The sequence below is a fragment of the Paenibacillus sp. P32E genome (assembly GCF_001909085.1).
Classification (GTDB): domain Bacteria; phylum Bacillota; class Bacilli; order Paenibacillales; family Paenibacillaceae; genus Paenibacillus_AQ; species Paenibacillus_AQ helianthi.
The window spans coordinates 115,343-173,013 of the sequence record NZ_LVYY01000035.1 but is presented as its reverse complement, the minus strand read 5'-3'; the positions used below and the strand labels follow the sequence as shown (position 1 = coordinate 173,013).

51 protein-coding genes (1 of these 51 cut by a window edge) are annotated in these 57,671 nt (G+C 48.0%); all 51 read left to right on the top strand.

What is annotated here, in order from left to right:
• Positions 1-377 precede the first annotated feature (377 nt).
• The gene (gene upp, locus A3848_RS23640; protein WP_074087330.1) at positions 378-1,007 is read left to right on the top strand and encodes a uracil phosphoribosyltransferase; all 630 of its coding nucleotides are present in this window, start codon (positions 378-380) and stop codon (positions 1,005-1,007) included.
• Positions 1,008-1,075: 68 nt separating this feature from the next.
• On the top strand, positions 1,076-2,263 hold the full coding sequence (gene wecB / locus A3848_RS23635; protein ID WP_074087329.1) for a non-hydrolyzing UDP-N-acetylglucosamine 2-epimerase: 1,188 nt from the start codon (positions 1,076-1,078) through the stop codon (positions 2,261-2,263).
• A 161-nt stretch (positions 2,264-2,424) separates the two neighbouring features.
• Complete coding sequence (locus A3848_RS23630; protein ID WP_074087328.1) at positions 2,425-2,679, top strand: AtpZ/AtpI family protein; 255 nt, start codon at positions 2,425-2,427, stop codon at positions 2,677-2,679.
• 10 nt (positions 2,680-2,689) lie between these two features.
• Entirely contained in the window at positions 2,690-3,064 is a 375-nt protein-coding gene (locus tag A3848_RS23625) for an ATP synthase subunit I (RefSeq protein ID WP_256701707.1), read from the top strand.
• A 15-nt stretch (positions 3,065-3,079) separates the two neighbouring features.
• Complete coding sequence (gene atpB, locus A3848_RS23620; protein ID WP_074087326.1) at positions 3,080-3,898, top strand: F0F1 ATP synthase subunit A; 819 nt, start codon at positions 3,080-3,082, stop codon at positions 3,896-3,898.
• A gap of 88 nt (positions 3,899-3,986) precedes the next feature.
• Complete coding sequence (gene atpE, locus A3848_RS23615) at positions 3,987-4,217, top strand: F0F1 ATP synthase subunit C (RefSeq protein WP_074087325.1); 231 nt, start codon at positions 3,987-3,989, stop codon at positions 4,215-4,217.
• Between the two features lie 126 nt (positions 4,218-4,343).
• Entirely contained in the window at positions 4,344-4,832 is a 489-nt protein-coding gene (gene atpF, locus A3848_RS23610; RefSeq protein ID WP_074087324.1) for a F0F1 ATP synthase subunit B, read from the top strand.
• Positions 4,829-5,380, top strand: a complete 552-nt coding sequence (locus tag A3848_RS23605; protein WP_074087323.1) for a F0F1 ATP synthase subunit delta — start codon at positions 4,829-4,831, stop codon at positions 5,378-5,380. The genes atpF and A3848_RS23605 overlap by 4 nt, the downstream gene beginning before the upstream one ends.
• An 11-nt stretch (positions 5,381-5,391) precedes the next feature.
• Positions 5,392-6,903, top strand: a complete 1,512-nt coding sequence (atpA, locus tag A3848_RS23600; RefSeq protein WP_074087322.1) for a F0F1 ATP synthase subunit alpha — start codon at positions 5,392-5,394, stop codon at positions 6,901-6,903.
• Positions 6,904-7,057: 154 nt separating this feature from the next.
• The gene (gene atpG, locus A3848_RS23595) at positions 7,058-7,930 is read left to right on the top strand and encodes an ATP synthase F1 subunit gamma (protein ID WP_074087321.1); all 873 of its coding nucleotides are present in this window, start codon (positions 7,058-7,060) and stop codon (positions 7,928-7,930) included.
• A gap of 133 nt (positions 7,931-8,063) precedes the next feature.
• Positions 8,064-9,461, top strand: a complete 1,398-nt coding sequence (gene atpD, locus A3848_RS23590; protein WP_074087320.1) for a F0F1 ATP synthase subunit beta — start codon at positions 8,064-8,066, stop codon at positions 9,459-9,461.
• 59 nt (positions 9,462-9,520) lie between these two features.
• Positions 9,521-9,937, top strand: coding sequence for a F0F1 ATP synthase subunit epsilon (locus A3848_RS23585; RefSeq protein ID WP_074087319.1), 417 nt, complete (start codon positions 9,521-9,523; stop codon positions 9,935-9,937).
• A 259-nt stretch (positions 9,938-10,196) separates the two neighbouring features.
• A complete protein-coding gene (locus tag A3848_RS23580; protein WP_074087318.1) occupies positions 10,197-10,454 on the top strand; it encodes a DUF1146 family protein in 258 nt (85 codons plus the stop codon).
• 191 nt (positions 10,455-10,645) lie between these two features.
• The gene (gene murA, locus A3848_RS23575; RefSeq protein WP_074087317.1) at positions 10,646-12,028 is read left to right on the top strand and encodes a UDP-N-acetylglucosamine 1-carboxyvinyltransferase; all 1,383 of its coding nucleotides are present in this window, start codon (positions 10,646-10,648) and stop codon (positions 12,026-12,028) included.
• Between the two features lie 146 nt (positions 12,029-12,174).
• On the top strand, positions 12,175-13,335 hold the full coding sequence (gene spoIID, locus A3848_RS23570) for a stage II sporulation protein D (protein ID WP_074087316.1): 1,161 nt from the start codon (positions 12,175-12,177) through the stop codon (positions 13,333-13,335).
• A gap of 61 nt (positions 13,336-13,396) precedes the next feature.
• Positions 13,397-14,140, top strand: coding sequence for a M23 family metallopeptidase (locus A3848_RS23565; protein ID WP_074087315.1), 744 nt, complete (start codon positions 13,397-13,399; stop codon positions 14,138-14,140).
• Positions 14,141-14,449: 309 nt separating this feature from the next.
• Positions 14,450-14,737, top strand: a complete 288-nt coding sequence (gene spoIIID, locus A3848_RS23560; RefSeq protein WP_019915029.1) for a sporulation transcriptional regulator SpoIIID — start codon at positions 14,450-14,452, stop codon at positions 14,735-14,737.
• 231 nt (positions 14,738-14,968) lie between these two features.
• Positions 14,969-15,967 (top strand): rod shape-determining protein, encoded by a 999-nt coding sequence (mreB, locus tag A3848_RS23555; RefSeq protein WP_074087314.1) that lies wholly within the window; start codon positions 14,969-14,971, stop codon positions 15,965-15,967.
• A gap of 50 nt (positions 15,968-16,017) precedes the next feature.
• A complete protein-coding gene (locus A3848_RS23550; protein ID WP_074087313.1) occupies positions 16,018-16,893 on the top strand; it encodes a flagellar hook-basal body protein in 876 nt (291 codons plus the stop codon).
• 17 nt (positions 16,894-16,910) lie between these two features.
• A complete protein-coding gene (locus tag A3848_RS23545; RefSeq protein ID WP_074087312.1) occupies positions 16,911-17,726 on the top strand; it encodes a flagellar hook-basal body protein in 816 nt (271 codons plus the stop codon).
• Between the two features lie 8 nt (positions 17,727-17,734).
• A complete protein-coding gene (locus A3848_RS23540; RefSeq protein ID WP_074087311.1) occupies positions 17,735-17,977 on the top strand; it encodes a DNA-directed RNA polymerase subunit beta in 243 nt (80 codons plus the stop codon).
• A gap of 282 nt (positions 17,978-18,259) precedes the next feature.
• Complete coding sequence (fabZ, locus tag A3848_RS23535; protein ID WP_074087310.1) at positions 18,260-18,682, top strand: 3-hydroxyacyl-ACP dehydratase FabZ; 423 nt, start codon at positions 18,260-18,262, stop codon at positions 18,680-18,682.
• A gap of 48 nt (positions 18,683-18,730) precedes the next feature.
• Positions 18,731-20,449, top strand: a complete 1,719-nt coding sequence (locus A3848_RS23530) for a phospho-sugar mutase (protein ID WP_074087309.1) — start codon at positions 18,731-18,733, stop codon at positions 20,447-20,449.
• Positions 20,450-20,564: 115 nt separating this feature from the next.
• The gene (locus A3848_RS23525) at positions 20,565-22,601 is read left to right on the top strand and encodes a DUF5693 family protein (protein ID WP_074087308.1); all 2,037 of its coding nucleotides are present in this window, start codon (positions 20,565-20,567) and stop codon (positions 22,599-22,601) included.
• The gene (csaB, locus tag A3848_RS23520; protein WP_074087307.1) at positions 22,577-23,713 is read left to right on the top strand and encodes a polysaccharide pyruvyl transferase CsaB; all 1,137 of its coding nucleotides are present in this window, start codon (positions 22,577-22,579) and stop codon (positions 23,711-23,713) included. The genes A3848_RS23525 and csaB overlap by 25 nt, the downstream gene beginning before the upstream one ends.
• A 7-nt stretch (positions 23,714-23,720) precedes the next feature.
• The gene (locus A3848_RS23515) at positions 23,721-24,476 is read left to right on the top strand and encodes a WecB/TagA/CpsF family glycosyltransferase (protein WP_074087306.1); all 756 of its coding nucleotides are present in this window, start codon (positions 23,721-23,723) and stop codon (positions 24,474-24,476) included.
• Between the two features lie 116 nt (positions 24,477-24,592).
• On the top strand, positions 24,593-25,720 hold the full coding sequence (locus A3848_RS23510) for a glycosyltransferase family 4 protein (RefSeq protein ID WP_074087305.1): 1,128 nt from the start codon (positions 24,593-24,595) through the stop codon (positions 25,718-25,720).
• Positions 25,721-25,885: 165 nt separating this feature from the next.
• The gene (locus A3848_RS23505; RefSeq protein ID WP_074087304.1) at positions 25,886-29,839 is read left to right on the top strand and encodes an S-layer homology domain-containing protein; all 3,954 of its coding nucleotides are present in this window, start codon (positions 25,886-25,888) and stop codon (positions 29,837-29,839) included.
• Between the two features lie 153 nt (positions 29,840-29,992).
• Complete coding sequence (locus tag A3848_RS23500; RefSeq protein WP_074087303.1) at positions 29,993-30,334, top strand: hypothetical protein; 342 nt, start codon at positions 29,993-29,995, stop codon at positions 30,332-30,334.
• 496 nt (positions 30,335-30,830) lie between these two features.
• Positions 30,831-33,719, top strand: coding sequence for an S-layer homology domain-containing protein (locus A3848_RS23495; RefSeq protein ID WP_074087302.1), 2,889 nt, complete (start codon positions 30,831-30,833; stop codon positions 33,717-33,719).
• Between the two features lie 101 nt (positions 33,720-33,820).
• Positions 33,821-34,384, top strand: coding sequence for a hypothetical protein (locus A3848_RS23490; RefSeq protein WP_074087443.1), 564 nt, complete (start codon positions 33,821-33,823; stop codon positions 34,382-34,384).
• 286 nt (positions 34,385-34,670) lie between these two features.
• Positions 34,671-34,940 carry an alpha/beta-type small acid-soluble spore protein gene (locus tag A3848_RS23485; protein ID WP_074087301.1) on the top strand — a complete coding sequence of 90 codons (270 nt, stop codon included), beginning with the start codon at positions 34,671-34,673 and terminating at the stop codon, positions 34,938-34,940.
• Between the two features lie 257 nt (positions 34,941-35,197).
• Positions 35,198-36,400, top strand: a complete 1,203-nt coding sequence (gene metK, locus A3848_RS23480; RefSeq protein ID WP_074087300.1) for a methionine adenosyltransferase — start codon at positions 35,198-35,200, stop codon at positions 36,398-36,400.
• A gap of 261 nt (positions 36,401-36,661) precedes the next feature.
• Complete coding sequence (locus tag A3848_RS23475) at positions 36,662-40,699, top strand: Ig-like domain-containing protein (protein ID WP_074087299.1); 4,038 nt, start codon at positions 36,662-36,664, stop codon at positions 40,697-40,699.
• Positions 40,700-40,931: 232 nt separating this feature from the next.
• Positions 40,932-43,646: a stalk domain-containing protein gene (locus A3848_RS23470; protein ID WP_074087442.1), complete on the top strand. Its 2,715-nt coding sequence runs from the start codon at positions 40,932-40,934 to the stop codon at positions 43,644-43,646.
• A 58-nt stretch (positions 43,647-43,704) separates the two neighbouring features.
• Positions 43,705-44,862 carry a sensor histidine kinase gene (locus A3848_RS23465; protein ID WP_074087441.1) on the top strand — a complete coding sequence of 386 codons (1,158 nt, stop codon included), beginning with the start codon at positions 43,705-43,707 and terminating at the stop codon, positions 44,860-44,862.
• Positions 44,863-44,866: 4 nt separating this feature from the next.
• Positions 44,867-45,589: a response regulator gene (locus A3848_RS23460; protein ID WP_074087298.1), complete on the top strand. Its 723-nt coding sequence runs from the start codon at positions 44,867-44,869 to the stop codon at positions 45,587-45,589.
• Positions 45,590-45,751: 162 nt separating this feature from the next.
• Entirely contained in the window at positions 45,752-46,195 is a 444-nt protein-coding gene (locus tag A3848_RS23455) for a glycosyltransferase family 2 protein (protein WP_074087297.1), read from the top strand.
• A gap of 105 nt (positions 46,196-46,300) precedes the next feature.
• Complete coding sequence (locus A3848_RS23450; RefSeq protein ID WP_074087296.1) at positions 46,301-48,313, top strand: ATP-dependent helicase ComFA; 2,013 nt, start codon at positions 46,301-46,303, stop codon at positions 48,311-48,313.
• A 5-nt stretch (positions 48,314-48,318) separates the two neighbouring features.
• Entirely contained in the window at positions 48,319-49,185 is an 867-nt protein-coding gene (locus A3848_RS31915; protein ID WP_074087440.1) for a ComFC family protein, read from the top strand.
• 169 nt (positions 49,186-49,354) lie between these two features.
• The gene (locus tag A3848_RS23440) at positions 49,355-49,762 is read left to right on the top strand and encodes a TIGR03826 family flagellar region protein (protein ID WP_074087439.1); all 408 of its coding nucleotides are present in this window, start codon (positions 49,355-49,357) and stop codon (positions 49,760-49,762) included.
• A gap of 106 nt (positions 49,763-49,868) precedes the next feature.
• Positions 49,869-50,156, top strand: coding sequence for a flagellar biosynthesis anti-sigma factor FlgM (gene flgM / locus A3848_RS23435; protein ID WP_074087295.1), 288 nt, complete (start codon positions 49,869-49,871; stop codon positions 50,154-50,156).
• A gap of 12 nt (positions 50,157-50,168) precedes the next feature.
• Entirely contained in the window at positions 50,169-50,669 is a 501-nt protein-coding gene (locus A3848_RS23430; protein WP_074087294.1) for a flagellar protein FlgN, read from the top strand.
• Between the two features lie 57 nt (positions 50,670-50,726).
• Positions 50,727-52,322 carry a flagellar hook-associated protein FlgK gene (gene flgK, locus A3848_RS23425; RefSeq protein ID WP_074087293.1) on the top strand — a complete coding sequence of 532 codons (1,596 nt, stop codon included), beginning with the start codon at positions 50,727-50,729 and terminating at the stop codon, positions 52,320-52,322.
• A 14-nt stretch (positions 52,323-52,336) separates the two neighbouring features.
• Positions 52,337-53,254 (top strand): flagellar hook-associated protein FlgL, encoded by a 918-nt coding sequence (flgL, locus tag A3848_RS23420; RefSeq protein WP_074087292.1) that lies wholly within the window; start codon positions 52,337-52,339, stop codon positions 53,252-53,254.
• Between the two features lie 18 nt (positions 53,255-53,272).
• The gene (locus tag A3848_RS23415) at positions 53,273-53,836 is read left to right on the top strand and encodes a DUF6470 family protein (RefSeq protein WP_074087291.1); all 564 of its coding nucleotides are present in this window, start codon (positions 53,273-53,275) and stop codon (positions 53,834-53,836) included.
• 119 nt (positions 53,837-53,955) lie between these two features.
• Entirely contained in the window at positions 53,956-54,402 is a 447-nt protein-coding gene (gene fliW, locus A3848_RS23410) for a flagellar assembly protein FliW (protein WP_074087290.1), read from the top strand.
• A gap of 1 nt (position 54,403) precedes the next feature.
• Positions 54,404-54,643: a carbon storage regulator CsrA gene (csrA, locus tag A3848_RS23405; protein WP_074087438.1), complete on the top strand. Its 240-nt coding sequence runs from the start codon at positions 54,404-54,406 to the stop codon at positions 54,641-54,643.
• A gap of 246 nt (positions 54,644-54,889) precedes the next feature.
• Positions 54,890-56,308 (top strand): flagellin N-terminal helical domain-containing protein, encoded by a 1,419-nt coding sequence (locus A3848_RS23400; protein WP_074087289.1) that lies wholly within the window; start codon positions 54,890-54,892, stop codon positions 56,306-56,308.
• 268 nt (positions 56,309-56,576) lie between these two features.
• Positions 56,577-56,957 carry a flagellar protein FlaG gene (locus tag A3848_RS23395; protein ID WP_074087288.1) on the top strand — a complete coding sequence of 127 codons (381 nt, stop codon included), beginning with the start codon at positions 56,577-56,579 and terminating at the stop codon, positions 56,955-56,957.
• Positions 56,958-56,975: 18 nt separating this feature from the next.
• On the top strand, positions 56,976-57,671 hold the beginning of the coding sequence (gene fliD / locus A3848_RS23390; RefSeq protein ID WP_074087287.1) for a flagellar filament capping protein FliD. It continues 825 nt past the right edge of the window; 696 of the gene's 1,521 nt are visible here — the first part of the coding sequence; its start codon is at positions 56,976-56,978; the stop codon falls past the right edge of the window.

The window sequence follows — 57,671 nt, the reverse complement described above, 5'->3', positions numbered from 1 at the left end:
ACTTGAAGAAAATAAATGAGAAGGCTATAAAAAGGCATTATATTTTCCTGATTGTTAATAAATGTTCACAAAAAAAAGCATGATTCATTGAAAATGATCTGAAAAAATCCCTTTATCATTCATGGAAATTTCAAAAATAGTAGTGAAAATAATGTGAATTTCATGAAAATGAAAATAATCATAACACTTTTGGATATTTTATTAATACAAAATAAATTGTTTCATTAATATTTCTGATGCTTTGCTAAAAAACACTATTTCCATTGGAGGTGAAATACGTCTCTGAGGATGATATAATAGACAAGATTTAGCCAGGGGAGAAGCAAAAGCGCTTTCTACGGCTATAAATAAGACTTACAATTACCGGAGGGACAAGAATGGGAAAATTGGTGATTTGCGATCATCCTTTGATTCAGCACAAGTTAACATTTATTCGCGATGTGCGGACGAACACGAAAGAGTTCAGAGAGCATGTTGATGAAGTCGCTACACTTATGGCATATGAGATTACGCGTGATATTCCACTCGAGACCATTACTGTGCAGACGCCTGTAGCAGAAACGGAGAGCAAAGTGATTTCCGGAAGAATGCTGGGCCTGATCCCGATTCTGCGGGCTGGACTGGGAATGCTTGAAGGCGTACTGAAGCTGCTGCCTGCTGCCAAGGTAGGCCATGTTGGATTGTTCCGTGATCCCGAAACCCTTCAACCGGTTGAATATTACATTAAGCTTCCTACGGATGTTCAGGAGCGTGAATTGATTGTTATCGACCCGATGCTCGCAACAGGCGGCTCCGCCATTGCCGCTATCACCTCGCTGAAGAACCGCGGATGCACACAGATCAAGATGATGAACCTGATTGCGGCTCCGGAAGGTGTTGCTGCTGTACAAGCTGCCCACCCCGATGTTGATATCTATGTGGCTGCGCTGGATGACCATCTGAATGATCACGGCTATATTGTTCCGGGACTCGGGGATGCCGGTGACCGTCTGTATGGAACCAAATAAACATAATTAAGTAACAGTAATATAGAACAAAGAAAATACTTAAGTATTTTGAAGAGAGGGTGGGGGTTATGTCCAAAATTAAAGTGATGACGATTTTCGGAGTTCGCCCCGAGGCGATCAAAATGGCGCCTTTGGTTCTGGAGCTTGCCAGACATCCCGAACACATTGAATCCGTGGTTTGCGTAACAGCGCAGCACCGCGAACTGCTGGACCAGGTGCTTGAGGTCTTCCGAATCACTCCTGATTATGATCTGGATGTGATGAAGGACCGCCAGACATTGAACGAAATTACCATTCGGGTGCTGGAGGGGCTGGAACCAGTGCTTCGGGAAGCTAAGCCGGACCTTGTGCTGGTGCATGGCGATACTCTTACCACCTTCCTTGCCAGCTACGCCTCGTTCCTGCAGCAAATTCAGGTAGGCCATGTGGAAGCAGGACTTCGGACCTGGAACAAGCTGTCCCCTTATCCTGAAGAAATGAACCGTCAGTTGACAGGAGTTCTTGCAGATCTGCACTTTGCTCCGACTGACTGGTCAGCAGGTAATCTGAGACACGAGAACAAAAAAGAATCAAGTATTTATATCACAGGCAACACCGTAACCGATGTGTTTCAATATACCGTACAGCCGGACTACCGGCATCCTGTGCTGGATTTTGCTTCAGGAAAACGACTTATTTTAATGACGGCGCACCGCAGAGAATCCCAAGGCGAACCGCACCGTCATATTTTCCGTGCTGTCAAAAGAATCGCTGATGAATTTGAAGATGTAGCCATAGTTTATCCTGTGCATCCGAGTCCGGCAGTCAAGGAACCGGCGCATGAGATACTCGGCGGACACCCTAGAATCAAGCTGATTGATCCGCTGGATGTCGTTGACCTGCATAATTTTTATCCGCATACCCACCTGATATTAACCGATTCCGGCGGCCTGCAGGAGGAAGCTCCCTCCTTTGGAGTTCCTGTGCTTGTGCTGCGTGATACCACTGAGCGCCCGGAAGGGATCGAAGCCGGAACACTGGAGCTTGTGGGGACGGACGAGGAGAAGGTGTATCAACGGACACATGCCCTTTTGACTGATCAGGACCTCTATCAGTCGATGAGCCGGGCCGCCAACCCGTATGGAGACGGTAAAGCCTCCGAGAGAATTGTCAATGCGATTTTGCATCATTTCGGTGTGGTCCAGGAACGTCCGGAAGAGTTTCACAGAATGTTCACAAAACAGTCAGATGGCATGGGAAATGAACTTCTCAAATAACCAAAACCAACATACAGTGAAACTGTACGGTTTATATGGTTTTGGAATGTTTTGCTGTGATTATTTTCATATTTTCATCCGAAAAGTCCACATTTTTCGCTGGATTGACAAAGTATTGTAACATTCAGTAAAATGAATTGGAATTCCGAGGACGGGATAGAATGAAAGAGCCTGGGCAGTCAAATAATGACAACCAAAAGCTGAGAAAATCATTTCAAGCGGCGGGTCTTGTCAGTGCTATCGGCATCGATCTTGCCGGATGTACAATTGGTGGATATTTGCTGGGAAGATGGCTTGGCAATATGTGGGGAAACCTTGGGCTGTGGGTGGGTATAGGTGTTCTTTTCGGTCTGCTGTCCGGAGCTTTCAGTATTGTAAGTCTTATCAAGAAAGTGACGAGGGATACCGATGACTGATCCGTCAAAAATGAATAAATTAATGCTCTTCAGCATAGCGGGAATTGTAATTGCATGTCTCGTTATCGCGGAGATCATGCCCCACCGCCGCACAGTGTTCCATGGTGTTGTACTTGGCGCTTCTGTCAGCTGCTTCAACATTTTTTACATGGCCCGCAAGATCATGAATATCGCCAAATCGGCATCTGGAGAACGCAAAGGCCGGGCTACACTGGGCTTTGGCTTTCGGATCGCTACTTCTATTTTGGCAATTGTGCTCGCGATTGAGTATCCTCATTACTTTAATGAGATCGCTGTATGCGCCAGTCTGGTAACCGGTTATTTTATCCTTCCTATTATAGGATTCATAATGGTATTAAATGAAGACAAACATCATGCTAAATAGAAAGGGGGGAGAAAAATGCACATATCGCCAATGATTGAGGTGGGAGGACTTGATTTCGACCTTTCAATCATATTGATGCTGATTGTTACCTGCACTATAGTTTTTGTCCTGGCTCGTCTGGCCACACGTAATTTGTCTGTGGAGAATCCGGGCAAGCTGCAAAATTTTATGGAGTGGCTCGTTGAATTTGTACAGGGCATGATGTCCAGCACCATGGATTTGAAGAAAGGCAAGCCGTTTCTCGGCCTGGGGCTTACATTAATCCTGTTCATCTTTGTAGGGAACATGCTTGGCCTACCGTTTGGTATTGTGACTGAATACCACGATGTGAACAAAGCGACGTTCTTTGGACATCAGCTTGTTAATGTAGTGGAAGAGATTCACAAGGTAGAGGCCGCAAATCCTGGCAAAGAAGTTGAAGTTGGAGTCACATGGTGGAAATCCCCTACAGCGGATGCTTCCGTATCGATGGGCTTGGCTGGACTGATTTTTGTGCTTGTGCACTTCCTGGGATTGACCCGGAATACAAAGGGTTATCTTAAGCACTATTTACAGCCGTTTGCCGTTTTCTTGCCGATTAACCTCATTGAGCAGTTCTCCAAACTGCTGACGCACGGCATGCGTCTATTCGGTAACATCTTTGCGGGTGAAGTGCTGATTGCACAACTGGTCAAGCTGGGATCCACAGGTATTATAGGAGGAATTGCCTCTATACCGCTTCTAATGGTATGGCAGGGCTTTAGTATCTTTGTAGGATCGATTCAGGCGTTTGTTTTCGTCATGCTGACCTTCTTGTACATCTCGCAGGTTATCGATACTCATGAGGAGCACTAGCTAGCTACACAGTCACGGCGCACGCAAGTACGTCTGATTTTTAATTATATTTAAATAGTAAAACACAATTTTAAGGAGGATTTCACTAATGGGAGTTATGGCATACATCGCGGCAGCAATCGCGGTAGGTTTGGGCGCGCTTGGCGCAGGTATTGGTAACGGTCTGATTGTAAGCAAGACAGTAGAAGGTATCGCTCGTCAGCCGGAAGCTAGAGCAACACTGCAAACAACAATGTACATTGGTGTCGCTCTGGTAGAGGCCCTGCCGATTATCGGTGTCGTATTGGCATTCATTTTCTACGCAGGTGCAGGTTCTTAATACATGCTTTGATCAACTCGGCGGGGAAGGCCTTGGCCCTCCACGCTTTCTTTTTTGAACTGAAACGGAAATAAAAACGGAAATAAGAAGCATACAGAATGTTTACCCGGAAAGGAGTGACCTTAATTGCATTTTTCAATCACATCTCTTGTACTGGCGCTGATTGCGTTCCTAGCCCTGTATTTCCTGCTGAACAAATATGCTTTCGGGCCTTTGTTCTCTGTGATGGAGAAACGCCGTGAGCTAGTACTGCAGCAGATGAATGAAGCAGCCCAGACCCGCGAACAGGCAGTCTCTTATGTTGAAGAACAGAAACAGGCGCTTCAAACTGCACGTAAAGAAGCTCTTGATATCATTGAGCAGTCGAGACAGACCAGCAGCAAGCAGACCGAGCAGCTGATCGAGTCGGCTAAGGTTGAGGCTTCCCGGATCAAGGATGAAGCCGTACGTGACATCCAGAACGAGAAGAACAAAGCGGTCGAAGAACTGCGCGGCGAGCTCGGAGCGGCATCCGTCAAGATTGCTTCCAAGCTGCTTCAAAAGGAAGTCAGCACCGATCCTGCGCAAGAAGGGCTTGTTGACCAATACCTCAAAGAGGTCGGAGGCCGGTCATGAGTCGGGATACGATAGTCGCCAAAAGATATGCGAAGGCATTGTTCGAGGTTGCTTTTGAAGAGCGGCAGACCCTGGAAATCGAAGAGGATCTGAAAAGCCTGGTTACTGCGCTGAATTCGGATACAGAGCTGCAGAGATTTATCAGCTCTCCGCGAATCTCCGGTGAAGACAAGCTTGCCGTGCTGAAAAGAGCGTTGGAAGGCAAGCTGTCGGGGGCGGTTATCAACACTCTGGAAATTCTGATGAAGCGGGGCAGAATGGATATCCTTCCGGATCTGCTGGACAGCTATATCAAGATTGAAGGAGATAGTCTTGGTCTGGCAGATGCCACCGTCTATTCAACCTATTCGCTCAGTAGTAGCGAGCTAACCCAGGTTGCCGAGGAATTCGGCCGTTTGTCGGGCCGGAATATCCGTATCACAAATGTGGTTGATAAAAGCTTGCTTGGCGGACTCAAGGTCGTCATCGGCGATACGCTGTATGACGGCAGCCTGTCCGGCAAACTTGCGCGTCTTGAGAAATCTTTTAATGATAAGCATAGAAGATAGGGGTGAGGATATTGAGCATTAGACCTGAAGAGATCAGCAGTTTGATCAAAAGTCAAATTGAGCAATATAAAGCCGAAATCGAAGTGGCCGAAATCGGCACCGTCATTCAAGTCGGCGACGGTATCGCCCGTGTCTACGGTCTGGAAAACGCGATGGCAGGGGAACTGCTGGAGTTCTCCAACGGAGTAGTGGGCATGGCTCTCAACCTGGAAGAAAGCAACGTCGGTGTTGTTATCCTGGGTGAGTACACGGAAATTCGTGAAGGCGATCAAGTAAAGCGTACAGGACAAATTATGCAGGTTCCCGTAGGCGAAGCCCTGCTGGGCCGTGTAGTGAATGCACTGGGTCTGCCGGTTGACGGCAAGGGTCCAATTGCAACAACGGAATTCCGTCCGGTGGAAAACAATGCACCAGGCGTTATCGACCGTAAATCGGTGCATGAGCCTATGCAGACCGGTCTTAAGGCCGTCGATGCGATGGTGCCGATCGGCCGCGGACAACGCGAGCTCATCATCGGTGACCGTCAAACAGGTAAAACTGCAATCGCTATTGATGCGATTATCAACCAAAAAGGCAATGGCATGAAATGTATCTATGTTGCCATCGGCCAGAAGCAATCTACAGTAGCACAGGTTGTTGAAACCCTTCGCCGCCACGGCGCGCTGGATTATACAATTGTTGTAACCGCGTCGGCCTCCGAGCCTTCACCGCTGCTGTATATCGCTCCATACGCAGGCTGCGCAATGGGCGAATATTTCATGTACAAAGGTGAACACGTTCTTGTTATCTATGATGACCTTTCGAAGCAAGCTTCTGCTTATCGCGAATTGTCCTTGCTGCTCCGCCGTCCACCGGGCCGCGAAGCGTTCCCTGGTGACGTATTCTATCTGCATTCCCGTTTGCTGGAACGTGCGGCTAAGCTTAGCGATGAGCTTGGCGGAGGTTCATTAACCGCTCTGCCATTCATTGAAACACAGGCCTCTGACGTATCGGCGTATATTCCTACGAACGTAATTTCGATTACGGACGGTCAAATCTTCCTGGAATCCGATCTGTTCAACTCCGGTCAGCGTCCGGCGATCAACGTGGGTATCTCTGTATCCCGTGTAGGTGGTTCGGCACAGATCAAGGCGATGAAGAAGGTTGCCGGCTCACTTCGTCTGGATTTGGCCCAATACCGCGAACTTCAGGCGTTCTCCCAGTTCGGTTCCGATCTAGATAAATCTACGCAGGCCCGTTTGAACCGTGGTGCGCGCATGATGGAGATCCTGAAACAGGGCGTTAACCAGCCGCTCTCCGTTGAGCATCAGGTTATCAGCTTGTATACCGCTGTCAAAGGCCATTTGGATGATATTCCAGTCAAAGACGTTAGACGTTTTGAGAAGGAATTCCTGGCTTATGTAGACAGCAATGCGGCTGAAATTGCTAAATCCATTACCGACACCAAGGATTTGACTGCTGATAACGAAGCTGCCCTTAAGGAAGCTATCGACAAGTTCAAAAGAGGCTTCGCGACCAGCTAAGCATTACAGTCATTCTATGGATGTTTCAAACCGGGCTTTGGCCTAGCCAAAGCACTGAAATATGCTTACAAATGGAGCTTTGATTATCGTCAAAGCTCAGATTATGCTTACGAAGTTAGCTTTGACTTCGTCAAAGCTCTAAGGTGGTGAAATCATGGCAAGAAGCATGCGTGATATTAAACGTCAAATCAAGAGCGTTCAGAACACCAGACAGATCACTAAAGCCATGGAGATGGTTGCCGCCTCCAAGCTGCGCAAAGCGCAGGAAAAGGCAGAAGCTGCCCGTCCTTATTCAGAAAAGCTGAAAGAGGTCGTAGCCAGTATTGCTTCCGGCTCACAGGGTGCTACGCATCCCATGCTGGTCAGCCGTCCTGTGAAGAAAACCGCGTATCTGATTGTGACCTCCGACAGAGGTCTGGCAGGCGGATACAACGCGAATATTCTGCGTAAAGTGACCATGCTGCTCGCGGAGCGCCACAAGTCTAAAGATGAGTATGCTCTGTTCGTTATCGGCCGCAAAGGCCGTGACTTTCTACGCCGCCGTGAATATCCGATCGTGGAAGAAGTTACTGAGCTCTCCGATACACCGAAGTTTGCCGACATCAAGTCGATTGCCTACTCGGCGGTGCAGCAGTTTGAAACAGGCGTTTATGACGAGCTGTACATCTGCTATAACCGCTTTGTGAATGCAATCAGTCAAGTCCCTACCGTTGACAGGCTGCTGCCTATGGAAGCGGTAGAGCATGAGAAGAAGGCAGAAGGCCTACATGCAATGTACGAGTATGAGCCTTCCGCTGAAGGCGTGCTTGAAGTACTGCTTCCGAAGTATGCAGAAACGCTGATTTACAGCGCTATTCTGGATGGCAAGGCCAGTGAGCTGGGTGCGAAAATGACAGCAATGGGCAGTGCAACGAAGAACGCGTCAAAAATGATCGGAGAACTTACACTTACGTATAACCGTGCCCGTCAGGCCGCAATTACGCAGGAAATTACCGAGATCGTGGCAGGAGCGAACGCGCAGTCTTAAAATATATGCGAAGCCAAACTCTTCGGCTTATATTTTCACAAGAAACAGGTGCCGTATAAGTGAGATTTATCCCACTTATGCGGTGCGGTGATTTCTTTTTAATGCAACAGCTTTCGAGGAGGGAAATAATATAATGAACAAAGGACGCGTTGTAAGCATTATGGGTCCGGTTGTCGATATTGAATTTGAACGCGGCCAGCTGCCCGAGATTTTCAACGCTATCAAGATTGTAACCAGCCTGGCAAACGGCCGCACGATTGATTTGACCCTGGAAGTTTCCAATCACCTGGGTGACAATCTGGTGCGTTGTATTGCCATGTCTTCCACAGACGGTCTGGTTCGGGGCTTGGAAGCAGATGATCAGGGAGGGCCGATTTCGGTTCCGGTTGGCACAGCTACACTTGGACGGGTATTTAACGTACTGGGAAATCCAATTGATAACGGCGCCGAAGTGGTTGCGGAGAGAAATCCGATTCACCGCCTGGCTCCGACATTTGATGAACTGTCAACACAAGCTGAAATTCTGGAAACCGGGATCAAGGTTATCGACCTGCTGGCCCCTTACGCTAAAGGCGGTAAAATCGGCCTCTTCGGCGGTGCCGGTGTAGGTAAAACCGTAACGATTCAGGAACTGATCAACAACATTGCCCAGGAACACGGCGGGATTTCCGTATTCGCAGGCGTTGGCGAACGTACCCGTGAAGGTAATGACCTCTATCATGAAATGACCGATTCCGGCGTTATCAAGAAGACAGCAATGGTATTCGGACAAATGAATGAGCCGCCGGGCGCACGTCTTCGTGTAGCTCTGACCGGACTGACCATGGCGGAATATTTCCGTGATGTAGAAGGCCGCGATACGCTGCTCTTTATCGATAACATATTCCGCTTCACCCAGGCGGGTTCCGAAGTATCCGCATTGCTTGGCCGTATGCCTTCTGCCGTAGGTTACCAGCCTACTCTGGCAACAGAAATGGGCCAGCTGCAAGAGCGTATCACTTCCACCAAAAAAGGTTCGGTTACCTCCATTCAGGCGATCTACGTGCCGGCGGATGACTACACTGACCCTGCTCCGGCCACGGCGTTTGCCCACTTGGATGCAACTACCAACCTGGAGCGTAAGATCTCCGAAAAAGGTATCTTCCCGGCTGTAGACCCTCTGGCATCCAGTTCGCGTATGCTGGCTCCGGAAATTGTTGGTGAGGAGCATTATGACGTGGCACAGGGTGTTAAGCAGCTGCTACAGCGTTATACCGAGCTTCAGGATATCATTGCCATCCTGGGTATGGATGAGCTCAGTGAAGAAGATAAAATCATTGTGTCCCGTGCCCGTAAGGTTGAACGGTTCTTGTCGCAGCCATTCCATGTAGCTGAACAATTCACCGGTTTCAAAGGCAAATACGTGCCTATCAAAGAAACCGTACGCAGCTTCAAAGAAATTCTGGAAGGCAAACATGATGATCTTCCGGAAGCAGCGTTCCTGTTCGTAGGAACAATCGAAGAAGCAGTTGAAAAAGCGAAAACGATGTAACCCTGAACTATGGCTTTCGATGCGAGCTTGATTTCGTAAAGCTCTGAGGAGGAATGAAAGTGAATACCTTTCTGTTGGAAATTGTCACGCCGGAGCATCTTGTCTACTCCAAGCAGGTTATCAGCTTGACTGTAAAGGGTGCCGATGGTGATCTGGGTATTTTACCGGGACACATTCCGCTTGTAACTCCACTTCAGGTTGCTCCAATGTTCATCAAGGCGGATGGTGCTACAGTTACTATCGCTGTTCATGGCGGGTTCGTGGAAGTGCATAAAGACAAGGTGACCGTTCTGGCCGAAAGTGCTGAGCTGCCTACGGAAATCGATGTTGAACGCGCTGAAGCGGCGAAGGAGCGCGCACAGCGCCGCCTTCAGGCCCGCAGCAAACAGGATGAAATTGACCACCGCCGTGCGGAGCTGGCGCTTCAGCGCGCCGTTACACGGATCAAAGTGTCCACCAGAAAAGGACAACAATAGCAATTACGGTCAAGCCTGTGGCTTGGCCGTTTTTTTTGCAGATATAGAAAGTTTCAGTTGTCCTTTTCCCCGCTTAAACAGTTCGTTCTGGCGGATAGCCGCCAAAGTCGTTCTTGTTGGGAAAGTGAATATCTCGTAAACATTACAGCTTACATTGTCTGAAATGTTTAAAAATTCGTAAAAGTACTGGATTCTTTTCCCCTACGCAAGTATGATATAAGAGTCGATTTCCGAGTAACCTAATACACAGGGGGCTAACATGGATACAGGGCTATATGATGAGTTGTCAAGCTCAATCGGCAGCAGTGGTTTGGTTTCTATGGTCATATCTTTATTTTGTGTTGCAATATCTTGGTGGGCACTTCAGAACCTTAAGCTCGATTTGGTCATAAGATATCCCAAGAGCCCTCAGGCAAGACTGCTGCATTTATTGCTGGCTATCGTATTGGGACACTTTGTGGCTGGGTTCCTGCTGGATTATCTGGGCTGGAGCGGGCAGATTCGCAACATGTTTTAACAAGAGGTGCTTTGGTTATATCTCTGTTAGGCCAAAGCCGTGAAAAAAGTGTCGAATAATACGGTTTTATTATGTCAACACTGATGTTTAAGGAGCGTGCCCGCACCTCGGGCGCAGGTCAGGGAATGGTAACATAAGAATTTCATACAAAGCATTAATTTAAGAAATAATGGACGCGGAGGGAAACCGAAATGAGCAAATTTATCGTCCGCGGTGGCAACAGATTGACCGGGAGCGTGAAAGTTAGCGGCGCAAAAAATTCCGTACTACCGATCATAGCCGCCTCTCTATTGGCAGAAGAAGGAGTCAGCGTCATTGTGGACGCACCTCCGCTAGACGATGTAATGACAATCAGCAAAGTATTGGAATCTCTGGGTGCGGGTGTTACATACCAGAACGATATCATTGAGGTTGATGCCAGAAATCTTACTTCCTGTGAAGCACCATACGAATGGGTGCGGAAAATGCGGGCTTCTTTTTTGGTAATGGGCCCTCTTTTGTCCCGACTGGGTCATACACGTATTTCCTTGCCAGGCGGCTGCGCCATCGGTACAAGACCGATCGACCAGCACTTAAAAGGCTTTGAGGCGCTTGGTGCCGAAATTAGTCTGGGCCAGGGTTACATTGAAGCGAAAATAAACGGACGGTTGCGCGGGGCCAAGGTATATCTGGATGTAGCCAGCGTCGGCGCGACCGAAAACATAATGATGGCGGCAGCACTCGCCGAAGGCGTAACTGTAATTGAGAATGCGGCAAAAGAGCCGGAAATTGTGGACTTGGCTAACTATCTGAACGGGATGGGCGGTATCGTGCGCGGTGCGGGCACCGGAGTCATTCGCATTGAAGGCGTAGAACGCATGCACGGCGTCAGACACCATGTTATTCCTGACCGTATTGAAGCAGGTACCTATATGGCGGCGGCTGCGATTACAGGGGGCGATGTCTACGTGGAAGGCGCAATTGCAGACCACCTCGGTCCTGTGATTGCCAAGATGGAAGAGATGGGCGTGACAATTATCCCGGATGAGAACGGTGTTCGTGTTATCAGCGACAAGCCGCTCAAGGCTGTGGATTTGAAGACATTGCCGTATCCGGGTTTCCCAACCGACATGCAATCACAAATGATGGCGTTATTGCTTCGTTCGGAAGGCACGAGTGTTGTGACCGAAACGGTATTTGAGAACCGGTTCATGCATGTGGATGAATTCCACAATATGAATGCTGAGATTAAGATAGAAGGACGTTCCGCGATCGTAACCGGCAATGCGGAATTGGTCGGAGCCAAAGTAACCGCTACAGACCTGCGTGCAGGCGCTGCACTGATTTTGGCAGGACTGGTTGCAGAAGGTACGACAGAAGTTAGCGGAACCCATCATATCGATCGTGGATATGTACATCTGGCTGAGAAACTGTCGGGACTTGGTGCGGACATATGGCGGATTTCCATGGAAGAGTCAGAAGCGGCTGCTACGGCTGTGAAGGAAGAGGTTGCTAAACCGGGAGCTTCTAGAAGCGAATCCTTCAAAAGCGAAGAGGTTAAGCCCCGCTTTCAGGTTCAGCCAACCTGGGTATAATCACAATTCATAGCTCTTCAAGACCACCTCTATTTGCAGGTGGTCTTTTTTCGTTGATCTCTCTTTCTCTTAGAATATCGTTCTAGCAGTTGCACGTAATTCATATCTATAAGAATCAACGGTGACTGACGGAAGGAGACATAGAGATGAAAGATTACCGCTATCTGCTGCGGCGTAAAATCAAACCCCCGCGCCGTATCCTGCGCGCACGGCGCACGATGCCCCGGCTAAGGCGGCTGGCCCCCGCCGCCTGGCTCGCAGCGCCCCTGCTGGCGGGGCTGCTGCTGCCGATGGCCGTTGTCCTGCTGCGCGGGGGACAACCAGTGCCCCCGGCTGTGCCGCAGCAGGTCACAGCCTCCCCGGCGAGGCCGGGTCCGGCAGCGGAGGAAGCCCCGCAGCCGAAGGTCGCTGTCTATTTGTCGCGCAGCAGACAAATAGAGACATTGCCGCTGGAGGACTACGTCAGCGGCGTGGTTGCGGCCGAGATGCCGGCGGACTTTGAGCTGGAGGCGCTCAAAGCGCAAGCCGTCGCGGCGCGCACCTTTATTGTCCGCCGCCTGCGGGCCGGCGACAGCAGTGGCGTGCCCGTTCCGGGCGCGAATGTGACGGATACGGTAAGCCATCAGGCTTACGTATCCCGGGCCGCACTGGAACGGGAGTGGACGCTCGGCGGCAAGAGCGCCGGGCTGGCCAAGATCCGCCGCGCGGTCCGGGAGACGCGCGGAGTGGTGATGACCTATCAAGGACAGCCGATCACCGCGTCCTTCTTCGCCTCCAGCGGAGGCTTTACCGAAAATTCCGAAGACTACTGGAATGCGGCTGTACCTTACCTTCGTAGTGTGGCCAGCCCATGGGATCAGGAAATCACGCCGAATCTGGCGGTGACATATACGTTCACGACTTCCGAACTGATACAGAAGCTAGGGATTGCAGATAGGGCCATTCCGGCTTCCGGCCATCTCGCTGCTTCTTCCCTGGCAAGACCTGTCTCCTCAACCTCCTCGAGCCTGCCTGCGGAAGTGCTGTCCCTGACAGCCGGGCACCGGGTCAAGAAAATTTCTATCGCCGGCACGGTGTTCACCGGACGGGAGGTTCGCGAAAAGCTGGGGCTGCGCTCCAGCCAGTTCACCTGGAAGCGGCAGGGCGGAAAAGTAGCGATTACAACCTATGGCAACGGACATGGTGTCGGCATGAGTCAGTGGGGGGCGAACGGGATGGCGAAGGAGGGGAGCACCGCTACGCAAATTCTCAAACACTATTATAGCGGGGTCTCTTTTAACCAAGTCTCAACTCTCCTGAAAAAATAACTTGAAAGATACGTATAAAAGCGAAGCGCCCGGTAACACTGGTTACTGAGGTGATAAGCATATGAATGAACAAGACAAAAACAAAACAAACCATGATGAATCTCTCAAAAATAAGCAGGGAGATTCAGGCGCTCAGCCTTCTTCATGGAACAGACTGTTATCCAAACGGTGGGTATTTCCGGCAGTCTACACGGCGGCAGCGGCAATTATACTAACCTTGGTGTGGGTCTATCAGGACGCAGGCCAGAAGCCGCTGAATCCAGACACCGCCGCGGTTGTTTCACAGGAAGCCGGAGGTACAGGTACTGAGGCAGGCGCCACCAAGAATGACCCTGCTGCACTGGAAGTTGTTGCTTCCGCAGAAACCCTGGCCTGGCCGGTAGCCAGTCCGGCAGATGTAGAAGTGGTTAAGCCGTTCTATGACGAAAATGGAACCGAAGAGAATCATGTGGCGGCCATGGTGCAATATAATGACACCTTCGTGCCTAACGTAGGTATTGACATCGCCCGTGAGGACAATCAGTCTTTTGATGTCAAAGCCGCACTCAGCGGTAAAGTCACCCGGGTAGAAGACGTTGCCGTATTCGGTAAAGTGGTTGAGGTCACCAGCGCAGGTAATTTGAAGACCGTCTACCAAAGCCTCGGCGACGCCAAGGTGAAGCAGGGGGACGAAGTGAAGCAGGGCGACACGCTGGCAACAGCAGGCCGCAGTGAAATCGAGAAGAATCTTGGCAACCATGTTCACTTTGAAGTGTACGAGGATGGCAAGGTAGTTAACCCGTCGGATTTGCTGCCAAAGCGCTAAGTTTGAGAATTCTGCAGGGGGCCTTGGGCCTCCTGTTTTTTTGTAAACATAAGCAATTATAAGTTTCACGCTATATATATCCTTATATTTCTCGCTGAAACGGATACCGTCCTTATAAAGACGGCAAAGCCGTTTCCATCTGTCTTGGAGAATCACATTTTGAAGCCATACCGCCGCGAGCAAGGGCGTATTTAGGTTGTCCAGGAAATAAAATGAGCCTTCCGGAGCTTGTCACGTCCTGAAAGCGTGAATATATAGGCCCGCCCCTCATATAATGTACCAAACTATCCACAGTTGGGAGGCGGGAGCGTGCACGATTACATCAAGGAACGTACGATCAAAATCGGACGCTGCATCGTGGAAACCAGGCACACGGTCCGGACCATAGCCAAAGAATTTGGCGTATCAAAGAGCACGGTGCATAAAGATTTAACGGAGCGTTTGCCGGAGATCAACCCTGATCTGGCCGATCAGGTGAAGCACATTCTCGAATATCACAAATCGATTCGTCATCTTCGGGGGGGAGAAGCCACAAAAATAAAATATAAAAAAACGACAGGGAAAAAGCGCGAGGTTGCCGTAGCCTCAAAGCCATAAGATTTTCGGAAATTTAAGGGATAATTCAGTTTTATTTCATTGTATCCTTCCCCTAAAGTATGGTATTTTTAAATTTGGGACTAACTAACTATTTTCTCATTCAAGATGAAACGGCTGCACCGTCCATACAAGGACAGTATCCGTTTCAGCGAGAAATAGAAGGATAAAAAGTATAGTGTGAAACTTATACTTCCTTATATTTTAAAATAACACTTTGGGGGCTCTTTCATTATGCTTAGCAAGGATATCGGAATCGATCTCGGCACGGCCAATGTGCTCATTCATGTCAAGGGAAGGGGAGTCGTTCTGGATGAACCCTCCGTGGTCACGCTCGAAAGTGATACGAAGAGAGTCCTTGCGGTAGGCGAACAAGCGCGGCGCATGGTAGGCCGTACACCGGGAAATATTATTACGATCCGTCCTCTCCGGGATGGGGTTATTGCGGATTTTGCGATTACGGAAATGATGCTGAAGTATTTCATTGACCGCGTAGGTGGCCGCTCCTGGTATGCTAGGCCACGTATTTTGATCTGCGCCCCCACAAATATTACCTCCGTTGAACAGAAATCGATCCGGGAAGCAGCGGAACGCAGCGGGGCCAAGGAAGTTTTTATGGAAGAAGAGCCCAAAGCCGCAGCGATCGGTGCGGGTATGGATATTTATCAACCAAGTGGAAATATGGTCGTCGATATTGGCGGCGGAACGACGGATGTAGCCGTGTTGTCCATGGGCGACGTCGTCACCGCCTCCTCGATCAAAGTTGCAGGGGACAAGTTCGACGAGGCCATTTTAAGATATATTAAACAGAAGTACAAGCTGCTGATCGGCGAACGCACGGCAGAAGATATCAAGGTAACCATCGGCTCCGTCCGTCCGGGCGGTATGAAATCTGAAATGGATATTCGCGGGCGGGATATGGTAAGCGGACTTCCCCAGACGCTGACCATTTCTTCCGGTGAGGTGAAGGAAGCACTGTGGGATCCGGTTTCCTCCATCGTAGCTGCTGCCAAATCGGTTTTGGAGCGCACACCGCCAGAACTGTCAGCAGACATTATTGACCGCGGTGTCGTATTGACCGGCGGAGGCGCATTGCTTAACGGTTTGGACGAGCTGCTCTCTGAGGAACTGCATGTTCCAGTCTGGGTGGCGGAGGATCCTATGCATTGTGTGGTTAAGGGTACCGGGATTATGCTTGATCAATTGGACAAGAATGTTAAGAAAAAATTCTAGGCTGCCGATAATATAAGTTAACAGCACAATCAGGAAGGGGACTCACCCTCATGCTTAGAGGATTATATACGGCCGCTGCCGGAATGGTAACGCAGCAGCGCAGACATGATACGGCAGTGCAGAACATTGCCAATTTGAACACAACGGGGTACAAGCAGGTAGACAGTGTCAGCCATGCTTTTCCTGAGGTACTTATTTCCGCAATGAGCGGCGGCATCGTCAAACCCGTTGGTAAAATGAATACAGGCGTGTTTGCCGAACAATCTGTCTCCCAATATTTGCAGGGGGATCTCATTGAAAGCGGCAAGCCGGCCGATTTCGCATTATCTACGGATCTGCAGGTGGCAGACCCGGCTACAGGCGGCAATATTAATTTTGACGGCTCGGGCAAGTATATAACCCCTCAAGGCGAGGTTATCTACCGGCCACAGGCTTTTTTTACGGTACAGGATAATGACGGTAATAATCTATATACACGAAACGGGAGCTTCAGAGTAGGACCGACTGGGGAGGTGCTTAGCGCGGGCGGCTTCAAAGTGCTCGACAGCAACGGCAAACCGCTCATCTTGACAGGTCCGCAAGACAATCTTAAAGTAGACGGACAGGGCAATCTACTTGACCCTGTAACAGGGCGCCCTTCTGGAACCAAAATAGGCATCAGTGTAGTTACCAGACCCCAGGAACTGGTTCGTGACGGGAACGGTGTTTTCCATGCAGATGATGTTAAGAATGCGGAGATCCGCTTCGCTAATGGCACAGACAATCTGCAGGTACGGCAGAGGTATCTTGAGAATTCCAATGTTGATGCGACCAAGATGACTGTAGATATGAATGCAGCTTACCGGGCGTACGAAGCAAATCAGAAGGTTGTCCAGTATTATGACAGCAGCTTGCAAAAAGCTGTAAATGAAGTTGGCAGAGTCTAGGACAGGAGGAGTAACCAATGAATAACTCGACAATAGGCGCATCCGTCTCAATGTCCAGTCTCCAGCAGCGTTTGGATATTATTGCTGACAATATCGCCAATATATATACTGAGGGATATAAGAGCAAAGAAGGCTCCTTTGAGGATGTTCTGACTCGGGTTCAGCAGCAGTCCAAGGATTATGATCAGCCGGGCCGAAGCACACCGCTTGGTTTTAATATCGGATTTGGGGTCCGGGTACCTATGGTGACAACCAACTGGGAGGAAGGCCCTCTCAAGGAGACTGGGAACCCAACCGATCTGGCCATTCAAGGCAATGGGTTATTTGGAGTTCAGGTGAACGGTGCTACAGCCTACACACGCCAAGGGGATTTTCACTTTGTACCGGACACCGCTAATCCTGCTAATATGATGCTGGTGGATAACACTGGTAACCCTGTGCTTAATACGCAAGGTAAGCCATTAACTGTACCGGCTAATGTAAAAGCCGCTATTGATGAGAGCGGACGGGTGCTGACCAAGACGGATGAGAATGCGCCAGCTAAGGTAGCTGGAGCTATAATGATTGTAGAGCCTCTCAGCAAGAGTGCACTTCAGGCGGTTGACGGGAATTTCTATATGCTTGCTGACGGAGTTACCACACAGCAGGCTTTTAAAGCGGCGGGATTGCCTTCGACGGTAGGCGTAAGGTCTGGGTATCTGGAGCAGTCCAACGTGGATGTAAGTAAGGAAATGACGGAAATGATGCAGATTCAGCGCACTTACCAGCTCGCCTCCCGGGCACTATCCTCCAGTGATCAAATGCAAGGCCTGGCTAATAACATGCGCGGGTAGGTGAAGGAATGGCTCGTCAGATCAATGGTAAGCCGGAATCAACCGAAGATGAACATCAGCAGCAACCTGTAAAGCGCCGGGGGATCTCCAAATGGACGATTGTTCAATGGTTTCTAATTCCGGTACTGCTGATAGCAGCACTGTCCGGTGGCTTGGTGACCGGTTACGTTGTCCTCGGTAAAAAGGATTTCAGCGATGTGCTTCAGTGGAGCACCTGGAAGCATGTTTACGATTTAGTGTTTGCGCCATAAATAAGCATAAATATTCACACTCCCTTGTTGTACAGGGGAGTTTTCTTTTTTATACTGGAAAATGTATAATGATGGAGGCCCCTGAGACAAAAAGGGCCCTCTCCGCCATGTGTGGTGGAGAAAGCCCCTTATCTCAACCTCCACTGCTGCAGGTGGTGAAGGATATTATAATATTTCCCGATGCTGCCCATATTTATGCAGTACCGTGAAGAATAAAACAAAACGCTGCAGCGGCAGACAGTGTAGAAGATGCGGTTTATATCCGAAAGGAGCTTTGTATCCATGATGAATATCAATGAAATTCAAGAAATAATCCCCCACCGGCCCCCATTTCTGCTGGTGGACAAAATTACCGAAATAGAGATGGGCAAGCGGGCAGTCGGCATCAAGAATGTTACAGTGAATGAACCTTTTTTTGCAGGCCATTTCCCCGGATATCCGGTTATGCCAGGTGTACTGATCACTGAAGCACTCGCTCAGGTAGGTGCTGTAGCGATTCTTGGCGTGGAAGCCAACAAAGGGAAAATCGGTTTTCTGGCAGGCTTGGACGGATTCCGTTTCCGTGGTCAGGTTGTTCCGGGAGACACGCTTGAGCTGGAAGTGGAGATTACACGCCTTAAGGGCAGCATAGGTAAAGGTCAAGCTACAGCGAGAGTGGATGGCAAAGTGGTTGCGTCCGGTGAAATAATGTTCGCACTCAGCTAAGACCTGTTATAAAATCATATATCATAAATGGAGAAGGAGAGATTTGATATGACTCAACTAAGCCCGAAGGCCGCAGAGACCCTATCACGCTGGCTGCAGGACCCATCCGTTGACGAGAACACCAAGGCGGAACTGAAGGCACTCGAGAATGAGCCGCAGGAACTGGAAGAACGCTTTTACAGAGATCTGGAGTTCGGTACGGGCGGTTTGCGCGGAGTTATCGGAGCAGGCAGCAACCGGATTAACCGGTACACGGTAGGCAGAGCGACTCAAGGCTTCGCCAATTATATTCTTGAACAGCACACTGGTGAAGGCAGACCTTCTGTGGTAATTGCGCACGACTCCCGCCGCTTCTCGCCGGAGTTCACCCTTGAGGCAGCGCTGGTACTGGCCGGAAACGGTATTGAGACCCATCTGTTCACATCTCTTCGCTCTACGCCGCAGCTGTCTTTTACTGTGCGTCATCTGAAGGCTACTGGAGGCATAGTGATTACTGCAAGCCACAATCCTCCGGAGTACAATGGCTACAAAGTATATAATGCCGAAGGTGGACAACTTGTTCCTCATGAGGCTGAAAAAGTCATCTCCTACATCATGGAAGTGGACTCCTTTAATGGTGTAAAGCGCATGTCCCAAGAAGAGGCAGAGGCTGGAGGGCTGCTTCACTGGCTAGGTGAGCAAGAAGATGAAGCATTCACTGATACGGTGGCGGCTGTCAGTGTGGCCCGTGATGAGATTGCATCCAAGCTGGGACGTGATTTCAAAATTGTATACACACCGCTTCATGGGACAGGCAATCTGCCGGTCCGCAGTGTACTGAACAAAATTGGTTTCACTGAGGTGCATGTGGTGCCCGAGCAGGAGCAGCCGGATTCGGAATTCTCCACAGTGAAATCACCTAATCCTGAAGAACGGGAAGCTTTCACTCTTGCGATAAAGCTTGGTGAGGAGCTCGGCGCAGATCTGCTGATTGGTACAGATCCGGACGCAGACCGCATGGGCGCTGTCGTACGCGACAATGAAGGGAAGTTCGTCGTTCTCTCCGGCAACCAGTCTGGAGCCCTCATGATTCATTACTATTTGAGCCGTCTTCAAGAACAGGGCAAGCTGCCAAGCAATGGAGCAGTCGTTAAGACCATAGTAACGAGTGAAATGGGTGCAGCTGTTGCTGGGCATTATGGGGCTACTGTATTTAATACCCTTACCGGGTTCAAATATATCGGTGAAAAAATGACCCAGTTCCAGCAGTCCGGTGAATATACCTACCTGTTCGGCTATGAAGAGAGCTATGGATACCTTGCCGGCAATTATGCCCGTGACAAGGATGCCGTGCTTGCTTCCATGCTGATTGCTGAAGCGGGTGCATATTACAAAGCTCAGGGCAAGACGCTATATGATGTACTTCAGGAGCTCTACGAACAGTTCGGCTATTTCCTGGAGAGCCTGGAATCACGTACTTTGAAGGGCAAAGACGGTGTGGCGCAGATTCAGGGGATTATGAATGACTGGCGCAGCAATCCGCCGAAGGAGATCGCCGGTGCGGCTGTAAGCGAGGTGCTGGATTATTCACTGGGACTAAACGGACTCCCTAAAGAAAACGTTCTAAAGTATTTGCTGTCTGACGGTTCATGGTTCTGCTTGCGTCCATCGGGCACAGAGCCGAAGATTAAAGTGTATTTTGCAGTACGCGGAGAATCGCTGCAGAACGCAAAAGATAAGGTTGCTAAGCTTACAGAACAGGTTATGTCCCGTGTCGACGGGAAATAAATAATAGAAAAACAGGATTCAAGCGAAACGGATACCGGTCCTCTAAGGATGCGCATCCGTTTCTGCTTGAAATTAGCCTTGAACAGGCTTTAAGTGAAAGAGGAGGTACTTTGGAGTGCAGCAGAAATGGCAACGTTGGAACATCGCTTCACGGAAGTGGTTGTGGATAATAGTGGTGATTGGTGTGCTTGCCGCATTGCCTGTCGTCTATGATCGTCTGCAGACGGAGAAATCTTCCAAGACTGTTGAATTTGTTTTTGATTATCGTGACTTAGTGGAAGTGGCCAGCTACCGGGCGAATCCGCAGGACTATATTTCCCAGCAGCTTGACCGTTTGAAGGCTGCCGGAGTAGGCAGTATGGCTATTTACGAGAACACGCTGGAAGATTACCGCAAAGCCCACCGGGTGATGATATGGGGAGCGGCGGATATTGCCAACCTCATGAACACTGTGATTCCGGAGAATGAGAACTATACATATGTTCTCTTTACCAGCCCGGAGAACAGTGAGGCCCTTGCACCTATCATCCGTGATGGTTTTAGCGGCATGGATATAGCTACTGAGGATTGGAGCTTCCGCGGGCAACATGGACTTATTATCAAAACTCCGCTGGAGGATGCTACATTAAAGCCGTTGCAACCAGACCCTTTTACTCTGGAGATGCTGCATGACAAAGGGTTTAATATCGTACCTCGGCTTGTGGATTCCCTGCCATACAATGAGGCTGCTGTCACCAAACTGCTGGATCGATACCAGGAGCTCGGTGTCAAACGTCTGCTTTTTGAAGGCGAGTCTGTTAAAGGATTTAACGATGATGCTGATTTGAAGAGTATTACTGCGTTTGCTGATCTTCTTAAAGATCGGGGAATGGGGATTGCTGCTATTGAGAATATCAAAGCACAGCAAAAAGGCTTCAACAAACTAGCGTATCTGCTGGATTACAATGTAACCCGTCTGTACTCGCTCAGTGAAGGGGATTCGGCCCTTTCTCCGGAAACGATTGCCGACCGCTTTGCACTTGCCACAAAGGACCGGAACATCCGTATGATTTACCTCAATACGATTCCATCACGTGACACCTCCAAGGCGCAGATCAAAGACACTTTGGATAATCTCATTACAAGCCTCAGTGAGCCTGGAGGCGCAGTGGAAAAAATCAAGAGCAACGGATTCACTTTGGGACAGGCCACTGCCTTTGATGTTGTGGATTCCTCTTTCCAGCGGTATTTCAAATTGGTTGCCGTGATAGGTGCATTGGCGATGGTAGCTCTTTTGGTCTCTTATTTTATACCATGGCTTACGTTGCCTGCTTGGGCCCTTGGTCTTGTGGGGAGCGCCGGGCTGATGCTGCTGAAACCGGAATTGTTCGAACAGGCTTTAGCGCTTGCAGTAGCGATTAGCGCACCGACTGTTGCAACCATACTGGCGATACGCAAAATTAATGAAATGGGTCCTCCGCTTAGGACTAATCCATTGACTTTTGTGGTTATGACACCGCAGCGCCGCCTGACCCACAGTCTGGTACTCTATATCAAAACTGCTTTGATCTCCCTGAGTGCCGTGCCGTTTGTCATCGCGCTGCTGAACAATATCACCTATAGTCTCGTGCTCAACCAGTTCCGTGGTGTCAGTCTGCTGCATCTGGCGCCAATTGCGCTGATTGCTGTCTATGTGCTGCTGTACCGTGGAGAGTTCGTTCTGAGCAAGACCGGTAAGCTTCTGAAGACGCCAATTACCTTAGCCTGGGTAATAGCCGCCGGGGTGCTGGGAATCTTGGGGATGTACTATCTGAGCCGGACCGGTAATAACGGCAATGTAAGCTCTCTGGAAATGTCTTTCCGTAACTTCCTTGAGAATGCAGTCGGGGTCCGTCCGCGCAACAAGGAATTCCTGCTCGCTCATCCGCTGTTTATCCTTGGGGCTTTTATGGCCTATAAATACCGGAATGCCGCTTTTATCATGATCATTGCTGTTATCGGCCAGCTCTCCATGGTTGATACCTTTGCCCATATTCACTCTCCAGTTCTGATTTCACTGGTTCGTGGACTTCTGGGACTTGGACTGGGCCTGATTATTGGTCTGATCGCAGTAGGGGTATGGCAGCTTGTAGAAGGGTGTTGGAAACGATGGTCGCCGCTCCTCAGAAAATAATCATCTCGGGGTATTACGGTTTCCGAAACAGTGGAGATGAAGCGGTGCTGCAGTCGATCCTTATTGCACTGCAGAAGCATTCCCTGGCGACGGGGCTAGCTATCGACCCTGTTGTACTATCGATAGATCCCGAATGGACGACAGCAACCTATGGCGTAAAGTCGGTACACCGCATGAAGCTGGGAGAGGTGCGAAGCGCAATTGCTGGAAGCTCAGGATTGATCAGTGGGGGAGGCAGCTTGCTGCAGGATGTGACCGGAAGCAAAAGTATCCCGTACTACCTTGGTATCATCAAGCTGGCACAATGGATGGGTAAACCGACCTTTATTTATGCTCAGGGAATTGGCCCGGTTAACCGCAAGCTCTTTCACCCGTTGATCAAATCGGTTTTCCGCAAATGCAGCTATATCTCTGTACGGGACGAGCAATCGCGTGAGCTGCTGCAGTCCATGGGGTTAGGCCAGAATAAGATTGAAGTGGTCCCTGACCCGGTGATGGGCTTAAGCCTTCCGGAAGATCAAGTTGCAAGCAGCAAAGGAGCTCTTTCACCACAGGCAGTTCAGACTGTTGGGATTTCGGTACGCTTCTGGGAACAATCCCGGGGAGAGCTGGATGCTATCACCGAGGGGTTGCTGAAGGCCTGCAAGCAGACTCCGCTTCATCTTAGGTTTCTGCCTTTCCACCATTCATCTGATAATGAGGCATCACGGTATATCATGCAGAAGCTGGAGCAAGAAATCTCCCAGTATGGTGGAGTGGTCAGTATCTGTGAGGATGCACTGCATCCACAGCAAATGCTGCGGGAGGTAGGGGAATGTGATGTTCTAATCGGAATGCGGCTGCACAGCTTGATTTATGCTGCAGGCAGACGGGTGCCTCTCATTGGCATATCGTATGATCCGAAGATTGATCATTTTCTGGAACGGGTTGGTTGCCAGCCTATTGGAACGACGTCTTCACTGGACAGCGGCAAGCTTGCTGCCGAAGTGCTGCAGCTTTTGTCAGCAGCGGATGAGTGGAAGCTTGAACGTGAGCCGCGTATTGCTTCACTAGTGCAGGAGGCAGAGGCGCCAGCCCGGCAAATTGTTGAATATTTCCGCCGTAAAGGGTGATTGATACATGAAAGCAGACAGTGTGATCCCCACGGTGCCGATTTATGGTATCCGGGTATCCAAAATTGATATGAAAGCCACTGTTTCCTATTTAACCGATGCCGTCCAAAAACGTGAGCCGCATCAGGTCATTACAGCCAATCCAATCATGGTAATGATGGCATTGGAGAATCCGGCGTATATGGAAATTATGAAATCAGCCGAACTGGTGGTTCCCGATGGAACAGGTGTCGTGTGGGCTGCGGAATACTGCAAACAGCCCGTAGCTGAGCGCGTAGCAGGGTTTGATCTGTTACATGAATTGCTGCACCGAGGAGAAAGCTACAATTGGAAGGTATATCTGTTGGGTTCTACACCCGAGGTGATTCGCGAGACGGCCTCCCGGTTACAAACTCAGTATCCCGGTATCATCATCGCGGGCTATCACGACGGCTTTTTCGGTCCCGATGCGGATGAGGAGATTATTAGTGGAATCGTCCAAGCTCAGCCTGACCTGCTTTTTGTCGCCAGAGGAGCAGATAGTCAGGAGCCCTGGATCGCCAAATACAAAACCCGGCTGAACATCCCGGTCATGATGGGTGTCGGCGGAAGCTTTGATGTGATCTCCGGCAAGAGCCGCAGGGCGCCAAAAGGCTTCCAAAAACTTCGTGCGGAGTGGTTATATCGCCTTCTTAAGGAGCCAACCCGCTACAAAAGAATGCTTGCGCTGCCGAAATTCGCAGTAAAAGTGCTACGTGAGAAAGATAAAGTGACAAAAGTCTAGAGAAATGCGGTTATTTAGTACAAAAATCCGTTCAACAGCCTAAAAACGGAATTGGAATTTGTTTTACGTTCAGCGTATAATTCAATGCGGTAGAGAAATGGAGGTCGACTGGTCAAATGTTAATCATATACATCGCCGGATTCATTGTGTGCATGGGACTTGCACTGCTTTTGACACCACTGGTGAAGAAATTCGCAATTAAGATTGGTGCCACGGATGTGCCGAATGCCCGTAAAGTGCATACTAAGATCATGCCCCGTCTCGGTGGACTAGGTATTTTTCTGGCGTTTGTGTTAGGTCTGCTTGCCGTATTACCGCTTATTCCTTATGATTTTACTCCGCGGGAGGTAAGTTTCATCAAAGCGCTGCTCTCGGGCGGCGGACTGATCGTTCTTATCGGTGCACTGGATGACCGGTTCGAGCTTTCGGCAAAGGTGAAACTGTTAGGCCAGATAGCCGCAGCGTGCATCGTTGTTTTTGGATTTGGGATTACCGTTGATTTCGTAAACATTCCATTTAATAATACGTATTCCTCGCTGGAAAGCTGGATTGCCATTCCGCTGACCATTTTCTGGATCGTCGGGGTAACGAACGCCGTTAACCTGATCGATGGGTTGGACGGGCTTGCTGCCGGGGTTTCCGGTATCGCGATCGCTACTATTGCTGTCATGGCGTTTTTGATGGGCAATACGATGGTTGCACTGCTTTGCCTGCTCCTGCTGGGCAGTATTTTGGGTTTCTTGTTCTTTAACTTTCATCCTGCCAAAATTTTTATGGGTGATACAGGCTCACTGTTCCTGGGCTTCTGCCTGGCGCTTCTTGCCTTGCTGGGATTCAAACAGATTGCAGTTGTTTCCTTTATTACACCACTGTTGATCATCGGAGTTCCGCTGTCGGATACGTTTTTTGCAATCGTCCGCCGGAAGCTGCAGAAGAAGCCGATCTTCGCTCCGGACAAAGGTCATTTGCATCACTGCCTGCGCGAGCTCGGCTTCAGCCACAGACAGACAGTATTGATTATATATGGGATTGCCGCATTCTTTGGGGTACTGGCTGTGATCCAAACATCTGCGTCCCTATATGAAGCCAACTGGGTAACCTTCGTCGTAATTTGCGTGATGCTCTTCTTCCTGCAGATTGGCGCGGAGATCACGGGTGTCATCAGCAAGACCAAACGTCCTTTAATTGACTTCCTGCTAAGAATGCGAATGAAGGTCAGTCCGGAGCGCGGTTCCAAGTCATAAAGGCATTAAATACGGAAATATGCAATTATATTCCTTTAATTTACAAAGCTCATCCTTTTTAGGATGAGCTTTTTTATTGTATTCCTAAAAAATTCTGCCACTATAACCGATAAAGAACAAAGTGAAGGATATCGAGAACATATACTCAAAGGAGAGATATAACACATGTTACGCTTTAAGAGACCATTCGTTTGGCTGCTGCTCGCGGCTCTAATCGTTTCCATGTTTCCAGGCAAATACACGCCGCAAGCAGCGGCAGCAACTAATGCGACCACGACCTACTTCAGTCCGGATGATCTCACGCTGCGGAATACAGCAAAACTTGACCAGACAGCTGCCGCTGGTTCTTTGACTGAAATTACCAGGAATACAGTATATAAGACAAGCACCCCTAACTTCTCCATTACGGGTACCTATGCACAGGTAACAGCTTCCACTATGAAAGTTACTGTGCAACAGATGACGCAGAGTGGGGGGAAGTGGGTTACCGATGATACGCATACCACTACTGGTGCGGTAACTACAGACACATTAAACCCTGATAACCGGTTCATTGCAAGTGGCCTCACCCTTTTCACAGGATATAATAAAGTCACTTTCTCAGGGATGCAGGGCTCGTTGACACGCTCCGAATCGTTTTATGTTCTCTATGATAAGGTCCCTTACATTTCTTCTCTCCAAGTGCTTGGAGGAGGACCTACGGCCATTAATTTAAATGAAGGTACAAAGGTTGTTGTACCTAACCAGCAGATTACGCTGCAAGGTAATGTGACGAACGCGACCAAGGTAGGCGTATCCCTCAATGGGGGTTCTTCACTGCAAACCTCACTTCTTGAGGATGGAACCTTCTTTACACCAGCTCTTACTTTGAAATCCGGAGAGAATACGCTGGACATTGTTGTGCAGAATGCAGCCGACTCCATTTCGATTAAACGTTCGGTGTATTACTTTGATACCAATAAGCCATTTACCGATTTACTAATCACTCACGGAGATTCAACGCTGGCCACACCCGTTTATAAAGCTTATAATATTTTGGATAACATCCCTACCCTAACCGCTCAAGATACCACAGCCAAGATTATGGGTCAGGTACTTTTGCCGTACAATGCTAGCACCAAGTCTTTTGAAGCGGATCATGAAGTGAAGATTAATGATCAGATCGTTCCAATCGACGTACTGGATTCCTATACGGTTGCCGCAGACGGTACATTTAGTACAAAGCCGAGTGCATCACCACAGAAAGAAATCATTATCCCGGCTCCGGATGGCGTGACACCTCAATATCGCCTGATCACATTCCAGACTACAAACCCATTCACGATTACTGCGGGAACTTCTAACGTAATCGTTGGTATTAAGTACGGAACTTACACTACATCGGTCAAAGAAACCTATAAGTTCTTGTCGGGCGAGAACGTCATTACAGATATGTACTATCTTTCAGGGTATAAGGAAAGTACAGGTACCATTGATGCTACAACCTTATCGAAGCTTCCTTTAAACGGAGCTCAAGTTGAAACGCCTGACTTTTTCATTATGGTGAAGTCAAGCGCAGCACCTTCAACTTTACTGGGTTCTTACCTTCCCTTGGGTGCATCGTTGAAGCTAGTGCTACAGTCTAACCTTACTAACCTAGGTACTAATGAGGCTGTCTATAAAGTCGTTGGCTTCTCCAACGGACAGCAGAAGGTGAAATTTCAATTTTCAGGTTCGCAATCCTTCTATAATGCAGATATTGCTTATGTTTCTAAGAACTATATTTATGTAGCTAACTTAAATGATGGTCAGACCTACACATTTAGTTCGGCTAGCAATGCAAACACGATGTTGGTATCAGGTGAATATATCGGGTTCGAAAATATCAGCAATGCCCAATTTTTCGTCAACGGAACTTCAAATGACAAACTTGTTCCGGCGCTTCAGTCTACTGATAAATTCGATCCGAAGAGTGACCCGAAATTCTCATTTGTATTGAACATTGCAGCTGCGGGACCACTTGTATATGGAGAGAATAAAATTGTATTCACCGGGACATCCATGGACAATGTGGGGAATAAGAGAGAAATCCGCAAAGAACTGAAAATCTATATTGTAGATACCAATGTTTCTAACCTGTCGCAATTCCACCCTAAGCTACCTAAAGGGAGAGCTGCGCTCAGCCATACGGATATAAAGGACTATACGGATAAAGAGCTTAACGATATTCTTGGTTTGACTTCTGAGTTCATCTATAAGGACGAAAAGTATGTTACAAGTCAAACCAGCTACGATTTGGTACTCAGAGGTGGAGCGGCGACCAAACTTAACCTGTACCAAGGTTCTGAGTTGTTCCTTTCCCTGGATAATAATATCCTAGGTACATCCTCAGCCAAAGCAGGTCCAACAAATTTCACTTATAGAGGAAAGACTTACTACTATGATTTTGTAGGTAGCAGCAAGGATTTCATTCTCCGGATCATGGATATTCCGGCAGAAACCGCAGGAAGCATTGTATATAACCTGGAATTAATCAATGAAACTGGTGCCCGCACGAATCAACGTATGGAAGTGGAACGCGAAGTTTCTCCATACCGTATTTTGTCTCCAGTAGAAACAGTCGGAAAACAGATCGTCGTCAATAAAAACTTTGTCCGTTTTGATATTGAAGCTGAAGGGGCAACTAAGGTTTTAGTTGATAAGTTTGTAGCTGTTCCACGCACAGATTTGCCGAACAGATTTACGCTGGATTATGTAGGTTTGAAGCCAGATAAGGCTACTACAATTAAAATTCAGATTGTCCGTGCTGCGGCAACCATTAATGATACAATCACTGTCTATTACGCTAGTGCCGTTCAAGTAGACACGCAATTTATGGCTGAAAAGGTTGCTGCTAAGTATAGCGTGTTTAACAAAGGACTGGAGCTTTCGTTTCCAAAGGGCACACTAATGAAAGGCAACACCAGTTCCGGTGCAGCAAAATACTATCCTGATACCAAGCTGCTATTCGGAATTGCAGATCCGGTAGACGGTGTGGTTGAACGTAAAAATGATTATGGTAACACGATCAACGTAGATGCAGATGCACGTACCCCAGGAGGCCAAAGCACATTGCTGATTCCTTCCGATTTGGTTTTGCGTTTTAACTCTACAGTAGAAACCAATAACTTTTCCCGGGTTTCCGACATTTACTGGATTAGCGGAGGTCTTGGAGAAAAGGGAACTAAGGGCACTGCACTCTATAAACCGGCTACAAATGGTATTGCGCCATACTCGGTAGAAGGTAACTTCACACAAATTGAAGCCGAACGAAAAATTGTTCCTACACAGCGTGGCGATCTGACCCTGACATTTAGTCCTAATATTGTGGATGAAGTTGGGTCAACAATAACAGTGTACCGTTATACGGATTCGGGACAATGGGAAAACATTGGCGGTGAGGTAGATACGAAGAAACACACGATCACCGTGCCTTTTGATCAGTTCGGATATTATACAGTAATGAAACTCCGTCGTGGATATACAGACATCACGAATCATCCATGGGCAAGAAACCTTTTGAACGGGCTATACTCCAAAGGTATTATGAAAAATCTTAGATTCGACCAATTTGGAGCGGATGATACGACTACGCGTGGTGAATTTGCCACCTTGCTGGTAAAAGGGTTGAATATCCCTCTTAGCTACAATAACAGCCAGCAAACCTTCTTTGATATTGTGCCGGAGGCAGTTTCGACAACATGGGACTTCAAACATATTGAGACCGCGGCCAGAGCAGGGATCGTAACAGGCTTAAGTGATGGATTCTTTGGCCCGGATCAGCCGCTAACAAGAGAACAGGCCGCAGTAATGATTGCAAGAGCCTTGAAGCTTAAAATGGCCCTCAACGATGCCAAGCTGCTGACCACCCTTACCAAATCATTTGTAGATTCGGGAAGTATGGATTTTTACTCCAGACCAGCCATTGACGCGGTGTCGAAAGCTAAAATCATGGAAGGTAGTGCAGTGACGATTACGGGTCAAACCAAACCGGTATATAATTTCAATCCGAAGGGCAAGCTGACAAGAGCGGAAGCCGGAAAGATTGCTGTGGCACTCTTTCAGAAGAGCACAAGCATCTTCCCAAAAACCTTCAATTAATGTAGGAATAGAACGACAGGTCCGCGAAAACTGTTCGCGGGCCTGTTCTTTTGTAATGGAAAATATCTGCCATCGACATTAACTTTGTAATCTGTATCGTTTTACGTTACAATAACTTAGAAAATAATATTTTCTGAAAGGTGAAAGCCATCGATGAAACCGATTTTATCAAAAGCACAGCTAGACTACATGAAAGCAAAGAATGCGTTTGAGAATAGAGCAAAAGTTATGGAAAAGGAAATTGCCGCAAAACGTGCATTGCAGGAGATAACGCAAGAGGTTATGGAAGAGCTTGTACAGGCTACAGGATTCCATGACGCATACAATGATCTTGTCTCTGCAGAGAATGCTCTAATTGAATGGTCGCATACTACGATCAAACATGAGAAGACCTACCGCGAAAATCGCGGGGCAATTGATGCAATGTACGAGAACGTAAACGCCAGCCCTGAGAAACGTCAGGAATTGATTCAACTATCAATGAAGATTCGTTAGACTATAGCTATAGAGAAAGCGCCTAGATGGGCGCTTTTTGTTTGCTCTTATTATCAAAGAATGGTTTGAAATAGGATAATTATGTTTATTTACTTAACAAATATTGCTTAATGACGTTTTAAAAGTCTCTATGCTATACTGAGTCCCGTAGCCCCCCATCATTAACAATAGTTAGTAGAACATACATAATGTATCTTCTAATGGAAAAATGCCAGGTCACAGTCCTTAAAAAAATATTTTGAACAAAGCGCAACTTTTCTGAATCATCTGCGTTTAAGGTGTAGAGTCATTTACCAACGGCATTTGCAATATCGAAGAGCATAGCCGATTGGAAAAATTAGCTTTACGTGACTTGAGGCACATTGTATAATACTTAGGTAGAATTAGGAATCTAGTATTACTCTGTCTTCAACCTGTTTACAAGTTTCTGTGATACCCGTCACAGACATTATTTATACTTAATATGCTCAACTCGGGAAAGGGGGTGCATCGGCTAATGAGTGACATGAGCTACCCAACTAAAGAAAAATCTCAGTTCATGAACGTCCAAGGAGGAGAAAAAAAGGTTATGAAGAAAATTTTATCCGTAGCATTATCTACAGCAATGGCATTCTCGATGTTTGCCTCTGTAGCGTTTGGTGAAACTGCAACTGCAACAACTCCACAAGCAAAATTTGATGCTTTAGCAGCTAAGGGTGTCCTTAACGGATATCCAGACGGTAAAGCTCATCTTGAAAAAGATCTGACTCGTGCTGAGTTTGCTAAGATCGTTACTAAATTGTTCGGTCTTACTGAAGTAACTGGCAAACTGTCTTACAAAGACAAAGGTTACACAGCAAGTAACTGGGCAGTTCCTTACATCGAAGCAGCTTCTGCAGCTAAATTGATGCAAGGTAAAGATACTGTTAAAGGTATCTTCGACTACAACGGTAAAGTAACAGTTGAAGAAGTAGCGGCTGTATTGTTCCGCGCTCTGAAACTTGAAACTCCAGCTACAACTGATAACTCCGCATCTGCATGGGCTAAGGGCTATGCTCAAGCAGTTATCAACGCAGGACTGGTTGCTCAAGGTACTAACTTCAAAGCTAACGCTACTCGCTCTTTGGTGGTAGAAGCAGCTTATGCAGTTGACACTATCTCTAAAGCTCCTGCAATCAAAACTGTAGAAGTTTTGGATGCTACAACTTTGAGCGTAACATTTGTTGACGGCAAAACTGCCGAAATCAAATTGGCTACAGCTCTTGTGGCTGACAAAGCAACTGAAGTAACCTTCACTTACAACGGTTACTCCTACAAGTACACAGTTACACTGACTGCTCCACAAGTTAAAACTGTAACTGTTCTGAATGCTAAGCAAATTCAAGTAGTATTCAACAGAACTGTGAATGAAGATTCTGCAAAAACTGTAACGAACTATACTTACCAAACCAATACAATGACTAAGGCACTGGCAATCCCTTCCAAGAGCGTTCTTGAACTTGGTGCGGATAAGAGAACAGTAACAATCACAACTCCAGATGCTTTGAATACAAGCTTTGGTGCTGGCGTTGCTATTACTGCCGGAACTCCATTCAAATTCTCTGTTACTGGCGTAAAAGATACGTCTGCTGCAACAGTTGCTGATTACACTGCAACTTTGACTTCCAGTGATTCCGTTGCTCCAGTATTGACTGCTGCAAGTGCAACAGCTAAGACAACAACAAATGTTGTTACTCTTACTTTCTCCGAACCAGTTGACCCAACTGGCGCAATTGTATATGTGGGTGGCGTTGCTGCAAAATCCGAAGCTGGTTCCACTCCTACAACAATTAAAGTAACAACTGGTCAAACTCTGACTGCTGGTAAATCCTATGAAATCAGCGCTTTGAACTTCAAAGATTTCGCTGGCAACTTCTTGGCTCCAAACCCAACTGCTTTGTCTGTGGCGGTGTCCTCTGACGTAGTAGCTCCAGTAGTTCAAAGCGTAACAGCAACACGCGATAACTTGATCAAAGTTGTATTTGACAAGAATGTTGCAGCTCCAATTACTGGTGCAGTTAAACTTCTTGATGGTAACGGAAACCCTGTAACAGTATTGAACTCCAAACCTGATGGAAAAAATCTTAATGTTGAACTTGGAACTGTACCTTTCAATTCCGCCGGTACTTTCACTGGTACATTGATCCTTACAGACGCAATCCAAGATACTTTGGGTAATGCTAAAACAACTACAAGTCATGCTGTTACGTTGACTAAGGACGTAATTGCTCCTGTGGTTCAATCCGCATCTTATGACACTAGCAAAATCGCTACTGGCGAAATTGTTGTTAAGTTCAGTGAAGATGTTACAGCTTCCGGTAGCGCTAGTGCATTCAGCTTGATTAATGCTAATGGTGTGGTAGTTACTAGCCCTACACTTGTGTCAGCTGTTGGTGACGCAAATGATTCCACACAATTGCGTGTTACTACAAGTACAGCTCTGACTTCCGGTACTTACACTCTGCGTGTAAACAACGGCGTTGCTAAGGATAAATCCACTCAAACAAACAGTAACGGTGCAGCTGTTCTGAGCTTTACTGTGGGTGCTTCTTCCGATAGCGGCAAACCAGAAGTAGCAACTACTGCAACTTCAGTACCAGCTGCAAATCGTTTGGCTGGTAACCAAATTAAGATCACCATGAAAGACAACATCGGTCTTGATCTGGTATCTGTTCAAAACGTAAGCAATTACTTGCTCAATGGTAAAGCACTTCCATCCGGAGCTTATGTAACAGTTGTGTTGGATTCTGGTGTTTCTGAAAGTGCAGCAACTGGTATTACTGCGGTTATCAACTTGCCAGCTGGCTCTATCGCATCCACTGAAGGTTACACACTTAATGTCACTAATGTTAAAGACAAAGCTGGAAATATCGCTAATGCGGTTGCTGTTTCCGGTCTGGGTCTAAACGATGATGTATCACCAGTTATGAATTCTGCAACAATCTCCAGCAATGGTTTGGTTGTTCTTGGATTCAGTGAAAATGTATCCACAGTAACGGCTGGAACTTACAATGACTTCGAATTCGTAATCAATAACGTAACTGTAGCTGGATCTAATGTTCAAAACATTGCTACATTTGCACCAGGAACTGGTACTGATGCAGGTAAATATGTAGTTACCTTCAAACAACTGGTTGACGCTACTGGTCAATTGTTCCTAGATGTTGATGGTAGTGGTACTTACACTGCTGGTGATATCCTGATTCAAACTGCTTCCACTGCTTCTAATGGAACGTTTGATGTGAACAAGGTTGCTACATTAACTGTTAGAGTTTCTAATGCAGCTGATACTGTAACTGACGTTGTTAAATCACCAAGTCCATTCGCTAACCCAATCACTACTGGCACAAGCATCACAGTGAAATAATATTTCACCTAAGCTTTACATTAAGGCAGAGAGCAGTGATGCTCTCTGCCTTTTTATTTAGTTATTCGTATCAGAATGAGAAAGGGCTGAACTATAGACGTATGAATAAACTAACAAAAATTTCTGCGCTTACTGCAGTTCTAGGTATCACTCTTGTCGCAGGATCCATTATGAATCCTTTTGCTGAAGGAGCAAGTGTAGGCTCGCAGCCAGGAACAGCCGATGATCCGGTTGTAACCAAAAGTTATGTGGACCAGCAAATTCAGAAAGCACTTCAGGGTGGTGGAACTGTTACTCAAGCACCAGTGGCAACAGCTACCCCCGCAACAACTGCCGCACCAAGCAAAACTTCTACCCCTGGACCATCAAGCACACCGGCCCAGATTGCCTCAACTGCGTATGTTATTGTCGATGTGAAGCCAGGTCAAACCCTGATTGCCGGAGCAGGTGCGGAGTTTATTGTACGTGCCGGTAAGGCAGTAATCACTACACAAGACAGCAATGGCGTCGGTGACCTGACCGACGGAGTAGATCTTGCCAATGGAACTGCAGTTCCGACAAACCACTTGCTATCTTTTCCACGTGAAGGCCGGGGGATAACTGTCCAAGACGGTCAAACGTTGGGTCTGGTTGTCATGGTTCGCGGCACATATACGTTAAAATAACCAATACTGAATACACGTATTTTTGAAATTGCATGATTTTTTTGTTAGAATATGGGTCTTATATGTTTCACGCAATAAATGATTTTTATATTTAGCGCTGAAACGGATACTGTAAAGGACGGCGAAGCCGTTTCGGCTTACTTACCAGATAGGATACCCTAAAGATGGCTTGATCATACTCTCGGAACGGATTGCCACGACTGACAAACATTGAAATGACTCGGGATTATGGATCAAGCGCACAATACTTCCTGTATTCTTAATAATCATCAGGAGGTGCTTGATTATGGCACGTGCTAATCGTACAGTGGTACCCGAAAGCCGGGCAATGCTCAAACAAATGCAATACGAAATTGCTTCTGAGTTTGGTTTATATGGTGCTCCTTCTAGCGGGGGAGCAGATACTGAATTTGCCTCTGAGCTTGGTGTAACCGGTGATTCCATAGGGTATGGATCTTCTTATCTGGGACATCTTACTTCCCGAGACAATGGATCTGTTGGTGGAGAAATTACCAAGAGGCTTGTGAAGCAGGCCGAGCAGTCTCTTTTTAAATAAGAATGGCTTGAATTGACACCATCCGGCAAATAAGATAATATGACTTTTGAGGAAAGCCATAACCTTTTCCAATCGGAAAAGGTTCATTTTTTGAACTTATTCAACAAAAACTATGATTATTGAGTCGAGGGTATTAAGTAATGCTAGACGGAAGTGGACAGGCTGGTCCAATTCTATTTTTTATGAGATGTTTAGTCTGGTATTCACGAAAGATCTCTTTATACAGTGTCAAATAAACAATATGGGAGGTTGTTGTATTGTCTATTAAAGGACGTCATTTGTTTACATCAGAGTCTGTAACCGAGGGACATCCGGATAAAATCTGCGATCAGATCTCCGATGCAGTCCTCGATGCTTTTTTGGCTAATGATCCTAATGCCCGTGTGGCTTGTGAAGTTGCTGTTGCAACAGGTCTGGTATTGGTCATTGGTGAGATCAGCACCAAATCGGAATATGTGGATATCCCGGCAATTGTTCGCAATACCATCAAGGAAATTGGCTATACGCGTGCGAAATTCGGTTTTGACTATAATACATGTGCCGTTTTGAGCTCATTAAATGAACAGTCAGCAGACATTGCCCAAGGGGTCAATGCTGCACTGGAGAACCGGGACCCTGCACAGGTTGCTGAGGAAACTGCAAATATTGGTGCCGGCGATCAAGGACTGATGTTTGGTTTTGCTACCAATGAAACTCCTGAATTAATGCCGCTGCCCATTGCATTGTCTCATCGTATTGCCCGCCGCTTGTCTGAGGTCCGTAAGGATGGTACCTTGGAGTATTTGCGTCCCGACGGCAAAACACAGGTAACCATTGAATACGACAATGATAGACCGGTTCGAGTGGACACCATAGTAGTCTCTACACAGCATGCGGAAGAAATCTCGCTTGAACAGATTCAGGCTGATATTAAGGAATATGTGATTCTGCCCGTAGTTCCGGCTGAGCTGCTTGATGAAAATACGAAGTACTTTATTAATCCGACAGGACGTTTTGTCATTGGTGGTCCACAAGGCGATGCAGGTCTGACCGGACGTAAGATTATCGTCGATACCTATGGCGGTTATGCCCGTCATGGCGGTGGTGCGTTCTCAGGGAAGGATCCGACGAAAGTTGACCGTTCTGCGGCTTATGCAGCCCGTTACGTGGCTAAGAATCTGGTTGCTGCCGGCTTGGCTGACAAATGTGAGATTCAATTGGCTTATGCCATTGGGGTAGCTAATCCTGTCTCGATTAATGTGGATACATACGGAACAGGTAAAATCAGTGAAGAAAAGCTTGCCGAGCTGATTAGCAGTAATTTTGATCTTCGTCCAGCCGGAATCATTTCAATGCTGGATCTGCGTAAGCCTATCTATAGACAAACCGCAGCGTATGGCCATTTTGGACGTACGGATATTGACCTTCCATGGGAACGGGTAGACAAAGCCGAAATGCTGAAGACTCAGGCAGGACTATAAGATACAGGTGATTTTCACAACACTGGGCATGCATATTGCTCTGATATAACGAGTTTCTTCCTTATTATATGCTCGCCCGCAGGACAGCGCTTTGATCATTAGAGCCAGCTGCTGCGGGCTTTTTTGTGCGCCTGGAAATGTAATGGTTTGTATTCCCCTCTATCCCATCCTGGAAGTCTTCTAAACTTTGGAAGCCTTGTAGCCGAAATATAAGAATATATGTAAAAACGAATGTATGGCTTGAGAGGAGTCTATCACCACATGAAAAGAAAAGTTACCATATGGGCAGCACTCATTCTGGCAGGGGAATTACTCTTGGGGACGGTCTCTCCTTCACTAGGACTTGGGACATCGCCGGTATTCGCCGCAAGTGAGTTCGGGTTGTCTGCAACTTCACCTGCTGCAGGGGAGACGAACATCAACATAGGCTCATCGATCAAACTGAGTTTTGACCATGTAGTGACTCCGCAGAGCGGAGATATCACAATTACCCAGGCAGGTACACCTTTTGCTACTATTCCCGTAGGGAGTCTCGGATTGGTCGGAACCTCTAATTACTTTGAAATCAAATGGGGGCCTAATAAGCCGCTTGAAGCCAACAAAAGCTATAATGTATCACTTCCGAGGGGGCTATTTAAAGATAGCTCGGGAGCGGAATCATCGGCGACAAACTGGACATTCACCACTTCTCCTGAAGTTAGTGCCGCCGTGTCTATTACTGAATTCTCACCAGTGAACAACTCACGGCCTGATTCTACAACACTGAACCAATTGAACTTCAAGCTCAACAAGAAGCTGCAAAAAGGCGGAGGGTCCGCAAAGCTCATCTCTTCAGCCGACAATACACTTATTCAGGAGTTCAAATTCAGAGACGGAGAACCCTATGTAAATGTGCAAAGCGATGGCACTACCACTAATGTAAGTATGACCTTGGCCAGTAGACTGACGCCAGGCGGTACTTATTATGTACTGATCGACAACTATGCACTCAAAGATGACGATAACCGCACCTTTTCCGGGATATCCAGCGGCAGCGTATGGAGCTTTACGGCCAAAAGCAATGGAGTAGGGGGAACCGTTTCACCTGCCGGAGGTTCTACTGGTATTCATCCTGCAAGTGATATCCAACTGAATTTTGACCGGCCGATGATGCCCAATACAGGCGCAATCTCATTGACACCCGTTAACAACAGTGCAGGAAGTATAAAATATTTTAATGTCAATTCTACAGCGGTTACAGGAGGTGGTACGCGAACCATCACAGTAGATGCGGCCTCGCCTGCGAACATGTTGCTGGAGAAAACCATGTATACCGTTTCTGTGCCGCAAGGAGCCTTTTATGATCAGGACGGCAATTTATTCCCTGCTTCCGGGCCACTTACATGGAGCTATACCACAAGTGAGATCACGGGGTTTGGTATCGAGTCGCTTACTCCAGTAGACCGCAGCGAAGCTGTAGGACTTAACCCAACTATCAAAATTACATTTAACAGGAATGTTGTACAGAACAATGCGGTGGCAAATCCGGTAACCCTTTATAAGGGGGATGGTACAAAACTGAATTCAAACCTATCGGCAGGTGCTACGGCCAAAGAGTTTATCGTAACCCCAGCCGCGGCATTTGAGAATAATACGACGTACTACTTGGATATTGCCAATGGCGCTTTTGTGGATGCTAACAATAGTCAGGTTATCTATGGCGGACTAAGCGGCAAAAATGCCTGGAGCTTTCAGACTTATTCGCTGGACAAGACAGCTCCCGTGCTCGCGCTTGCACAACTGGATAATACCCGCACCATCCGTTTGAAATATGATGAAATACTAAAAACTGATGCGTCGCTGCTGCCTTCAAGCTTTGTCGTGACTGTTAACGATGAGAAGCGTGCGATTGATGGCATCTCCATTCAGGGAGACAGTATCTACATCACGCTCAGTACAGGAGTTGCTGTGGGTCAGGTTATCAAGATCAGTTATACAGGAGGACTTCGGACCATTCAGGATTTGAGCGGGAATGTTGCCAGTACCTTCTCCCAGCGTCAGGTTACCAATGGAGTCCAATCCGCTTTAACGAATCTTAAAGACGGAATACTTACCGGGAAAACTGTCTTGCTAAATTTTAATGATACTCTAAAAGCAGCCAATTCTAATGCTTACAGCCAATTCAATGTGTATGCAGATGGTACTTCTCTTGGGGTGAACACGATTACCTCCAGTGGGGCAACGGTTTACTTGAGCTTGAACAATGCAGCGACAAACACCCAGATTATCCGTGTGTCTTATTCTGCGGGCTCTTATCCGGTGCAGGATGTGAATGGGCAGAATGTAGCGAATTTCAGTGATGTCTATATCCGCAATAGTGGGGACACGGTTGCACCAGCGTTTCAGAGTGCGACCGGTTCAGGCAACAAAATTGTACTGACCTATAACGAGGGATTATCTTCAACCAGTCTTCCAATGAACAGCCAGTTTTCCGTTCTGGTAGGCAGTACACCGAACTACGTTACGGGCGTGGATGTTAGTGGAGTGCAAGTCACCTTAAAGCTGCAGAGTGCGCTGGCAGTGAATCAGCCGACTACAGTCTCGTACGTACCAGGAACAACAGGAATCAGCGATCTGAACGGCAACCGTGCGCCATATCTTAACCTTCAGCCGGTGAGCGTTTCGGGTACAAGCGGTACTACAGTCCCTAATATCAGTTCAGCAACCATTACAGGGGACGAGCTGACTTTGACCTTCAGCAAAACCATGCAGGCCTCTTCAACACTGAACGCAAATCAATTTGCTGTAAGATTTGACGGCAGCAGTATTGGTGTGCAGAGCTATTACATGTCCGGCAATACACTCAAATTGGTGCTGTCCAGCGTGGCAAAGACAGGTCAAGCGGTGGATGTATCCTATATGTCTAGTTCAGGTACTATCTCCGATCAAAGTGGGACTACCTTATCTTCCTTTAGCGCACTTACGGTACAAAATCTGACGGGGATTACAGGAAATTCCTCAATAGCAGGCAGCCCCTCTTATCTGGGGATCTTGGCAGCCAGTGAGTTTGGAAAAGAATATCCTTTGCTCAAAAGCGACTCCTCTACAACGGTAGATGACCGTTCGGTGTACAGCCAATCTGCAAAAAGATATAACCTGACCGCTGACCGCCTAAAGGCCAGTTATGATTTTGTATACAAACTCGGCAGTTCCGCAGTGGCTTTTGAGGTTCCTTCAACGGAATCGTCAGCCTATGTGAGTGTACCACTCAAACCTCTGCTGGATGCAGTGAACCGTGACAGCAAGGCGGTATTTCTGGTCCGTTATGGTGACCATCTATACAGTCTTGGGCTAAGTAACGTGAATATGAACAGTCTTGCCGCGACATTGATTGCCGACAGCAACAATATCTCACTTGTTTTGCGGCTGGAGAAGGTCCCTGCCGGCACCTTTACACCATTTGAGCAAAAGCTGCAGACACAGGGGCTTCGGACCATAACCGGACTTATGGATATCCGCCTAAGTGCTGCGGTTAACGGAAATTACACCAGCACTACTGCGTTGAGTGTACCTGCTGAATATACAGTGCGTACAACTGCTACGCTGAACGGTGACCAGACTTCGGCTGCCAGATTGGATCTTGCATACTATGATGCTACCTATCTCCCAACCAAAATCAGCGCAGCGGGCAGTTATACAGTGATCAAAGCCAGCACGACCGGCAATCAGGTAGTCGGTACATTCCTCTCGACCCGGAGTTTTTCCGACATGAGCAGTCATTGGAGCAAAGCGATCGTTTCTCAATTAGCCGCTAAGAATATTATCGACAGCAGCTATGGCAGTGCTTTTATGCCGGAGCAGAAGATTACACGGTCTGAGTTTGCTATTATGCTCAGCCGGGGACTGGGGCTGCTGGGAGACCGGGAGACGGCACAGCGCTTCAGAGATGTACAGCCTTCAACCCAGACAGGCGATTATATTGGCGCAGCCGCCAAAGCTGGGATTATTACCGGAAATACGGATGCTACGTTCCGTCCGAGTGATAATATCACCCGTGAGCAAATGGCAATTATGATGATCCGGGCTATGGAGTATACCGGGCATCCGATAACCCTGAATGGAAGCTCCGCTTCCGCTTTGGCGGCATTCAAGGATCGTTCCAGCATTCAAAGTCAGGCTGCTGAATTTGTGGCTAAGGCTGTACAGCAAGGAATTATCCTGGGAATGACTACCACCAAATTTCAGCCTCAGGGTAATGCCACACGTGCCCAAGCTGCCGTTATGCTGCAACGGATGTTGACCATGGCAGGATATCTGTAAACTCAAATGAAATATACTTAAGGCCCCGCTTTTGCGGGGCTTTTTTTGCATTCCCTGTGCCGCTCCAAGAAGAAGAGGATTTAGCTTAAATCTAGCAATATTCGCAACTTTTCCTCTTAAAATCAGTCTATTAAAGGGTAGCGGGAAACTAGGAATGTGTTCCCAGCCTTTGAAAGATTCTTGATATTTAAAAAAGAGATGGGAGAGTTACGCTGAAATGAATGAAGTTTTCATGGGGAAGAAGAGTAGAGAGCAGTTGCAGGAAATGAAGAAGCAGCCAGCCAAAAAGTGGATTGCGACTTCATTGGCAGGAGTACTGTGGATCATGCCCGTCCTAGGCATTGAAGGTATGCCGCAATTTAGTTCAGGGCCGGCACCGATCGCGGAGGCAGCCTCCTCCTTTGCCGTTACCAAGCTGGGTGAAGAGGTTATTACTTCAGGCGCTATTATGATGAAATATAAATACACAACTGCCCGTTCCGGGAAAGCAGCCAGCGGTCTTGCGGATGTTATCCGCATCGATCTTAGTAATGCTTACGTATCCCTCGATGTCATGACCGGCAAGGGCGGCCATTTGACTACGCGGCAAAGCACCGGAGGCATGGCTGCGGAGACAGGGGCAGTAGCCGCGGTTAACGGAGACTATTTCAATACAGGCGGTGAAGGTGCACCCATCGGTGGGCAGGTGTCCGGCGGAGTTGTTGTATCCACACCTTCACAGCTTGACGGAATGTACGCTTTTGCTGTTACCAAAGACCGCAAACCCGTGATTGATGAGTATTCATTCGAAGGACTGGTTACCGCGGAGGACGGAGCCCAATTCCCATTGTCTGGTATCAATAAAGGTGCATACAGCCCGGAGGGCGGCAGCTCGACTTATAGTCATGCCAACGCAGCGTATATCTATACAGATGCCTGGACGGCTCTGGACCGGCCAAAGAACAGCTCGACTACACCTACCGAGGTGCTTGTGGAAAACGATATCATTACCCAGATTTCAGCGGACAAAGCTTTGCCCATGGCGGTTCCAAAGGGAGCCTACATCCTGCGGACACACGGGCTGGGAGCCCAGTTCGTTAAAGCTCATCTGGTTGTAGGACAAAAGCTGAGCAGTGTCTACACCCTACGTTCCAAAACTACGAAGCAGGAACTTGATCCAGCCAGTCTGCAGATGATGATTGGCGGGCATACCATTCTGGTGAATAACGGCCAAGCGGCTACGTTTTCCCGCTCCACCTCCAGTATCGGAGGCTATCGTGCACGAACAGCGCTGGGCTACTCACAGGATGGACGGTATGTATACGTAATTGCAGTCGAAGACAATGCCAATAGTGCGGGGATGTCGCTGACTGAGCTGCAATCCTTTATGACAAATATCGGTGTCTGGAAAGGATTGAATCTGGACGGGGGCGGTTCTACAACCATGGTTGACCGGCCGCTTGCCGAAACCTCGACGACCCTGACCTTCAACACCGAGTATGGTACCGAGCAGAGGAGTATTGTCAACGGGGTGGGTGTGTATACCTCGGCTCCGCAAGGGGAAGTGAAAGGGATCAAAATTAGCGGCAGTTCGGCAATGCTGATCGGACAAAAGGCAAGCTATTCTTTAAAAGGCTATGATACGTACTACAATCCAATCGATGTGGCTTCGGGCAATCCTTCCTGGACTTCAAGTAACGGCAGTGTAACCATAAGCGGCGGGGAAGCTACTGCTGTCAAAGCAGGCACCGCTACATTGACAGCCGCAAGCGGGGCTGCCACTGCCTCGACCAAGGTTACGGTACTAGGTGGAGAGAACCTCTCAAGCCTAACGGTAGGAACAGCAACCGCGCCACTCACAGCCGGGGCGTCAGTGTCTGTACCTGTGACAGCTGTAGCCCAAAATGGTTCTTCGCTTACCGTTCCGCCAGCATCACTGAACTGGGAGCTGATAGGCTTTAAGGGCAGTGTGGTGGACGGCAAACTTACGGTTGATTCCGTGGACCCTGGTGTTACGACAGGATATGCTATTGCTCGTTATGACGGATTCAGCACTGCAGTTGTCTTGTCAGCAGCAACTGCAACCCCGTGGGAGGATTTTGAAAATGTTAGTTATCCTATCGCATTCACATCCAATGTGAGCAGTGTGACCGGAACTGCGGCAGTTATGGCGGGAAGCGCTGAAAAAGCGGGCTCCAAAGTGCTGTCACTCAGCTATGATATGACTGCGGGCAGCGGCAAAATGTACGCATATGCCCAGCTTAATGGAAGCAGTGGCAAAAGCATACCGGCAGCGGCAACATCGATGTCACTTGATGTAATGGGGGATATGAGCCTTAACTGGCTGCGGGCAGAAGTGGTGGATGGAAGCGGAGCTATTTCCTACATCGATCTGGCCAAAGTGATCGACTGGAACGGCTGGAAAAACCTCAATATTGATTTGTCAGGTTCCGGCATCAAGTTCCCGGCATCATTGAAGCGTCTGTATGTGGTGAATGTGGAGGAAGGCCAGGATGAACGGGCCAAGACAGGCACGGTTGCTTTTGACAATCTGTCATTCGTCATGCCTTCCCTATCGAGTGAAGCCGGACTTCCGAAGGGAACTGCTGCGATGAGCATCGGGTCCAAGTCTATTACACTAAACGGTGTGAAGAAACCGATTGATGTGGCTCCGATTGTCAAAAATGGAAGCACCTACGTGCCGATAAAGGTAGTTATGGATGCATTTGGCGGGAGTGCCTCATGGGATAAGAACACCAAAGGGATTCTGGTGCTGCGTGGGGCCAAGGCGCTTGATCTGACCGTAAACATGAAGGAATTTGTATTGAACGGTAAACGCCAAAGTGCTGAAGTAGCGCCTTTAATCCTACAAGGCAGGACTTTAGTACCGCTCAGATTAGTTTCAGAACAACTGGGATTGACCGTAAAATGGGAACAGAAAACGAAGACCGTAACTATCGAATCGTGATATGGTAATATTAAAGGAAAGCCTTTAATACGATCCGATAGAAATGGGGCAAGCATCCGTGGAATTTCAAGCCGATGCGATAGATCGCGTCATTAAGAATACCATCGACGTGATGGAGAGCAGCAAGTATCAGATATTTGAAATATTGCAGGTTGCACGGGATGAGCTTGTTGCACTCACCAAAGAACTGCAGCGGGTCATAGATGAAACGGATGAAACATTGCAAAAGGTAGACAAGCTGGAGCTGCAGTACCACCGCTCCCGTATCCGGCTGACGGAGGTCAGCCGGGACTTTGTCCGTTACTCCGAGAAGGATATCCGGATCGCGTACGAGAAAGCAACAGAGCTTCAGCTTGAGCTCATGATGACCAGAGAGAGGGAAGTCTATCTTCGGAGCAGGCGAGACGAGCTGCAGCTGCGGGTCCGCAGTGTCGAAAATTCGGTAGAGCGGGCAGAATCTATTGGTTCGCAAATGAGTGTTGTTTTGGAATATCTATCCGGGGAACTAGGACAAGTGACCAGGATTGTCGAATCTGCGAAGAACCGTCAGATGATTGGACTCAAAATAATCCTGGCTCAGGAAGAGGAACGGAAAAGAATTGCCCGGGAAATTCATGACGGTCCCGCTCAAATGCTGGCGAATCTAGTCCTAAGGACGGAAATTGTAGAAAGAATGCTGGTAAAGCAGGAATTCGGGCTGGTACAGGACGAAGTAATAGACTTGAAAGGGCAGGTAAGATACAGTCTGGAAGAAATGCGTAAGGTGATTTTTAATCTGCGTCCGATGGCGCTCGATGATTTGGGTCTGATTCCGACACTTCGAAAATACGTACATGATTATGAGGAAAAGACAAAGATCCGCACCTCCTTTGAAACGAGGGGCAAGGAGCACCGGCTGTCTTCAGCTATGGAGGCAGCCGTATACCGTCTGGTCCAGGAGGCATTGTCGAATGCGGCCAAGCATGCTTTTCCAAGCTACGTATTGGTGGAGATCACCTATCAGGCACAGCTGATCAAGATTGTCGTGAAGGATAATGGATTAGGCTTCAATGTGAAAAAAATCAGTGAACAGGCAAATCGTGAAAGTTTTGGGTTGGTCGGCATGCGTGAACGCGTGGAACTGCTCGAAGGAAGAATGGAAATACTGTCAGCTGAGAATCAGGGCACAACAATCGTAATTCACATTCCGACGAATGTGGAAAAAGGGAAGGAGTAATGTGATGGAAAACCAGAATCCTGGCAAGTCGCCCATTAAAGTTCTTTTGGCCGATGATCATCAGTTGTTTCGTGAAGGGCTTAAGCGGATTTTAAATATGGAGGAAGATATTGAGGTCATAGGGGAATGTGGTGACGGTATTCAGGTACTTGAATTCTGCAATGAAACCAAACCTGATATCGTACTGATGGACATCAATATGCCGATTGAAAACGGTGTGGAAGCCACTCAAAAACTGCGGGAAATGTTCCCGGATGTCAAAGTTATTATTTTATCGATTCATGATGATGAAAGTTATGTATTTGAAACCCTACGCAAGGGTGCCAATGGCTATTTGCTGAAGGATATGGAGGCGGAATCGCTTATTAATGCGATCCGTTCAGTCTGTGAAGGCCATGCCTTCATTCATCCAAAGGTTACGGGCAAGCTCATCAACCAGCTGCGCCGTATGACATACCTCAATGAAACAGGAGCTATTGCTGAAACTGCGGTTAAAGAGGCTGGTGTCAAATTTGTTGCAGGCGATAATAATCCGCTGACCCGGCGTGAAGCAGAAGTGCTTCGGCTGATGGCTGAAGGCAAGAGCAACAAGATGATTGGTGAATATCTGTTTATCAGCGAAAAAACCGTCAAGAACCATGTGAGTAGTATTCTCCAAAAAATGGAAGTTGACGATCGAACACAGGCTGTTATCAATTCGATTAAATATGGGTGGGTAACCCTGTAGTGGTAGGTTAAACTTTTACATATAATGATTGTAGCTGCTCTGCTGCAGTCAAAGTATTGGTTGAGTCTGCAGCATTATTTGAAGGAAATGCAGTCTGCTCTGGGCAGTCACCGACCTTTTATCACCGGCATATATTGTCGGTATAAGAGGAGGTGTATCTCCATGGTAGCCCAGTTAATATGGATTGCGGCCATCTATGTTTTTGCGGTAGTGTTGGTTCATATGCTGAGTAAACGGGAGCAATCCCGGCAGGGCAGCCAGTCTGGCAAACGGCTTCATTACATTCTCATTACCCGTAATCATGAATATGTAGTGGAATGGTATATCAGAGCGCTGACCCTCCATTCATTACTAAGCGGAAAGATGCTGCAGGTAACCTTGATGGATGACGGATCCAATGATGCAACGTTGGACGTAGCTACTCGGCTTGCCCAGAACGGTTCCGCCCTGGAATTTGTTCCGGCTATGCCGGTCTGCGCCTTTGAATCGGATCTAAACCTTCAATCTGGAATCGTAGTGGATTTACGGGGGACCGGACAATCGGTGCCGCTGCCTTTTCTGCAAATACCGTGGAGCAGGGGATGCAGATCAAAGCGAGGCGAATAATCATAACATATGCAAGCAAAGCAGGAAACGGGTGAAGCACACTCTTCAGAAATGGGGGAGTGTGCTTTTTTGTGTTGTCCAAACAAATTTTAGGAGGTGTAGCAGGTGCAGGCAGCAGTATATGCGGTAGAGCTTGAAGGAGACTGGAGTCTGTGGGTCTCACTCCATATGAATGTTGACAGGATATGGTGGAGCGGTACCAGGGGAGAAAGGGATGGATGGAACAATAGGGCTGCGGATAAGCTGGTGCTCCTCTCTTCGGCGCTTCCTCTCGGTTGGGCAGTGAAGCTGAGGGAGCACTGGGATTCCTCACGGGCAGCGCGGCAATGGCAGGAGGAAGACTGGGGGAGATATATGGCTGAGGTGCTCAGAACTGAAATTGACGTGGAGAGAAGAGGCGGCGGCAGCTTGAATGTGGGCGGACTCTATACGGAAGTTGATGAAAACTACAGATCAGCTATAGGTTGTGAAAAAGGCATATGCGCGGATGTTCTTGGAGCTGCGGCAGAGCAGTTGATGCAGGTACTGGATGGCCGTTCATTACTCCAGCCTGAAGTCGAAGCGCTCCTGGAGGAGCAGCTTCCAGGATTGGCTGGACAGTGGCGGGCGGCTGTTCAGCTCTGCCATTTGCAGGGGCGGCTGAGCGTGGAGGCCGCTGTTGGCGCAGCCCCTGTGCTTCGCAGCACAGGGGCATGGCACACGGCGCGCGCAACCTCCGCGCGCCTGCTTGGCGCAGGCCGGTTCCCTGCGGTCACCGGCCGCCTCCTGCGCACTGCGGCGCTCCGCCTGCCGCAGCTGCGCCTGCTCCGGCGCGGCGCGGGTGCCCGCCGCGCGGAAGAACGCTGCCTGCGCTGCGGCAGCGCCCCCACGGGCCGCACGGCCTGCGCCGCGTGCGGCCTTGTAGGCTGCGCCTATTGCGAGGCCTGCCTCGCACTCGGGCGCAGCCGGGCTTGCGCGCTGTTGCTGCGCAGCGCGGCCTCTCCGGCCGTGCGGTGCACGGCCGGAGCTTCCCCCACCGTGGCGGCACGCCGGTGGGGGCTTAGCGCGGCGCAGGCGGGGGCCGCCGGCGCTGCGCTGGGGTTCCTGGCGGAGCCGCGGCAGCGCTCCGCCGCCCGGAGCCCAGAGCGGTTCCTGCTCTGGGCCGTCACGGGAGCGGGGAAAACGGAGATCACGTTCCCGCTCCTTACGGCCGTGCTCGCTGCCGGAGGCCGTGCGCTCGTCGCCACGCCGCGGCGCGACGTCGTGCTGGAGCTCGCGCCGCGGCTCGCCAAGGCGTTCCCGGGGGAGACGCTCGCCGTGCTGTACGGCGGCAGCGCAGACCGCTGGACCCACGGCCAGCTGACTCTGGGCACAACCCACCAGCTACTGCGCTTCTACCAGAGCTTTGACCTTGTCATCATCGATGAGCTCGATGCCTATCCCTACCACAACGATCCTATGCTGGCCTATGCGGCAGAGCATGCTTGCAAGCCAGGGGGTTCGTTCATCTACCTGTCAGCTACACCGCCAACGGATTTGCAGCGTTTAGCCCGCGCAGGTAAGCTGCCGCATGCCAGGGTACCTGTCCGCTTCCATGGTCATCCGCTGCCGGTGCCCCGGCATGTTGGGATGTCTTCCGTCCATGTTTGCCTGAAGCGGGGAGCGCTGCCCGGAAATCTGCTGCAGGCACTTCGCAGATCCTTTGCGCGTAAGGCACAAATTTTTCTGTTTGTGTCGCGAATAGCCCACATCGAAGGATTACTGGTTCTTCTCCGCCAGGACTTTCCCGGAGCAGCAATTGAGGGCACTTCTTCCCGGGACCCGGCAAGAGCGGAGAAGGTTGAGGCTTTCCGCAGCCGCGCAATCTCACTTCTTGTTACGACGACAATCCTCGAACGGGGGGTTACCGTTCCCCGCAGTGATGTTTTTATACTGGATGCGGACAGCAGCCTTTTTGATGAAGCCTCACTGGTGCAGATGGCTGGAAGAGCTGGGCGCTCCAAAGAAGATCCGGCAGGAACCGTTTTGTTTTTCTCTCCGCAATGGACGAAATCACAACGGGGAGCAGTCGCACAGATCCGAACGATGAATACCATCGCCCGCAGACAAGGGTACATAAGCAAGGGAGCGGGGTTATAATCTTGATGAGCACATGGTTCCAAGTAGCCAAGTCACTGCTTGCTCCTTCCGCCTCGGACTGTCTTATTTGTGGTAAAAAAACTCAATTATCATCAGAAATTCCAGAAGTTTGCAAAATCTGCCAGACCTCCATCCCTTGGATTCGTAATCCGCGCTGCTCTAAATGCGGCCGCCATGTGGGCTGTCCGGATTGCAGCCGCAGCGGGGACACGGGTCCAATAGTCTGCAACCGCAGTGCGGTAGCTTACACAAGTGTGATGCGTGAGGTTCTGGGCCAGTATAAATATAGGGGGAACGAACGTCTGGCCCCTGTACTCGGTCTGATGCTGGATCGGGCATATACGGTTCTCCAAGCAGAGCGGGGGCAGCTGCGCGGTGAAGGTTCCCGGCAAATCCATTCGAAGTTTCCTGCTATCAAAGGCAAATTCAAGCGCATCAGTCGTGCCAGCTTATGGCAGGCGGATCTGCTGGTCCCGGTTCCGGTAAGTGACGCCCGGCTGGCTGAACGCGGGTTCAATCAGGCTGAGCGTCTGGCGGACGTTCTGTCCCGGTGCAGAAGGATTCCCCAGCTGCCGCTGCTGGTCCGCACCCATCATACCGGTAAACAGAGTTTCAAAAGCCGCGCCGAACGGCTGGCGGATATGAAGCATGCTTTTGCAGCCAACCCGGATCCTGCTATTCGCGCAGAGTTTGTCTATTGGCTTGAGTCAGCCGGACTTCAGACTCAGTCACAGCCTCTGCAAATCATCATTATCGATGATATTTACACAACAGGAAGTACGATCCGGGCCTGCGCGGAAACTATTCATGTATTGACCGGCAGCCTAGGCTGTACAGCGGATATTTACAGTTTGACCTGGGCACGTTCGTGATTCTGCCCAATCTAAGCAACGTTTCAGTATTTATTTGTAAAACTAATATAAACACATTGCACCTCAATAGCCGATACTAATGATAGACGAAGCTTCTGCAATCATGTAATCTAGGAGCATAAGATATTATACGCTGCACAAAATGTATGGAAGGGAGCCGCTGCTGAAAATGAATCTAGACAATTGTCCACGGTGCGGCCGGTTATACGTCAAAAATATTATGGACCTGTGCCAGCCCTGTATTAAGGATTTGGAGCATCAATATGAAACCTGTGTAAGTTATTTGCGCGAAAACAGAGGCACTAATATTCAGGAGCTGTCCGATGCAACGGAAATTCCGATTAAGGAGATTACCCGTTTTATTCGGGAAGGCCGGATTTCTATCGCGAATGCGCCGAATATGATGTACCCTTGTGAAGTCTGCGGAACCTTAATCCGGGAAGGCCATATGTGCGACAGCTGCCGCAGCCGTTTACGCAAAGATCTGACCAATGTAGTGAAGGAAGTTGCTCCTGCAGAACCCTCTAAAAAATCTGGGGAAGGCGCATACCGGGCCGTCGACAAGATGCGTGAATAATTAAATCTGCAAAATAACGCTTGCAGGTATAAAGAATGTTTCAAAGATGGCCGATAAACTTAGTAAAGATTATCGGCTTTTTTATATTAAAAGGAAGGTGGAAGTTATGAAAATTAACGAGACCGGACGTATTAATGCGATTAACCCGTATCAACGCAGCGCGGAATCGCCTAGACAGGAACAACTGAAGAAAAGCACACGCAAGGATGAGGTTTCGATCTCAGATGAAGCGATAAAGCTATTGCAGGCACAGAAAAGCGGAGAAGTTGACGACGAACGTGCAAGCAAGATTGAAAGCTTGAAACAGCAAGTTTCCGCAGGTACCTACCAAGTTGATGCAGCCAAGCTCGCAGCCACACTCGCCCCCTACTTTAAGCAATCCTCCGAGAATTAGGTGAAGACACCCATGCCATTGACAACATTGCTGGAATTGCTTGAGCGGCTGGACGAAGCGCATATTCAAATGCTGGATCTGGCCGCTTTTAAGAAACAGACGATTATGGATAACAAGGTGGATGGTCTGATTGACATCCTGAACCGGGAATCCAAGCTAATGAAGCTAATTGAGCAGCTCGAAGAGCAGCGTGCGCAGGCCGCATATGCTTTTCTGCAGGGGGTCGGGATTCGTTCCAACCTGAACCTGAACCTCTCTGAGCTCTCACGTCTTGTATTTGATCCTGAAGACAAGTCGCGGCTGCTGCATATTCAGCAGAAGCTTTCAGGTACGCTACGCCGCTTGAAGCAGGCCAATGAGCTGAATCAGAAGCTGATTGAGCAGTCGCTTACCTTTATAGATTATTCCCTGGATTTGCTGGTCGGAAGACCGAACCAGGATTTTACTTACCATCATCCGTCCGACAAGGGCAGTGGCTCCACCCGGCCGGGTCTTTTTGACGCACGCGGATAGACTTACCGTTCTTGCAAGCCGTTTTGCCGGAGCCATCATAAGGGAGGAACCAGTAGCATGACATCCACATTTCACTCAATTGAGACGGCAAGACGAAGCCTGTTCACACAGACCGCTGCGCTCAGCACAACCGGACACAATATCGCTAACGCCAATACGGAGGGCTACACCCGCCAGCGCGTGAACATGAAGGCCGCTTCTCCCATTGAAGCATACGGTCTTACGAATTCCACGGTTCCCGGTCAGCTGGGTACTGGGGTCGAGTTCACTTCCATCGAGCGTATCCGCGAGATGTTCCTGGACGATCAGTACCGGGGTGAGAACTCTGCCAGCGGCAACTGGAGCATCCAATCCGATACACTGGACAAGCTCGAAGCCATCGTGAATGAGCCTTCGGATACAGGCATTCGAACAGTACTGGATAATTTCTGGAAATCCTGGTCTGACCTCAGCAAGAACCCTGAAGATCCTACAGCCCGTAAGATTGTTGTTCAGACTGCGGAGTCGCTCACAGATGCGGTGAACTATATGAGTACACAGTTGAGTAATCTGGACCGGGATCTCAGTACTAATATTGATGTCAAAGGAAAACAGGTTCAGGGCTATTTGAGCTCTATCGCTGACCTGAATCAATCCATTGCCAAAATCGAAGGTATGGGCGATCATGCCAATGATTTGCGGGATCAGCGTGACCTGATGACAGACAAGCTGTCTAAGATTGCGAACATTACTGTTCTGGAGACCGATGCTGGCTATAATATATCGCTGGGTACCCGGCAGTTGGTTCAAGGGCAAGCCGTTACAGCGACTGTAGACAGCGCGTTTCTCAACACGGCTTATGCCTCCGGGGATCTCAAGGCTGGAGAGGCTTACGGAATGGTCTTTTCCAGTAAAACCTACGTCGCGGATTATAAGAAACAGTTGGATGATATGGCCAATACAATCGCTAATGGCGAGGTGAAGGTTACGATTCCTGCGGGTTCAACACTTCCGGCTGGTACCACGGTGTTCAAGGATTCAGAAATTGTCAATGCCGATGGCACCAAAACAACGCTCCTTGCCGGTGCTGCAGTCCCTATCCCGTTGACAGGTGATTTGAAAACTACAGTCAAGGGTCTGAATGGCCTTCATCAGCTGGGGTATGGGATGGATGGCAGCACAGGCCGCCCATTCTTCACATCATCAGTGGCCGGAGAAGCGATCACCGCGAGCAATCTTCGACTGAATCCGGAAATTGCTGCAGATCCTTCCCTATTTGCTACTTCTCTCCGCGCCACTACAGACACTGCCGGAAAGGTATCGGTAATTAAAGGGAACAATACACTGGCGCTTTTGTTCAGTAACATGAAGGACAACAATACGTTCACTACAGCGGATGGTATTAAGAGCGGCACTATCGGATCATATCTCAGCTCCATGGTGGGGCAACTAGGGATTCAATCCCAGGAAGCTACACGTCAGACGAGTAATGCCGATTATCTGGTGGAACAGGTGAATTCACGCCGCCAGTCTGTAAGCGGAGTGTCTCTGGATCAAGAAATGTCGGATATGCTGGTATTCCAGCATGCTTATAGCGCCGCTGCTCGGTTTATGACGACCTATGACGAAATGCTCGACAAACTAATTAATTCTACCGGCACTGTCGGCAGATAAAGGAGGAAAAGCTTATGTTGAGGGTAACCTCCAATATGATGAATTCACAGCTGCTGCTTAACCTAAACCGCAATGCGCGCACCATGAACGACACCCAGCTTCAGTTGTCCAGCGGCCGCAAAATCAATAAGCCTTCCGATGACCCGGTAGGGATTACTTACTCCCTGCGTTACCGTGCTGAGCTGTCTTCGAATGAACAGTACACCAAGAATGTGGACAGTTCAATTTCATGGCTTGATTATAATGATACTGTTCTGGGTCAGGCTGGAGATGTCGTTCAACGTCTTCGGGAATTGACTGTTGAGGCTTCCAATGGTACTAACCCTCAGTCAGCATTAGATAGCATCAATCAGGAAGTAATGCAATTGAAGGAACAATTTGTGGATATCTCGAACAGTAAACTTAATGGGAAGTATATCTTTAACGGCGAGAAATATGATACCAAACCCTATGACTTTGCCAAAGGTGCGGACGGGACGTACGATGTGTCTCAAGCTATTACTACAGATCCGGGGCAGATAAATTATATTGTGGGTGAAGGTGTACAACTACCTATTAATATGACTGGAAATGATGTGTTTGGTAACACAGGGGATGTTGATAATGTATTTACCGTTTTCAACAATATTTCAGCAGCGTTGAAATCTGGTGACTATAAGGGAGTGTCCAATCAACTCAATAATATCGATTCACGTGTTGAGAAGCTTTTGACAGCCCGCTCCGAGATAGGTGCCAAGACCAATCGCGTGGAATTAATGCAGGACCGTCTGGGTGATTTGAATACGAATCTGACCGATCTGCAGGCCAAGACTGAGGATGCGGATTACGAGGGACTAATTATGCAGTCCAAGATTCAAGAAAATATCTATAACGCTTCACTGTCAGTGGGAGCCAAGATCATATCAACCTCTCTCGTGGACTTCATCAGATAACTGAGGAGGTACTCGCCAATGCAGCCTATACTACAGATTCGGCAGACGCCAGCACTGATTGGCATTGACGCTGATCCGGGCGCATACTCCATTTCGCAGCCCAAAGCGGAAGTGAATATTACTACCACTCCTAGTGAACTCACGGTTCAATCCACTCGTCCTGAGCTAAAGATAGACCAATCTGCAGCTAGGGCAGCCTATTACGGCGGGGGTATGTTGGAAATGAATAAGCGGATTTATTCTGGAATTCAACAGCTTTATCTCCAGGGAATTGCCAGAAAGGTAGATCAGGGGAACCGTATGGCTGAGTTTTTCAAACCAGGCAATACTATTGCTGAAGTCTACGGTACGGATACTGAACCGAACTCGTTTCCGGAGATTCGAGGTCCGGCATCCTATGACAATGTAGAGATACATTTTGAAACGAGAGCACCTCAGATTGATTTCCGCCCTGCCCAAGTCGATATACAAGTTGAGAGACACCGCCCGGAGATCGAATACACTCGTGGTAAGCTAAATATATATATGCAGCAGTATGCTTCCGTACAGTTTATTCCCCCGGAAGTAAATGTTCAAATGTAGCTTTTTAAGCTATAGATGTGCCAAGAGCGCTTCTATAGCTTTTCTGTTATCATATATGCGATTAATAGAATCATTAAGACGACAGTTTTGCCAGGCAAAACTTTTGAGGAGTGAAAAACTTGATTATAGAAACGTTATCTTGGGGAAAAGTTGAAGTGAATGAGGAACAATTATACCATTTCTCCAAAGGAATTCCTGGTTTTGACGAAGAAACTGATTTTGCCTTAATTGCTATGGAAGATTCCCCCTTTTGGGTGCTGCAATCTGTGAAGCAGGAGGGATTATCCTTTTTATTAGGTGATCCGTTTGACTTCTACCCCAGCTATGAGTTTGAATTGCCTGATGATGAAGCTGAGGAGCTGGGAATCCACTCAAATGTAGCCGTTCGCTGCATCATAACGTTAAAGGAACAGGTGGAGCACTCTACAATTAACTTGCTTGCTCCTATTGTATTGAATCCTTCTGAGCGTTTCGGCAAACAAATTGTACTGCATAAAGCCCCTTATCATACAAGACATAGTCTAATACAAGAGCAGCAGGCTATGAATGGAAAGGTTGGTGGGTGACATGCTCGTGCTTTCACGAAAAAAGGGAGAGTCAATTGTCATCCAGGATCAGATAGAACTAACCATATTAAGTGTAGATGGAGATACGGTGAAGGTTGGAATCTCAGCTCCCAAGCATGTTGATATCTTTCGTAAGGAAGTGTACCTCTCCATACAGGAGGCTAACCGGGAGTCCGCAGCGCCTCAGCAATCCGATTTGAATGCGTTGATTCATCGGTTGCGTGGGCCAAATGCCCAATAACATTGATTAATTATGAAATAGAATTGTACGAATAAGGATCTACGCCATGGGAAATCAGGTGTAGGTCCTTATTATTTCTGAGGAATTCGAATAATAAAAAAAAAAATCTTTGAAATGCTCTAAACAGTTGGGGACATGCCGTCGATATATGTATTAGACGCTGATCCGGCAGGGCGGCCGACCTTAATGGTTCGGCGTTTACCACATGGATGTGGAACTAACTTAATTTCAGGGAGGAAATATCAAATGATTATTAACCACAATATCGCGGCGTTGAACACACATCGTCAATTGGGTAGCAACACTGCAGCAACTAACAAGAACATCGAGAAATTGTCTTCCGGTCTTCGCATCAACCGTGCCGGTGACGATGCTGCCGGTCTGGCAATCTCCGAAAAAATGCGTGGTCAAATCCGCGGTTTGGACATGGCTTCCAAAAACGGACAAGATGGTATTTCCATGATCCAAACAGCTGAAGGTGCAATGAACGAAACCCATAGCATTCTGCAACGTATGCGTGAGCTAGCCGTTCAATCTTCCAATGATACGAACACTGACTCCGACCGTAAGGAACTTCAAAAAGAAGTTTCCCAGCTGACAGACGAAATCAATCGTATCTCCAACACAACTGAATTCAATACCAAGAAATTGCTGGATGGTTCTGTTGGTAACAATGCAAATATTAAAGGCGCTAATGCACTTGCTTTGAAACCGGTGAATGTTGTTGATTCCGGCTTGGCAACTGATACGTACACGATTACGCAAGCTAATCCTGCAGCAATCGTTGCTGACATTAAAACTAACACTACTGGGTTGGCTAGCGGTGACTTCGATTTTTCTGATACAACGAAGGTTAAAGGTCTGGAGCTTGGCGACTACACGCTGGAAACTAAAGCTACTGGTGCTGCTAATAAGTTTGATGTCACGCTGAAGAATAAAGACGGCGTTGTTGTAGCTAGCGCTTCTGCACTTGACACAGTAGCAGGTGGTCCACTGACTGGTACTGCTCCAGATGGAACAGCTACTAAATTCACTCTTAAAGGTGTAGCGGCTGGTGTGGCTGCTGAAGGAAAAATGTCCTTTAATTTGAATGCTACTTATGGTGCAAATGATTTTGCAATTAAAAATACTGCTGGTTCAACAACCTATACCAGCGCAGCTGCTACAAAAATCACAGATAGCGATTTCCAAGCAGGCGGCCTTCAATTCAAAATGACGACTGATACAGCTCTTGCTGCAGCTGCGTCTACCACTGATATCGTTGTTACCAACAACGCATTGACTATGCACATTGGTGCTAACCAAAACCAATCGATGAAAGTTGATATCAACAAAATCGATGCAAAAAGCCTGGGTATCAATAACATTGACATCACAACACAAACAGGTGCAGAAGCGGCAATTACTTCGGTCAATGATGCATTGACAAAAGTATCCTCCGAACGTGCTAAATTGGGTGCATTCCAGAACCGTTTGGAACACACAATCAACAACCTGAACACTTCGTCCGAGAACCTGACAGCTGCTGAATCACGTATCCGTGATACAGATATGGCTAAGGAAATGATGGAGCAAACTAAGAACAACATCCTTGCTCAAGCTGCACAAGCAATGTTGGCTCAAGCTAACCAACAGCCACAAGGCGTTCTTCAATTGCTTCGTTAATCTTAACGAACTTCAAGGAGATCCTAGATTATCTGGGGTCTCCTTTTCTTTTTGAATGAACTAAGTGTAAACAAGAATATATATTATAGACCCGACCCTATATACATACTGTATGGCCTTCTCTTCTGAGGGCCTATTTAAAATTGTCATTCTGGTGAGTTGATCAGTATCCAAATTCCTTTTATTTCTTTATTTATTTGAGCTTTCCTAAAACTTCAGCTAACGAAAGCCGATATATATAGTAAATTGTTTTCCGGAGGGCTCAATTATGAATGTACAGTTTTCATTGTCAGCAAGTGGAGGACAGGCTTCGAACAATCTTGCAGGGACATCTTTGGCAAAAGACAAGGTATCCGACATAAAAACACCTGCTAACGCCCAAGAACTTAACAAAATGGAAAAACAGGGTGCAAGTGTCACGGTAGGTGAAGAACAACTCGTACGGAATATTGAAAAGGCGGTAAAAGCCCTTCAGGGACCTACTACTACTCTTGAAGTCAGTATTCACGAGAAAACTCATGCCATAATGGTAAAAGTACTTAACAAGGATACTGGAGAATTGATTCGGGAAATCCCTCCCGAGAAAACTTTGGATCTTGTGGCTAAGATGATGGAACTCGCCGGAATTATAATAGATGAACGGATATAGAGTGAGGGGGAGAATAATATGAGAATTAGTGGCCTAGCATCCGGTATGGATGTAGACTCCATGGTTAAGCAGTTAATGACAGCCAAGCGTGAACCCTTGAACAAATTGAATCAGCAGAAACAAATTATGGAGTGGACAAGAGATAGTTACCGGGAAATGAACAGCAAGCTTGTTGATTTTCGTAATAATAAACTGGATACCTATAAAAAGTCCTCAGCGATGAATGCGATGAAGGCCACCGTAAGTGGAAATACGACTGCATTGTCTGCCGAGGGAACCGCAGATGCTAACCAAATACCGATGAATGTGACTGTCAATCAATTGGCATCGAATGAGAAGGTAACAACTACATCTGTATTGACTGATATTACTTCCAAAAGCACATTGAAACAAGTTGCAGCGGCTACTGGTTTTACTGCACAAGCTGATCCTGGTAATCCAAGTAAGTTTACTTATAAAATGATCGTAAATGGCCAGACTTTTTCTTTTGATGAGAGTAAGACAATATCTGAAGTCGTTAACACCATCAATTCCAATAACGATGTGAAGCTTACAGCTACTTTTGATCAGGTCAAAGGCCAAATGATTCTAACCTCCAATCAGTTTGATAAGCATATATCCGTATCGGCCCCAGGAGCTGCCGAGAACGGACTGTTAAATGTATTTAATACATCCGGTGGACCCTCGACAACCTCACTTGCACAAAAAGCTAAT

What these genes read in the sequence shown, in the direction of transcription:
- A3848_RS23605 (WP_074087323.1), top strand. Translation starts at nt 4,829, where the DNA reads ATGAGTCGGGATACGATAGTCGCCAAAAGATATGCGAAGGCATTGTTC.
- csrA (WP_074087438.1), top strand. Translation starts at nt 54,404, where the DNA reads ATGCTCGTGCTTTCACGAAAAAAGGGAGAGTCAATTGTCATCCAGGAT.
- A3848_RS23490 (WP_074087443.1), top strand. Translation starts at nt 33,821, where the DNA reads ATGAATAAACTAACAAAAATTTCTGCGCTTACTGCAGTTCTAGGTATC.
- upp (WP_074087330.1), top strand. Translation starts at nt 378, where the DNA reads ATGGGAAAATTGGTGATTTGCGATCATCCTTTGATTCAGCACAAGTTA.
- A3848_RS23475 (WP_074087299.1), top strand. Translation starts at nt 36,662, where the DNA reads ATGAAAAGAAAAGTTACCATATGGGCAGCACTCATTCTGGCAGGGGAA.
- A3848_RS23460 (WP_074087298.1), top strand. Translation starts at nt 44,867, where the DNA reads ATGGAAAACCAGAATCCTGGCAAGTCGCCCATTAAAGTTCTTTTGGCC.
- flgK (WP_074087293.1), top strand. Translation starts at nt 50,727, where the DNA reads ATGACATCCACATTTCACTCAATTGAGACGGCAAGACGAAGCCTGTTC.
- mreB (WP_074087314.1), top strand. Translation starts at nt 14,969, where the DNA reads ATGCTTAGCAAGGATATCGGAATCGATCTCGGCACGGCCAATGTGCTC.
- A3848_RS23400 (WP_074087289.1), top strand. Translation starts at nt 54,890, where the DNA reads ATGATTATTAACCACAATATCGCGGCGTTGAACACACATCGTCAATTG.
- flgM (WP_074087295.1), top strand. Translation starts at nt 49,869, where the DNA reads ATGAAAATTAACGAGACCGGACGTATTAATGCGATTAACCCGTATCAA.
- flgL (WP_074087292.1), top strand. Translation starts at nt 52,337, where the DNA reads ATGTTGAGGGTAACCTCCAATATGATGAATTCACAGCTGCTGCTTAAC.
- A3848_RS23630 (WP_074087328.1), top strand. Translation starts at nt 2,425, where the DNA reads ATGAAAGAGCCTGGGCAGTCAAATAATGACAACCAAAAGCTGAGAAAA.
- csaB (WP_074087307.1), top strand. Translation starts at nt 22,577, where the DNA reads ATGGTCGCCGCTCCTCAGAAAATAATCATCTCGGGGTATTACGGTTTC.
- A3848_RS23415 (WP_074087291.1), top strand. Translation starts at nt 53,273, where the DNA reads ATGCAGCCTATACTACAGATTCGGCAGACGCCAGCACTGATTGGCATT.
- atpE (WP_074087325.1), top strand. Translation starts at nt 3,987, where the DNA reads ATGGGAGTTATGGCATACATCGCGGCAGCAATCGCGGTAGGTTTGGGC.
- A3848_RS23530 (WP_074087309.1), top strand. Translation starts at nt 18,731, where the DNA reads ATGACTCAACTAAGCCCGAAGGCCGCAGAGACCCTATCACGCTGGCTG.
- A3848_RS31915 (WP_074087440.1), top strand. Translation starts at nt 48,319, where the DNA reads ATGAGCACATGGTTCCAAGTAGCCAAGTCACTGCTTGCTCCTTCCGCC.
- atpB (WP_074087326.1), top strand. Translation starts at nt 3,080, where the DNA reads ATGCACATATCGCCAATGATTGAGGTGGGAGGACTTGATTTCGACCTT.
- wecB (WP_074087329.1), top strand. Translation starts at nt 1,076, where the DNA reads ATGTCCAAAATTAAAGTGATGACGATTTTCGGAGTTCGCCCCGAGGCG.
- A3848_RS23540 (WP_074087311.1), top strand. Translation starts at nt 17,735, where the DNA reads ATGGCTCGTCAGATCAATGGTAAGCCGGAATCAACCGAAGATGAACAT.
- atpG (WP_074087321.1), top strand. Translation starts at nt 7,058, where the DNA reads ATGGCAAGAAGCATGCGTGATATTAAACGTCAAATCAAGAGCGTTCAG.
- A3848_RS23580 (WP_074087318.1), top strand. Translation starts at nt 10,197, where the DNA reads ATGGATACAGGGCTATATGATGAGTTGTCAAGCTCAATCGGCAGCAGT.
- A3848_RS23565 (WP_074087315.1), top strand. Translation starts at nt 13,397, where the DNA reads ATGAATGAACAAGACAAAAACAAAACAAACCATGATGAATCTCTCAAA.
- spoIID (WP_074087316.1), top strand. Translation starts at nt 12,175, where the DNA reads ATGAAAGATTACCGCTATCTGCTGCGGCGTAAAATCAAACCCCCGCGC.
- murA (WP_074087317.1), top strand. Translation starts at nt 10,646, where the DNA reads ATGAGCAAATTTATCGTCCGCGGTGGCAACAGATTGACCGGGAGCGTG.
- fabZ (WP_074087310.1), top strand. Translation starts at nt 18,260, where the DNA reads ATGATGAATATCAATGAAATTCAAGAAATAATCCCCCACCGGCCCCCA.
- A3848_RS23510 (WP_074087305.1), top strand. Translation starts at nt 24,593, where the DNA reads ATGTTAATCATATACATCGCCGGATTCATTGTGTGCATGGGACTTGCA.
- A3848_RS23505 (WP_074087304.1), top strand. Translation starts at nt 25,886, where the DNA reads ATGTTACGCTTTAAGAGACCATTCGTTTGGCTGCTGCTCGCGGCTCTA.
- A3848_RS23515 (WP_074087306.1), top strand. Translation starts at nt 23,721, where the DNA reads ATGAAAGCAGACAGTGTGATCCCCACGGTGCCGATTTATGGTATCCGG.
- atpD (WP_074087320.1), top strand. Translation starts at nt 8,064, where the DNA reads ATGAACAAAGGACGCGTTGTAAGCATTATGGGTCCGGTTGTCGATATT.
- A3848_RS23430 (WP_074087294.1), top strand. Translation starts at nt 50,169, where the DNA reads ATGCCATTGACAACATTGCTGGAATTGCTTGAGCGGCTGGACGAAGCG.
- A3848_RS23545 (WP_074087312.1), top strand. Translation starts at nt 16,911, where the DNA reads ATGAATAACTCGACAATAGGCGCATCCGTCTCAATGTCCAGTCTCCAG.
- A3848_RS23395 (WP_074087288.1), top strand. Translation starts at nt 56,577, where the DNA reads ATGAATGTACAGTTTTCATTGTCAGCAAGTGGAGGACAGGCTTCGAAC.
- A3848_RS23440 (WP_074087439.1), top strand. Translation starts at nt 49,355, where the DNA reads ATGAATCTAGACAATTGTCCACGGTGCGGCCGGTTATACGTCAAAAAT.
- A3848_RS23550 (WP_074087313.1), top strand. Translation starts at nt 16,018, where the DNA reads ATGCTTAGAGGATTATATACGGCCGCTGCCGGAATGGTAACGCAGCAG.
- A3848_RS23500 (WP_074087303.1), top strand. Translation starts at nt 29,993, where the DNA reads ATGAAACCGATTTTATCAAAAGCACAGCTAGACTACATGAAAGCAAAG.
- A3848_RS23485 (WP_074087301.1), top strand. Translation starts at nt 34,671, where the DNA reads ATGGCACGTGCTAATCGTACAGTGGTACCCGAAAGCCGGGCAATGCTC.
- A3848_RS23495 (WP_074087302.1), top strand. Translation starts at nt 30,831, where the DNA reads ATGAGTGACATGAGCTACCCAACTAAAGAAAAATCTCAGTTCATGAAC.
- A3848_RS23455 (WP_074087297.1), top strand. Translation starts at nt 45,752, where the DNA reads ATGGTAGCCCAGTTAATATGGATTGCGGCCATCTATGTTTTTGCGGTA.
- A3848_RS23625 (WP_256701707.1), top strand. Translation starts at nt 2,690, where the DNA reads ATGAATAAATTAATGCTCTTCAGCATAGCGGGAATTGTAATTGCATGT.
- A3848_RS23470 (WP_074087442.1), top strand. Translation starts at nt 40,932, where the DNA reads ATGGGGAAGAAGAGTAGAGAGCAGTTGCAGGAAATGAAGAAGCAGCCA.